The 57,671-nt window shown below is 48.7% G+C and carries 33 protein-coding genes and 1 pseudogene (2 of these 34 cut by a window edge); 21 read left to right on the top strand and 13 right to left on the bottom strand.

Going from position 1 to position 57,671, the window contains the following annotated elements:
* Together ltrA and BLS62_RS28135 are read left to right on the top strand one after the other, a co-directional pair.
* Nucleotides 1–164: the 3' end of a group II intron reverse transcriptase/maturase gene (ltrA, locus tag BLS62_RS28140; RefSeq protein WP_200798628.1), read on the top strand. It extends 1,075 nt beyond the left edge of the window; the window shows 164 of its 1,239 coding nt (coding positions 1,076–1,239); its start codon lies beyond the left edge, outside the window; it ends in the stop codon at nucleotides 162–164.
* Between the two features lie 463 nt (nucleotides 165–627).
* Nucleotides 628–1,302 carry a Crp/Fnr family transcriptional regulator gene (locus BLS62_RS28135; protein ID WP_093190251.1) on the top strand — a complete coding sequence of 225 codons (675 nt, stop codon included), beginning with the start codon at nucleotides 628–630 and terminating at the stop codon, nucleotides 1,300–1,302.
* Between the two features lie 15 nt (nucleotides 1,303–1,317).
* Here BLS62_RS28135 and BLS62_RS28130 read toward each other — a convergent pair whose 3' ends face one another.
* The gene (locus BLS62_RS28130; RefSeq protein ID WP_208991276.1) at nucleotides 1,318–2,520 is read right to left on the bottom strand and encodes a glycosyltransferase family 29 protein; all 1,203 of its coding nucleotides are present in this window, start codon (nucleotides 2,518–2,520) and stop codon (nucleotides 1,318–1,320) included.
* Nucleotides 2,521–2,895: 375 nt separating this feature from the next.
* Here BLS62_RS28130 and BLS62_RS28125 point away from each other — a divergent pair, with 375 nt between their 5' ends.
* The 5 genes from BLS62_RS28125 to BLS62_RS28105 all read left to right on the top strand — a co-directional run bounded on the left by BLS62_RS28125 (nucleotide 2,896) and on the right by BLS62_RS28105 (nucleotide 8,548).
* Nucleotides 2,896–3,108 (top strand): YgaP family membrane protein, encoded by a 213-nt coding sequence (locus BLS62_RS28125; protein WP_093190248.1) that lies wholly within the window; start codon nucleotides 2,896–2,898, stop codon nucleotides 3,106–3,108.
* Between the two features lie 90 nt (nucleotides 3,109–3,198).
* Entirely contained in the window at nucleotides 3,199–4,083 is an 885-nt protein-coding gene (locus BLS62_RS28120; RefSeq protein ID WP_093190246.1) for an MBL fold metallo-hydrolase, read from the top strand.
* A 29-nt stretch (nucleotides 4,084–4,112) separates the two neighbouring features.
* Nucleotides 4,113–5,786, top strand: a complete 1,674-nt coding sequence (locus BLS62_RS28115; RefSeq protein ID WP_093190244.1) for a bifunctional protein tyrosine phosphatase family protein/NAD(P)/FAD-dependent oxidoreductase — start codon at nucleotides 4,113–4,115, stop codon at nucleotides 5,784–5,786.
* An 88-nt stretch (nucleotides 5,787–5,874) separates the two neighbouring features.
* A complete protein-coding gene (sulP, locus tag BLS62_RS28110) occupies nucleotides 5,875–7,623 on the top strand; it encodes a SulP family inorganic anion transporter (protein WP_093190242.1) in 1,749 nt (582 codons plus the stop codon).
* Nucleotides 7,624–7,924: 301 nt separating this feature from the next.
* Nucleotides 7,925–8,548 carry an amino acid permease gene (locus tag BLS62_RS28105; protein ID WP_093190240.1) on the top strand — a complete coding sequence of 208 codons (624 nt, stop codon included), beginning with the start codon at nucleotides 7,925–7,927 and terminating at the stop codon, nucleotides 8,546–8,548.
* A 402-nt stretch (nucleotides 8,549–8,950) separates the two neighbouring features.
* Here BLS62_RS28105 and BLS62_RS28100 read toward each other — a convergent pair whose 3' ends face one another.
* Genes BLS62_RS28100 through BLS62_RS28090 form a run of 3 tightly spaced genes read right to left on the bottom strand, consistent with a single transcriptional unit; the run spans nucleotide 8,951 to nucleotide 11,772 of the window.
* The gene (locus BLS62_RS28100; protein ID WP_143521627.1) at nucleotides 8,951–9,733 is read right to left on the bottom strand and encodes a DUF1647 domain-containing protein; all 783 of its coding nucleotides are present in this window, start codon (nucleotides 9,731–9,733) and stop codon (nucleotides 8,951–8,953) included.
* A 30-nt stretch (nucleotides 9,734–9,763) separates the two neighbouring features.
* The gene (gene gmd / locus BLS62_RS28095; RefSeq protein WP_093190235.1) at nucleotides 9,764–10,828 is read right to left on the bottom strand and encodes a GDP-mannose 4,6-dehydratase; all 1,065 of its coding nucleotides are present in this window, start codon (nucleotides 10,826–10,828) and stop codon (nucleotides 9,764–9,766) included.
* Nucleotides 10,825–11,772 (bottom strand): GDP-L-fucose synthase, encoded by a 948-nt coding sequence (locus tag BLS62_RS28090; RefSeq protein WP_093190233.1) that lies wholly within the window; start codon nucleotides 11,770–11,772, stop codon nucleotides 10,825–10,827. Before BLS62_RS28090 ends, gmd begins: the two co-directional genes overlap by 4 nt.
* Before the next feature lie 326 nt (nucleotides 11,773–12,098).
* Here BLS62_RS28090 and BLS62_RS28085 point away from each other — a divergent pair, with 326 nt between their 5' ends.
* From BLS62_RS28085 to BLS62_RS28075, 3 genes are read left to right on the top strand one after another with little or no spacing between them, the layout of a single operon-like run.
* Nucleotides 12,099–13,130, top strand: coding sequence for a glycosyltransferase family 10 domain-containing protein (locus BLS62_RS28085; protein ID WP_093190231.1), 1,032 nt, complete (start codon nucleotides 12,099–12,101; stop codon nucleotides 13,128–13,130).
* 40 nt (nucleotides 13,131–13,170) lie between these two features.
* Nucleotides 13,171–14,094: an alpha-1,2-fucosyltransferase gene (locus BLS62_RS28080; protein WP_093190228.1), complete on the top strand. Its 924-nt coding sequence runs from the start codon at nucleotides 13,171–13,173 to the stop codon at nucleotides 14,092–14,094.
* 13 nt (nucleotides 14,095–14,107) lie between these two features.
* Nucleotides 14,108–14,881, top strand: a complete 774-nt coding sequence (locus BLS62_RS28075; protein WP_093190226.1) for a glycosyltransferase family 25 protein — start codon at nucleotides 14,108–14,110, stop codon at nucleotides 14,879–14,881.
* Nucleotides 14,882–14,949: 68 nt separating this feature from the next.
* Here BLS62_RS28075 and BLS62_RS32390 read toward each other — a convergent pair.
* Nucleotides 14,950–15,153, bottom strand: a pseudogene (locus tag BLS62_RS32390) (IS6 family transposase); the annotation flags it as partial.
* Between the two features lie 297 nt (nucleotides 15,154–15,450).
* On the opposite strand from BLS62_RS32390, the gene BLS62_RS28070 reads away from it, so the two are divergent.
* From BLS62_RS28070 to BLS62_RS31460, 6 genes are all read left to right on the top strand, one after another.
* On the top strand, nucleotides 15,451–16,050 hold the full coding sequence (locus BLS62_RS28070) for a helix-turn-helix domain-containing protein (protein ID WP_093190224.1): 600 nt from the start codon (nucleotides 15,451–15,453) through the stop codon (nucleotides 16,048–16,050).
* A 1,328-nt stretch (nucleotides 16,051–17,378) separates the two neighbouring features.
* Nucleotides 17,379–18,512 (top strand): efflux RND transporter periplasmic adaptor subunit, encoded by a 1,134-nt coding sequence (locus BLS62_RS28060; RefSeq protein ID WP_093190220.1) that lies wholly within the window; start codon nucleotides 17,379–17,381, stop codon nucleotides 18,510–18,512.
* Nucleotides 18,513–18,549: 37 nt separating this feature from the next.
* Nucleotides 18,550–19,248: an ABC transporter ATP-binding protein gene (locus tag BLS62_RS28055; protein ID WP_093191680.1), complete on the top strand. Its 699-nt coding sequence runs from the start codon at nucleotides 18,550–18,552 to the stop codon at nucleotides 19,246–19,248.
* A complete protein-coding gene (locus BLS62_RS28050) occupies nucleotides 19,245–20,384 on the top strand; it encodes an ABC transporter permease (RefSeq protein ID WP_093190218.1) in 1,140 nt (379 codons plus the stop codon). Before BLS62_RS28055 ends, BLS62_RS28050 begins: the two co-directional genes overlap by 4 nt.
* 5 nt (nucleotides 20,385–20,389) lie before the next feature.
* Entirely contained in the window at nucleotides 20,390–21,580 is a 1,191-nt protein-coding gene (locus BLS62_RS28045; RefSeq protein ID WP_093190215.1) for an ABC transporter permease, read from the top strand.
* Nucleotides 21,581–21,644: 64 nt separating this feature from the next.
* Nucleotides 21,645–21,785, top strand: a complete 141-nt coding sequence (locus BLS62_RS31460; protein WP_200798640.1) for a hypothetical protein — start codon at nucleotides 21,645–21,647, stop codon at nucleotides 21,783–21,785.
* Nucleotides 21,786–22,174: 389 nt separating this feature from the next.
* Here the strand turns inward: BLS62_RS31460 and BLS62_RS28040 are convergent, their stop codons facing one another.
* From BLS62_RS28040 to BLS62_RS28030, 3 genes are all read right to left on the bottom strand, one after another.
* The gene (locus BLS62_RS28040; RefSeq protein WP_208991275.1) at nucleotides 22,175–23,008 is read right to left on the bottom strand and encodes a DeoR/GlpR family DNA-binding transcription regulator; all 834 of its coding nucleotides are present in this window, start codon (nucleotides 23,006–23,008) and stop codon (nucleotides 22,175–22,177) included.
* A gap of 334 nt (nucleotides 23,009–23,342) precedes the next feature.
* Complete coding sequence (locus BLS62_RS28035; protein ID WP_093175281.1) at nucleotides 23,343–24,602, bottom strand: IS256 family transposase; 1,260 nt, start codon at nucleotides 24,600–24,602, stop codon at nucleotides 23,343–23,345.
* Nucleotides 24,603–24,825: 223 nt separating this feature from the next.
* Nucleotides 24,826–25,266 (bottom strand): toprim domain-containing protein, encoded by a 441-nt coding sequence (locus BLS62_RS28030; protein ID WP_093190213.1) that lies wholly within the window; start codon nucleotides 25,264–25,266, stop codon nucleotides 24,826–24,828.
* 584 nt (nucleotides 25,267–25,850) lie between these two features.
* Here BLS62_RS28030 and BLS62_RS28025 point away from each other — a divergent pair.
* Nucleotides 25,851–26,579 carry a hypothetical protein gene (locus BLS62_RS28025; protein ID WP_093190211.1) on the top strand — a complete coding sequence of 243 codons (729 nt, stop codon included), beginning with the start codon at nucleotides 25,851–25,853 and terminating at the stop codon, nucleotides 26,577–26,579.
* A gap of 30 nt (nucleotides 26,580–26,609) precedes the next feature.
* Here BLS62_RS28025 and BLS62_RS28020 read toward each other — a convergent pair whose 3' ends face one another.
* The 5 genes from BLS62_RS28020 to BLS62_RS28005 all read right to left on the bottom strand — a co-directional run bounded on the left by BLS62_RS28020 (nucleotide 26,610) and on the right by BLS62_RS28005 (nucleotide 32,515).
* A complete protein-coding gene (locus BLS62_RS28020; RefSeq protein ID WP_244283682.1) occupies nucleotides 26,610–27,602 on the bottom strand; it encodes an IS5 family transposase in 993 nt (330 codons plus the stop codon).
* A gap of 381 nt (nucleotides 27,603–27,983) precedes the next feature.
* On the bottom strand, nucleotides 27,984–29,948 hold the full coding sequence (locus BLS62_RS28015; RefSeq protein WP_093190205.1) for a methylaspartate mutase subunit E: 1,965 nt from the start codon (nucleotides 29,946–29,948) through the stop codon (nucleotides 27,984–27,986).
* A 201-nt stretch (nucleotides 29,949–30,149) separates the two neighbouring features.
* Nucleotides 30,150–30,290: a hypothetical protein gene (locus BLS62_RS32385; protein ID WP_244283681.1), complete on the bottom strand. Its 141-nt coding sequence runs from the start codon at nucleotides 30,288–30,290 to the stop codon at nucleotides 30,150–30,152.
* Entirely contained in the window at nucleotides 30,277–31,125 is an 849-nt protein-coding gene (locus BLS62_RS28010; RefSeq protein WP_244283680.1) for an IS5 family transposase, read from the bottom strand. The genes BLS62_RS32385 and BLS62_RS28010 overlap by 14 nt, the downstream gene beginning before the upstream one ends.
* A gap of 118 nt (nucleotides 31,126–31,243) precedes the next feature.
* Nucleotides 31,244–32,515, bottom strand: a complete 1,272-nt coding sequence (locus tag BLS62_RS28005) for a diaminopimelate decarboxylase (protein WP_093190203.1) — start codon at nucleotides 32,513–32,515, stop codon at nucleotides 31,244–31,246.
* Nucleotides 32,516–32,831: 316 nt separating this feature from the next.
* Between BLS62_RS28005 and BLS62_RS28000 the strand changes: the two genes are divergently transcribed.
* The 4 genes in view from BLS62_RS28000 to BLS62_RS27985 are tightly spaced (at most 23 nt apart) and all read left to right on the top strand, a layout consistent with a single transcriptional unit that may run on beyond the window.
* Entirely contained in the window at nucleotides 32,832–43,709 is a 10,878-nt protein-coding gene (locus BLS62_RS28000) for a non-ribosomal peptide synthetase (RefSeq protein ID WP_093190201.1), read from the top strand.
* Nucleotides 43,710–43,723: 14 nt separating this feature from the next.
* The gene (locus BLS62_RS27995) at nucleotides 43,724–53,224 is read left to right on the top strand and encodes a non-ribosomal peptide synthetase (RefSeq protein ID WP_093190199.1); all 9,501 of its coding nucleotides are present in this window, start codon (nucleotides 43,724–43,726) and stop codon (nucleotides 53,222–53,224) included.
* A 4-nt stretch (nucleotides 53,225–53,228) separates the two neighbouring features.
* Nucleotides 53,229–57,146 (top strand): non-ribosomal peptide synthetase, encoded by a 3,918-nt coding sequence (locus tag BLS62_RS27990; protein WP_093190197.1) that lies wholly within the window; start codon nucleotides 53,229–53,231, stop codon nucleotides 57,144–57,146.
* A gap of 23 nt (nucleotides 57,147–57,169) precedes the next feature.
* Nucleotides 57,170–57,671 carry the beginning of an ATP-binding cassette domain-containing protein gene (locus BLS62_RS27985; protein ID WP_093190195.1) on the top strand. The gene runs 1,259 nt beyond the window's last position, so only the first 502 of its 1,761 coding nucleotides appear in the window; it begins with the start codon at nucleotides 57,170–57,172; its stop codon lies beyond the right edge, outside the window.

The following is a 57,671-nucleotide window of genomic DNA, read 5'->3' as shown; positions in this document are numbered from 1 at the left end:
TCTCTCGCATTTATAACTTGCTCGAATTTGCGCTGATCAGATGGGCTCGGCAGAAATATAAGAAGCTGCGACGTAGTTACCGACAGAGCAAAGCATTCATTGGGCGGTTGCGTAAGCAATCCCCAGAGTTGCTTGTGCATTGGAAACTGTATCGCTTTGGCTGAACAGGAAGAGCCGTATGAGCTGAGAGGTTCACGTACGGTTCTGTGAGAGGCTGGGGGTGAAATCCCCCCGGCCTACTCGACTGATGGTATTGAAACCGCCGACATCATTAGAAAAGGCCAACTGGGGCAGCAATGCGTTCCTGCATACCGTCAGTTCATGGTGCTCGCGGGATAATTGTATCTACGTCATAGGCGCATTGCGCCCAAACAAAAACTTTGCGACACAACCTCTGCACGTCGCTAAAATGAAATTTTTTCATCAAGTCGGTCTTCAATATGAGGCAACTTCATCTCCATTTTTAAACTCGATTAAATATCGGGGAGGGATTACCACTCGAGCGAAAAGAAATTTCCAGATTAAGTCCTTCACTGATCGAATAAACCACTGATATTCAACTAGTTCTTGCAAAGTTTTCGCAAAAAGTAGAAAAAGATTCTACATATTGCTGGGAAGGGATGTTTCATGAGTGTTGCGGCGACAAGCTGGATTGATCAGTTTCGGGGGCTTTCACAGCTTAAAAGCCATATCCGCGAAATCTTGATCAACCGCAGTACGATTGTGTCGGTTCCCAAAGATACGGTGATTTTCGGACCCGGTAAAGCGCCGGAAAACCTGCTCCTTCTGCTTTCCGGTTGCGTACGTGTGCAACAGCTCTCCGAGGGTGGCCGCGAAATCATTCTCTACCGCGTTCATGCAGGAGAAAGCTGCGTACTGACCACGGCTTGCCTGCTGGCCTATGAGGATTACTCGGCTGAGGGCATTGCTGAGACTGATGTGCAGGCGGTAGCTATTCCGCGGTTGGTGTTTGATGATTTGATCGCCCAGTCCGAAACCTTCCGCCGCTTCGTGTTCTCCGCCTATTCCAAACGTATCACCGATCTGTTCCTCGTGATTGAAGAGATCGCGTTCCAGCGCATGGATATTCGCCTAGCGCAAAAGCTGATTGAGCTGGCTGGCGAGGGCAATACAGTTGCGACAACACACCAGCAAATGGCAGCGGAACTGGGCACTGCCCGCGAAGTGATCTCCCGTCAACTTCGCGAATTCCAACGCCGCGACTGGGTCACGCAATCCCGCGGAGCTGTGGAGCTTATCGACCGGGCAGGGTTAGAGAAGTTGGCCGCGACTGAAGTTTGAGGTGAGAGTGGCGCGTTATTTCAACGTAACGCGGGGGTCTCTGGCGATCCAGTTCATGACCTCCTCTCGTTCGCCTGTGTAATTATGGTTCCTGCGCGCCTCTTCGCACTCAATGTGATTGGTGTTGGTTGGCGTTACAAAAAAGTCAAAACCGTAGATGTTGATCTGGTCATATCCTCCCAGTTCTTCAAGCAGGCACAATAACCGAAAGCCAGTGCTAGGCTTCCAGTTTATACGAGCGTGATAGCGACTGAGTTGGCTTTTTTGCAGGAGGTAAACCAGTCCTGTGTGATGGGAGAGCCATTTGGGCAGAGAGAACACCTTGCTGGCGTGGGTCCAAATAACGCGTTGAATTCTTTTGGAACAAACGAAACCCTTGGGGAATTCCTGACATGTCACAACCCAGGATATCTTTTGGCCATGGGTGCGGGTGTGAGGAATGACGCAGCGATTCAGACGCATAACCAGATCGTGCTGATCTATTTCTGACCCATGATTCCCTGCACTAAGCGATTGGGCGTTGCCAACAACGGCAATCCGCTTGCCAGCGATGTCTTTCCGCAATTCAGCGGTTGAAACATAGCCTTCAAATAGTCTGCGCTTGAGCACAGCGAGGACGTGCTTGCGTTTGGATATTGAATTGGCCAGCCTACGCTTACGATACACGCGCTTTAAGCTGCTGCGCGCGTCCTCAGAAAGTGGCCATGTAACATAGAATTGCTCGTCGTTCGAGGTGCTGCGGAAGGTCTCAATATACTCAAAAAACCCGGTGAGTTTTTGTATCCACCATGGCGAGGGTCGTACGGTGCAATGGGCGTTGGATCCGTCAGGTAAGATGGCGGCGGCATGTACTGTGGGTATATGGAAGATCACTTTATCTGATTTGCTTTTTATATCTGCCAGCACAGAATCCAGTTCCGTTTCGGGTACATGCTCCAGAACATCTGTGTTGAGAACGAGATCAAACCGGCCTTGCGTAATCCGGCTATATTCCTCAATGCAAGGATCATAGCGATGGGCTTTGCAGTGCAGCTTGCCTGCAACCTCTTCCACCAGCGAACTTTTACCACATCCATAATCGAGAATTGTTTCAGGTTTTGCATCTGCTGCGATGGGGAGAATGATATCTAACAGAAGTGAAGAGGATGAACCGTAACCCGGACTGATCATGTGAAGCTCAGCATACAAGTTTTTGTTCTGAACAGTTACCTCGGTCAAATTCGTCTCCCAGAACTGGTGAGCGTGCGGATTAGTGAAAGGCCTGCTCAGCCAAATGGATTGGCTCACCAACGCTCAAGTTTATGGTTCCCTAGCTTAACCTCTTAAAGCTGATCGCGAACCTGCCAATAATCTGGGAGAGACAAAAACCTCTCACAAATCTACGTTTGCGCGAAGATAGAAACGGTTTGTGGGAGATACCTAACTCGTTGCATTTAAAAGCTATATCTAGTGCACAGTGCCACAAACACATTTTCCTCTCACTCTTTTGGTAGGGAGAAGAAACATTAGAATTTTTCCAAGTTTGGTGACTTCGTCACTGAAGCCTCGTTAAAGAGCAGATATCCGTTGTGCCACGTACCTGGAGGACGAGACATGACTGCTAACGTCGGAAACATCGATCGCATTTTTCGCTTCATTCTTGGCATCGTGCTGATTGCACTGCCATTTGCCACGAGTTTCGCGTTGTTTGCGCAGCCACTCTTCTTTTTCGGCTCCATTGGTGTTGGCGCTGTAATGCTTTTGGTGTCTGTGATGCGGGTCTGCCCTCTCTACTCAATCTTTGGGATTAAGACCTGCCGGACCTAAGTGATCGCGCAGGCGGTTGAATTTAAAACATAAAATAATGCACAGTCCCATCGACCGCCTTGCGCGCACTTTTTGATACTTGAGGAAATAATGACGGATTACCCAGTGAATATGGCTGTTAAGCCGGATGTAAAAGCATTTTTTGACCCGGCAACAAACACAATCAGCTATGTGGTGAAAGATCCTGCATCGGATGCTGTTGCTGTCATCGATTCCGTTATGGACATCGAGTACGCAGCCGGTCGCATCACCTATGACAATGCAGATGAAATCATCGCCTATGTTCAGGGTAATAACCTGAGTGTGGAATGGTTGATTGAAACCCATGTTCATGCAGACCATCTGTCGGCAGCACCTTACATTCAAGGAAAGTTAGGCGGCAAGATCGGTATTGGTGAGAACATCAAGATCGTTCAGGAAGTTTTTGGGAAGGTTTTCAACGAAAGCACTGAATTCCAGCGCGACGGCAGCCAGTTTGATCAGTTGTTCAAGGATGGTGATAGCTACCAGATTGGCGAGATGACGGTTGTTACTCTGCACACTCCCGGTCACACCCCGGCTTGCATGGTGCATGTGATGGGTGATGTCGCGTTTGTGGGTGATACCCTGTTTATGCCGGATGGTGGCTCGGCTCGGGCTGATTTCCCCGGTGGTGATGCTGCTGTGCTGTACGACAGCATTCAGAAGGTGCTTTCTCTTCCTGACGAAATGCGTTTGTTCATGTGCCACGATTACGGGCCAAATGGCCGCAACATTGAGTGGGAAACCACCGTTGGGGCAGAAAAAGAGCACAACATTCACGTTGGCCGAGGGCATTCGCGCGACGATTTCATCAGATTCCGCACTGAACGTGATGCACAGTTGGCTGTGCCAAAGCTTATCATTCCATCTTTGCAGGTGAATATGCGTGCTGGCGAAGTGCCGACGGATAAGGATGGGAATCCTGTGCTTAAGGTACCAGTTAACGCACTTTAATAGGATTGTCTTGAGGGGGGGGCATTACTATGGATATTAGAAGTATTTCTGCGACACTTTCTGTGAGTCCGCAAATTTCTGCTGATGACTTACAAAAAATTGCCGATCTTGGCTTTCGCACAATTGTTTGCAACCGTCCGGACGGGGAAGGTGCAGATCAGCCAGTTTTTGATGAAATCGAAGCCGTAGCGAAAAAATTGGGATTGGAAACCCGTTACTTGCCTGTTGTTTCCGGCAAGGTGATGGATGAGGATGCCGTTGCTTTTGGAACCATGATGCAGGAAGTTCCTAAGCCGGTTCTGGCGTACTGCCGCACTGGTACACGCTGCGCAACGCTGTGGTCGCTCAGCCAGTCTGATGCCTTGAGTGTTGCGGATATTCTAGCTGCCACCAAATCCGCTGGTTATGACATGGCAGGCGTTGTGCGCCGCATTGCCAATGGCGGTAAAACGCCAACGGATCGTGCTGATGCGTCGTACGATGTTGTGATCGTTGGCGGCGGGGCGGCCGGTATTGCTGTGGCCGCCAGTTTAAAATCCCGCAAAAGCGATCTTGAAATCGCGGTGATTGATCCCGCTGATATTCACTACTATCAACCGGGCTGGACCATGGTCGGTGGTGGCATATTCACGCCCGCCCAAACCGCCAAAACCATGGGCTCTCTTATTCCGCGCGGTGTTCATTGGCTCAAGTCAGCCGTGGCCGCGTTTGAACCGCAGGACAATGCGGTCATTTTAGATGGGTGCCGTGTTGTAAAGTACAAACGCCTTGTTGTGTGTCCGGGCCTCAAGCTGGATTGGCACAAGGTGGAAGGCTTGGTGGAAACGCTCGGCAAACACGGCGTTACCTCCAATTACCGGTATGATCTGGCGCCTTATACGTGGGATCTGGTGAGCAAAATGAAGGAGGGCCGCGCGCTCTTCACGCAGCCACCAATGCCGATTAAATGCGCGGGCGCACCACAAAAAGCCCTGTATCTCTCGGGTGATCACTGGCGCAGACAAGGCGTGCTGAAGAACATCGACATCCAGTTCCACAACGCGGGTGGTGTGTTGTTTGGCGTGAAGGAATACGTGCCTGCACTGGAAAAATACATCAAACGGTACAATGCAGATCTGAACTTCTTCAACAATCTGGTTGCCATTGATGGCCCTGCAAAAAAAGCCTGGTTTGATGTTGCAAAACCGGACACTCCGGTGGAACGGGTTGAAGTGGAGTTCGACATGATCCACGTCTGCCCACCCCAAATCGCACCGGACTTTATCCGCGTTTCTCCGCTGGCTGATGCTGCTGGATGGGTGGATGTTGACAAAGCCACACTGCGCCATAAATCCTACGACAACATCTGGTCTCTGGGGGACGTGATGAATGCGCCAAATGCGAAGACAGCTGCCGCAGCCCGTATGCAAGCGCCAATCATCGCGGACAATCTGGTCGCAGATATCGAGGGCCGTTCTGCACCTGCTGAATACAATGGCTATGGCTCCTGTCCGCTGACTGTTGAACGCGGCAAGATCGTTTTGGCGGAATTCGGGTACGGTGGAACTCTGCTGCCAAGTTTCCCGAAATGGCTGATCGACGGCACGCAACCAACCCGTGCCGCATGGTTTCTGAAGGAACAGATTTTACCTCCGGTTTATTGGAGGGCGATGCTGCGCGGCAAAGAGTGGATGGCAAAACCTGAGAAAGTTAGCGCTAGCTAAAATACACATGTGCAACCATCGTTAAAATGCTAATACATGTCCGGGGATGCGGTCCCCCGATTACTCAAAGTACTTTAAGGGCAGATCTATGTTCTCCTCGGCCTTTCGGCGTTACCTGCCCGTTCTTGATTGGGGCAGAAACTATAATAAAGACAGTTTCTCCAATGATATGATTGCAGCCGTGATTGTGACGATCATGCTGATCCCGCAATCTCTCGCTTATGCTCTACTTGCTGGTTTGCCACCGGAAATGGGGCTTTACGCCTCGATCCTGCCCATTATTCTTTATGCGATTTTTGGAACCAGCCGCGCGTTGGCCGTTGGGCCAGTTGCTGTTGTTTCGCTTATGACGGCCGCTTCCATTGGCCAGATTGCTGAAAGCGGAACAGCGGGTTACGCAATTGCAGCGCTTACCCTCGCCATGCTTTCCGGCGGTATCTTACTGTTGATGGGCGTGTTCCGGCTTGGGTTTCTTGCCAATTTCCTATCGCATCCCGTTATTGCGGGCTTTATCACGGCATCCGGTGTTTTGATCGCCAGCAGCCAGCTCAAACATATTCTGGGTGTGGATGCAAAAGGCCATACGCTGGTTGAGATTGTGATCTCCATCGGCTCGCATCTGGGCGAGGTCAACTGGGTTACGCTGGTGATTGGTGTCTGTGCCACCGCGTTTCTGTTCTGGGTTCGCAAAGGGCTCAAACCCCTGCTGTTAGGCATGGGTGCAAAACCCCGCGTTGCAGATGTCATCACCAAAGCTGGCCCGGTTGCTGCTGTTGTTGTTACCACTGCTGTTGTCTGGTTGCTGGGGTTGGAGCAGTCTGGCGTGAAGATTGTTGGTGCTGTACCGCAGAGCCTGCCACCGCTAACCATGCCTAGTTTTTCCAGTGAGTTGTTGGGTTCGCTGTTCGTGCCCGCCTTGCTGATTTCCGTCATCGGTTTTGTGGAATCTGTATCTGTGGCGCAAACTCTGGCTGCAAAAAAGCGCCAGCGTATTGACCCGGATCAGGAACTGATTGGCCTTGGTGCCGCAAACCTTGGCGCAGCGTTCACCGGAGGCTTTCCAGTTACGGGCGGATTTTCCCGTTCCGTGGTGAACTTTGATGCAGGGGCTGAAACCCCAGCAGCAGGCGCTTATACGGCGGTTGGTCTGGCCATTGCAGCTGTCTCCTTAACACCGCTGATTTTCTTTCTCCCGAAGGCAACGCTCGCCGCGACAATCATTGTTGCTGTGCTTTCCCTCGTGAATTTCAGCATTCTCAAACACAGCTGGAACTACTCCAAATCTGACTTTACGGCTGTTTCAGCAACCATTCTGCTGACCCTTGGCTTTGGCGTTGAAACAGGTGTTTCTGCCGGTGTGCTCCTGTCTATTGGTCTCTACCTCTACAAAACCTCTCGTCCACATATTGCCGAGGTTGGCCTTGTGCCGGGCACTGAGCATTTCCGCAATATCAACCGCCATGAGGTGCTGACAAAGCCGGAAATGCTGACCATTCGCATTGACGAGAGCCTCTACTTTGCCAACGCTCGTTTTCTGGAAGATTACATCTACGACCGCGCGGTGGGCGATGAAGCGCTTCAGCATGTGGTGCTGCAATGCTCTGCGGTGAATGAGGTGGATCTGAGCGCGCTGGAATCTCTGGAAGCGATCAATCACCGCCTCGAAGATGCAGGCATTAAACTGCACTTATCTGAGGTGAAAGGTCCCGTTATGGATCGCCTGAAACGCTCGCATTTCCTTGAGGATCTGACGGGGCAAGTATTCCTCTCTCAATTCCACGCACAGGAAGAGCTGGCGCCGCTCACAAGCTCACCAGTTGAAAAAGCATCTGCCTGACAATCCCCCAACTCAGGCAGACCTAAGAAAACCCCGTGGTGGATGCCGCGGGGTTTTTGCTGTTTGCCAAGTGCCTTGATAAAATCTGACCTCCCCAGAGACAATTGCTAGGTGTCCGGAACCCTGACGGCAGGTGTAAGCTGATAGGCGACCGAGTTGTTTTCGCACTCATTTGAGTAGGCCAGCATATCCATGAAAACTGTAGAAACGCATCAGCTTCAAAAAGGGGCTGCGGGTTGGTTTTTGTTGGCGACACTGGGTGTTTCCAACGTGATCTCCGGTAGTTTCGCGGGTTGGAACTATGTCCTTTCTGGTCCTGAGTGGGTTTTTGATCCTATTCATTGTACCGGGCGCGGCAACCGCGAGCGCAGTTGGCACCTTTGGCGCACCCTTGGTGGATGCCTTGCACTACGTTTATGGCAGGCGGTCTTTTGTCAGCAGCTTTGTGAATCTAGTGGGGCTTGCTGGACTGATTGCCTCGTTTTTCTCTATCATTTTTGGCTATAGCCGGCTGGTGTATTCCATGTCACGAGAAGGGTATTTGCCCCGTTTTATGTCCTCAGTGAGTTCCCGAAAAGTGCCCCATTGGGCCTTGATCATTCCGGGCGTAATCGGATTTCTGTGCTCCTTGTCTGGGGAGGGGGGCAGGATGATCAACATTGCCGTGGTTGGAGCAACCCTTTCCTACGCTTTGCAGAGCATTAGTTACATTCTTCTGAAGAGAAAACACGCAGATTTGAACCGCCCTTATAAAGCACCGGGCGGCTCTATGACGGCAAGCGTATCCATAGTACTCGCGATACTGGCGCTAACGTCGTGCTTTGCTTATGACCTGACTGCTACGTTTTTTGCGCTAGGTTTTTTTGCGGCAGGCACACTCTACTATCCATTTTCAGTAGGGCCGAGATTGAAGCTTCAGGATTGAAAGTAATGCCCCTGAAATCGCTTGAGTTACAAATAGAGCTAGTATTGCCCCACATTGAGGGCTGATTTGATGAAAAAATTTGGTTTCAACGGCGCGTCGATTATTAGGCTTTTAGAACAGGGAGAAAGCGGCTTCCTATTACAAATGTCGCTCGAAGTATGATGGCCTTGAAGCGCCAATGATCCTGACGATGAAGCAGGCGGAGGATGAGCTGCGCCAGTTCAAGAAAATGTACGCGAGCCCAGCTCACAAAACGAACTTTTGAAAACTGAGCTCTTGGAAAAAAAGACTAAGGCCGTCTCAACGTGAAGAGATGGCCCGCATAACCGTTGTGGCCAAACAGGTACCGATTATTTGGTCAACCCAACTACACCTAAGTTTTGTTAGAAATTTAGTTTATTACTATTGGTGTATAAGGAAGTTTCTATTCTTATTCGGCTTTTTTAGTAAATCTCGACTGTAGGCAAGTACTGTAATCAAAGATTGATCTTGTCGATGATTCTCACGACTAGAGCCTTCTGGTGCAATACAATTTTTTACTTGAGAGAGCTGAGCCCATTCTCTCACCAAAGACCTAGCAGGATCGCAATTCGGGTCAAATGCCAATGCGCAAGCGTTAATATTCCTTTTCTGTCCGATAACGGCAAGGTCCAATCCCAAGTATTCGATCATACTTGGATGCGTCCATTTCTCAATATTGCCATTTGATCCAGTGAAATAGTACCCTCTCGCGCCCAAACTTCGACGTATCACATTCTGCCGGCCAGTGAGAATGTTTCGTGAATCCATCCAACAAATAGGAGTACCGGACTTTTCTAATTCGCGATTTATAATTACTGCCTTCCAAGCATACTCCCCAGCATTGACATTGATGTCGAAGTAATCCGAGTAATTAGCGAAGTTGAATGCCTCTACACTGTCGACAAGCCCCACTAGTTTATGTTTCTCTTCTTCAGAGAGGCCTAAGTCGTAAGTAGTAATACGAGAAGTCGGTTCAAACCGGCGAATACTAGAAATAAGTTGCTCTAGCTTTTCCAGAAAATTACTATTAACAGCGGTAACAAAATGAAGTTCTCCGCGATAGCTTTTTGTCAATAAATCTAGCAGCATTTCTTGTTCCGTATTTACGAAATGAGCTGAGGCTGATTTATAGTTGCAACGGCCCAGTTCATTAATTTTATTCAAAAACCAGCGAAACTAACCGATAGCCTTTTGCTAGGATAAACCGTCGTCATTCTGATGGGAGGTTACATCCCTCAAATCAGCTTCCATCATATCGTCGACAAGTTGCTTGAAAGCTGTTGTGTGCTTCCAGCCAAGTACTTTGTATGCTTTTGTTGGGTCACCGAGTAGCAGTTCTACTTCTGTCGGTCGAAAGTAGCGTGGGTCAATCCGAACGAGAGTTTCTCCGCTTTCAACATTGATGCCCGTTTCTTCCACGCCTTCACCCTGCCATTTGATCGTAATAGCAACCTTAGCGAAGGCCAATTCAACAAACTCACGGACAGAATGCGTTTCGCCAGTTGCCAAAACGTAATCATCTGATGTGTCTTGCTGAAGGATGCGCCACATACCCTCAACGTAATCTTTTGCATGGCCCCAATCGCGCTTAGCATCGATATTGCCGAGATACAGACACTGCTGCGTACCGTGATGAATGGCAGCAACAGCACGAGTTATCTTACGAGTAACGAATGTTTCGCCTCGCAGTGGACTTTCGTGGTTAAACAGAATGCCGTTGGAGGCATGCATGCCATAGGCTTCGCGGTAGTTCACCGTAATCCAATAGGAATAGAGCTTAGCCGCCGCATAAGGGCTGCGCGGATAAAAAGGCGTTGTTTCACTTTGTGGCACTTCTTGCACTTTGCCATAAAGCTCAGAGGTAGAGGCCTGATAAAACCGTACTTTATCTGTCATCTTCAGAATGCGGATCGCTTCCAGAAGACGAAGTGTGCCGATCCCATCCGCATTCGCGGTATATTCTGGGGTATCGAAGCTTACTTGAACATGGCTTTGCGCCGCGAGATTATAAATCTCATCCGGCTGTGTTTCTTGCACAAGCCTGATCAGGTTAGTTGAATCTGTCACATCTCCATAATGAAGACGAAACTTAGCCTCACCTTCATGCGGGTCAACATAAAGATGATCGATACGAGACGTGTTGAAAGAGGATGAGCGGCGTTTTACGCCGTGTACCGTATAGCCTTTTGAGAGAAGCAGTTCAGTAAGGTATGCGCCGTCCTGGCCTGTTACACCGGTGATCAAAGCGGTTTTTGTCATTTTCTCAGGCTTTCCATGTTGTTTCTAAACCACTCATAGTAAAAGGCCAAGCCATCACTAAGTGAGGTTGGGGAAGTCCAACCAAGAGCTCGAAGCTTCGTATCATCTAGTAGTTTGCGTGGGGTTCCATCGGGCTTTGAACTATCAAAGTTGATAGTGCCTTCAAAACCGACTGTCTGTGCAACAAGTTGCGCGAATTCACCAATGCTGACTTCCTGACCACTGCCGATATTGACAAAATCCTCACCACTATAGTTCTTCATCAGATATACGCAGGCATCGGCAAGGTCATCCACATACATGAACTCCCGAAGCGGCATACCAGTGCCCCAAACATCTACGGTATCAAGACCATTGATTTTTGCATCGTGAAACCGAGATAGCAAAGCAGCGGGTACGTGAGAGTTTTGAGGATGGAAGTTGTCGCCCGGACCAAATAGATTGGTCGGCATCGCGGAGATAAAGTCGCACCCATATTGGCGGCGATATGCCTCACAGAGCTTAATACCCGCGATTTTAGCGACGGCATACCATTCATTGGTAGGCTCAAGCTCACCAGTAAGCAGTGCATCTTCACGCATAGGCTGTTCCGCAAATTTTGGATAAATGCAGCTCGACCCAAGCATGAGAAGCTTACCAACACCTGCACGATAGGCAGAGTGAACCAAGTTTGCCTCAATCATGAGGTTTTCGTAAAGAAACTGAGCAGGATAGGTGTTATTTGCATAAATACCGCCAACCTTTGCCGCCGCAACTATGATTGCATCTGGACGCTGTTTTTGCATCCAGGCATCCACGCTCGCCTGCGCCGTCAGATCAACCTGATCGCGATTTGCGACTATAACGTCGCACTCTTCTTTTTCTAACGCGCGTAGCAAAGCAGAACCAACCATACCTTTATGGCCAGCCACATATACGCGCTTTCCCGAAAGGGTATATTTCATCAGCGTCTTACTCAAGTTTTGCTGAACCAAGCACCAATGACAATCTCGGTAACTGCTCAGAATTCGTGTTATATAAAGCCAGCTATAAATGAACTAGCGCCTATATAGATCTTCAAGATCAAGGCGCTTAACGGGCTCTCATTCACTCACTGAATAGTAGATTTTGGGCATTTTGCAACCGAGGCAATGAAAAAGTTTAATTTGCCTGTAGAAGGCACCTCAAATGCCCGCTGAAATATTGCAGATAGACTGGTCAAATGGCGTTTTCCTGTGTATCAGTCTGCCTCATCTCCTTCGGCAAAAGTCTCAGGTAGTAAAATCCCAACATGGCTATTTTTCACATTTCGTCGCCACATCTTGATCGCTGGATATTCCGTCAAACCCCCCACAATGACGGTGTGTGGCATGAGCACACCTTTAAGCTGGAAGATGAAGGCGAAACTGCGAACTGGCTTGTAGTTTATGACCGCCATGAAAAACCTTTGGTGACAAGGGTTCCAAAAGAACGACGGATACTGTTTGTAACAGAGCCACCTGAGGTCTTTTCTATTCCCAAAAGTTACCTTGGGCAGTTTGGGACAGTATGTTCGTTCTACTCGATACCCGAGGTGGGGGCCGCTCTCTACCTGAGCCAGACCGCATTGCCTTGGTTTTACGGTGTGAAAGTTGGAGGTGGTACGGAGCCGGAAGTTGTGCTTGAGTGGCGCGATCTTGCTCAAGCTGATGGAAACAAAGAGCGTGACCTTGAGATCACGGCTATTTGCTCAAAAAAGACGCTGACGAAAAACCAGATAAGACGGTTACGGTTTTTGGAGGTCCTGAAGGACCGCCTTGGGGATCGCCTTAAAATCTATGGTCGGGGCTTTGAACAACTGGATGACAAATCCGAGGTTATTGCTAGGTCTCGCTACCACCTTGCGTTGGAGAACAGCTTTCACCCTCATTACTGGTCGGAAAAACTAGCAGACCCTATTCTTGGTGGAGCCTTCCCTATTTATGCAGGCGGCAAGCACGCAACTGACGACTTCGACAAACGTGGGATCCTGGATATTGACATCTCAACTCCCAAGCGGGCTGTTGAGAATGTTGTAAGGTTCTTAGACGAAAAGCAAGGCGATGCGCCGGAAGCCAAAGCTGCGCAGAAGCACAACAAAACGCTGCTTATGAACAAATACAATTTCTTCGCTCTTTGCTCTCAGATTGCAGCAGAACGTGGCAACGAAATGCTCCCAAGTCTCGGTAAGTCAGTGGAGATAATTTGGCCAGACAAGACACTCCGACAAAAGATAATGCCTTCCCACAAGAAGCTAAAGAGCTTGCTCTGGAAAGCTTCAGTCCATTTGTTTGAACGCGGATGATCCAGTGAACCCATAGCTAATAACCAGTTACAGAGCCCCAATGCCTGATATTAGATTACCATCCATCACCATCGATCAGATGAATTATACTGATTTTGTGTGCCTGCGTATTTTTGCAGGCTTGGGAAACCAGATGTTCCAGTACGCAGCTGGTTATGCGCAAGCTCAACGGTTGGGTAAACAGCTCTTGCTCCACATAGATGGTGGGGGAAAGCAGAAACATGCTTCGTTTGGGTTAGATATCTTTTCGTTGGAAACACAACAATGGGATGCTCCTGTATTTCAGGAGGGTAGCCTCTCAAAACTGTGGCGCAAACTCAGCAGTCAGCGCAAGGCAAGAACAAGCACATGGCCGGGAACTCGGTTTTCCTATCCAGACCTCAAGTATAATCCGGCGATTAATGCCATTGAGCAAGGCACCTATATCGAAGGTTATTACCAGTCAGAGAGGTATTTTGAAGACTGCGCCGAAGACCTACGTAAACAATTTTCGCTCGACCATCTGCGCAAGGACATTGCGGAAGATCTGTTAAGTGACGTAACCAATGGTCCCACTGTATCAGTCCATATCCGCCGTGGCGATTATGCCAAAATTCCCAAAACGCTAGAGATTCACGGGCTAATTGGGAACGATTTTTACAATAGCGCGAAAAGCCTGATGGAAGAGCGTTTCGGTAACTGCCGGTTTGTTATATTTAGTGATGATTTTGAAGAAGCTGACAAGCTTACCAGCAGCTGGGACAACCGCATTCTAGTCGATACCGGCAATCGCTATCATGATCTCTATTTGATGTCGCAATGCACACATAACATCATTGCAAATAGTTCATTTAGCTGGTGGGGAGCGTGGCTAAACGCAAACCCGGAAAAGCAGGTTATTGCACCTGAGAACTGGTTTGCACCTGAAGAAATGAAACGCAGGTATACTGCGGACATATGTCCAGGCGAATGGATAAGATTATAAAGACGAGAGTAGAATGAAAGTATTTCTTATAAATCTGGACAGAGATTCAGATCGCTTGCAATACATGGACGCAGAAATAAAAGCGCAGGGACTTGAATACGAGCGTATTCCAGCCTGTTTGGGGCTGGACATCCCGGACAAGCTAAAAGGTTATTTCCTCGGCACAGACGGAAAAGTAAAGAGCGCACTGAAGAATGGGGAAGTAGGATGCTACGCTACGCACCTGCGTATCTTGCAGCGCATCGTTGATGACGCCATAGATGAACCGGTCCTCGTTCTGGAAGACGATCTCATATTCCAAGAAGTATTTGGGGAACTTCTCTCTAATCTGGATCAACTGCCAGAAGATTGGGAACTCATCCGTCTGAGTAATCCATCTAAATCCTCTTTTGAAACTGTTTCCGAATTTGGGGCCAGTTCCGCAATAGTTACCTATTGGAGAGTCCCCAACAATACAGGCGCTTACTTGATAAACAGAGCCGGGGCGCAAAAATTCTTACAATATGCAGGTTTGAGGAAGCGTGCGATCGATGAGGATTTACGCCGCCCATGGGAACATAAAATAAAGACGTATGGCGTGCTTTCGGCTCCAATTACCTCCAATATTTTTGACTCAAGTATTGATGAGTTATCCGGCAAACGGGATCTTCCAGCGCGTAAACGCTTTATGGATGCGCCAAACAACAGGATTGCTGAATTATCCTATCGCCTGAATGAGTTTGGGTTGATTGGTTGCCTCTACCATATAGTGAGAACACAGACGCAAAAAAAGAAAAACAAATGCTAACTCGGTCTGTTTGATGGACATTGCCAAGTTGTTTGGGGTGAGTTGCAAAGACCCAGTCAGGTCAGATTTTATGCCGTCATATCTGCTGTACTGTCGTTCCCTAGACTGAAAACATCAGCCCTTGCATGACGGAAGGGACGAGAAGAAAGTTTGTAACGGCAGGGACGGAAGATAGTGGTGATCTGACCGTAGGCAGATAAAAACCGTTGCGCTTACCGGGGTGATTTAAACTCTCCCTTCATTTTCTCCCGCTTTCTCGCTGGACGGTATGCTCTTCGATCCTGTTCAATGACGATATTGAAATACTTCACCTGCAGAATCTGATCAGGCGTTGTTTTAACATAACATTTATCCATAATAATGCCGCAAGATTGGCACCGCTCTTGTCAATCACAACCTTGTCTGGTGTGCTGTTTGTGCCAATAGATTTCCTATTTCGCTGCATAAAGACCCGCTTATTTTGGATAATGACAGCTTTCAAAATTGACTGATATTGACAAGTTTCGCTGTCGCGTTCCGGCCGTGCAAATGGCAGGATATTAGTAGTTGGGAAAATTTACGACAGAACCTTGGCATTCATCATCGCCGGTTCCAGGCTTCTTATGTCTGCTTTGGTTGATGTTGCCGTTTCATATGATCTTGCAAACAATACAGGTCGTTTTGCACCCCATATAGTAGGGGTTTCCACTACCTTTATTTTGTTGTGCCTTTCGGTCGCTGTTATTTTCGTGAATGTGAGTTCCGCAAATGAAAATACTCAGATTTATGTAAAGTCGATTGAGGCGGATAATCCGGAGAATAAGCCTGCCGCTCTTGACGTAAAGCCTGAATACATCTGGGAAATTCGAGAATTTTTGAAACAGATGGATGCAGTGATTATTGAAAGGAAGCTCTACCGAGATCCTGAGTTGAGCCTAGACCGGCTTTCACGGAAGTTGATTATTCCATCACGGCAAATTTCAACTGCGGTCAATTTACAGCGCGCCATCAACGTTTCGCAATACATCAATCTTTTCCGGATCACCGAGGCCGCTCATCTTTTAAAAACAAAGCCGGTTTCTATCACTGAAGTTATTTATGAAGTTGGCTTCAATACCAAATCCAACTTCAATAGAGAATTCCAGAGAATTCCAGAGGATTGTGGGTATGAACCCAAGCGAATGGCGTAGGTGCCAAGACATTCCAGGGCCGAGTATTTTGCGCCAGTTCCAGACCGAGATTTCCCAAAATACGGACTGGGGACTTGCGCAAATATGTCCCACCGAAGTGAGTGCTTTGGCTTGATGTCAAATGGCACCCACGCTTTTCCATATTCTATGGAGCGGTGCCGTTTGCTGTAATCGAACTGGGGATGTGTATAATAGGCTGACCAAGCTGTAAATCTTGAACAAATAGCTTTCTGTCCAACTTGGAGTTGGCATTAAGTTGAAAATCCTGGGCCCCATACCAGTATCTAGGAACCATATTGTCATCCAGAACTCCGGCTAAGTTGTGCGCTATGCCCTCAAAGGCTGAAGGGCTATCCTGCCCAAGGACGAATGCGCTTAAATGGTGGCTATTTGGGTGTAGGTCAACAACAACGTCATTCACCCCGCTTAAACCGCGGGTTGCGCTTTCCACGATGTTCACGTCAGTACGAAATCCATTGAGCTTGATTTCCCGGTCCTTTCGGCCTTCGAAATACCAATGGCCCCTCGCACTGCAGTACCCCAATTCCCTGTCATGTAAGTATCGATGGCGGGAAAGGCTTTGCGTTGTTTTTCTGGATCTCCCAAGTAACCCAAGCCCACAGATTTCCCCTTAATTGCCAGTTCGCCTGCCTTCTCCTCCGGGGAGGCTCGATAAAGTTGCGTTCCTGGCCTGACCGGTGGGGAGGGGGCTTTCGTCTTCCAAGTGGTCAGGCGTTATTTCAATAGAAGTGACCGCAACCGTACATTCTGTCGGGCCATCGGTATTGATTATTTTTAGGTTCGGGAAGCGAGACCAGAGATTTTGATAGGACTTCTCCGCAGAATAACACGGTATGGAGATGCGGAAAATTTTCCGCGTTGAACCGCTTGTCTTTGATCCATTGCAGTGCCAGCGCTGGTGTGGAAGCCAATTGGTCAGCTCGTAATGCCGGTAGTGCTCGATATTTTTGCCCGTATTAAAGATATCGCGACGTGGAAGAGAAATGGGTTCACACGGGGTGTTGATACCATTTGAAAAACAATATGAACGTCTCGATTGAGCGGCCTAGATCACTCTTAGTGAAGGCCGGCATCGTGATGTTGGACAAATTGAGTGAATATCGGTCCTGGCTCTGGTTTGATTGTGTTTTAACTTTGGCGAGACCCAAAATAACTAACAATAACAGTTGTATGGACTGTCTCCCCGCAGGAAACCTTGGTGCTGGGAAATTGGCTTCCGATCGGTTGAAGGTATCAATTCGTGTTGTAGGTAACAGTAAAACTCTATCTAGGACGTTCTAAAAGATATAACCAAGCATGTTAGTGGCATGACAGCACATGACACAGACATCACCCAACTCGCCGCTCAACTTAAATCTTTGTCTCTTGAGTCAAGTGACCATGTTACAAGTGTAGGACAGAGCGGCACTCACAGTGAAAACGCCAGCCGCCAATCGTTCTGGCTTCGGCGCGCGACTCTTGTACTTGGGTTGGGTGCAGTTGCTGGCATGCTCTATACTGGGGCCGGCACAGAAATTGCCCAGAGCTTGATGGTGAAGGTTAAGACGGCCCATGTGCTTTCTGATGATGCCCCATCGGTAAACCTGGAGCTGTCTGCTGCCTCCCCACCGCAGACGGCTCGCACGCAAACGCAAGCCAATCCTGCAAACATGCTCTCACCACCTACTGTCCTTCCGAAGCAGATTATAGGATCTGGTTACTCACGAGCTAAACGGGATGTAATTCTAGGTGCTCCTCTTCCAGGTCAGATCGCACGGGTGAACATTGTAGAAGGGGCGGTTGTAAAGAAAGGAGATAGCCTCTTCCTTCTGGAGGACCGCGGGGCAAAAGAGGCCTTAAGCGAAGCTGAGCTCGAACTCAGAAAATCCCGACTTGAACTTGAGAAAGCAGAGTTGGCGGTTGCGCTTTATGCTGACAAGCTTGGCAGAGTACGTCGACTTGTTGAGCGCGATGTTGTGCCTCGAACGGCGGCAACCGACATTCAACATTCCCTTGCTTCCGCACAATTGGAGTTGCAACTCGCTCAGCTAGCGGTAATCGCTGCTAAGGCTGAGCTTACTGCAGCGAAAAACGATCTCAATGATCATGTCGCCAGAGCCCCTTTTGATGGGCAAGTTGCGACCGTCGCTGCAGCACCGGGCATGATGACCTCTGGAGAACAACAGGATGCGTTGCTCCGGCTGTTTGATCCACAAAGCCTCATTGTTGATGTTGATATTGCCGAACGAAGTTTTAGTCAGTTGACGATCGGCGGGCCTGCTCGAATCACCTTCGACACCTGGCCTGACAAAACCTTCCAAGGGCAGGTCAGGCAGATCGCGGCCGTTTTTTCAAAAGAACGCGGAACGGTTCGTGTCTCCATCAAACTTGATGAGATTCCTCCTTCACTGCGTCCCAACATGGCTGCAAGAGCCACGCTTCTAATCTCACGAACCCAATGAAACTACTCCTATAACAATGGTGAATTCGATGTCTAATATTACGCAAATACAGCCCTTCATTGCGATGCGCGGAATTTCCAAAGGCTACAAGGTTGGAGGGTCATCAGTCAGGATCTTTCAAGAACTGAACCTTGATATTGAGAAGGGTGAATTCGTCGCGGTGATGGGGCCATCTGGTTCGGGAAAATCAACAATGCTCAACATGCTGGGAGGGATCGATCGCCCGGATGAAGGACAGTTGCAAATCGGAAACTCGCAGTTGCATTGCATGAGTGAAGGTGCGTTGACTGCTTGGCGTGCAGCCAATGTTGGCATAATTTTCCAATTCTACAATTTGCTGCCTATGCTCACCGCTGCGCAAAATGTTGAACTTCCTTTGCTGCTTAAGCCGCTGAGCGCTAAATCTCGCCGCGACCGGGTCAAGACCGCAATGCAGCTGGTTGGCATTGAAACGCGTATGAACCACCTACCATCTCAGCTTTCTGGTGGGCAGCTACAACGGGTTGGTATCGCTCGTGGTTTGGTTTCTGATCCTCAATTGTTGCTCTGTGACGAACCTACAGGGGACTTGGATCGCAAATCTGCCTCCGAGATTATGGAAATACTCCGCTTCCTCAATAAGGAGTTGGGTAAGACCATTGTTATGGTAACGCACGACCCTGAGGCAACCGGATATGCGGACCGTACCTTGCACCTGAATAAAGGGCAGTTTCAGGAAAAGGGAGTGGCGGCATGACGTTTTTTGGACTTGCTTACCGGAACGCTTGGCGAAAGCCGGGTCGAACGATCCTCCTTATAATCTCAGTTGCGATTGCTTTTTTGATTTATGTGGTTCTGCAATCATTTCTCGTCGGTGCCCATGGGAATTCAACGGAAAAAAACCGGCTTGTCGTCGTCAATCAGACGAGCGCAAGGCAAAGCTTGCCTTACCGGTATCTGGCAGATCTCGATGCGATGAATGGAGTTGAGGATGTCGCCTTTACTGCGCGCATGCGGGGCTTTGTTAACACTGAGAACAATATTGCTGTCCTAACTGCCGTGGATGCAGATCGGACCTTCAGTGTGTTTGGAACTGAGCTTGCGCTTACACCAGCTATGATGGAAACACTGACGCAAGACCGTCAAAACCTACTCGTTGGCCAGATGCTGGCTCGGTCCATGGGATGGTCAGTTGGCGACCGTGTTTCAATCACCGCCTTCAAAGATGTGCAACGGGACGGCAATCGTACTTGGAGCTTTGATGTTTCCGGTATTTTTGAAGGAGAAACCGCAAGCGTCGATACGTATTTCGCCATTATGCAGTACGATTATTTTAACTCTGCAAGGCAGCAAGGCCTTGATACGGTGAACAATTATATCGTGGTGCCTTCGAATGGTGTTGAAGGACAATCCTTAGCACCAAAGATTGACGCTCTTTTCGCAAACTCGCCAAACCCTACCAGAACGCAAGCGGAAAAGCAGTTTTTGCAGTCATTTATGCGGCAGATTGCAGACATCCGCTCAGTCGTGACCATGGTGGTTAGTGCAGCTCTGGTTACGATCTTGTTGATCGTTGTGAACACCATGGCTTTTGCGGTGCGTGAAAGAACTTTCGAGATTGGTGTGCTGAAAACTATCGGCCTGTCAGGGAAACGCATCATGTCCCTTATCCTGAGTGAAAGCCTTTTGGTTTTTGCAATCGGAGGCACTCTAGGGTCGGTTGTTGGCTGGTTAATTTGCTTACTGGCGGACCCCGCCATTGGCCTTGTCTTTACTAATTTTGTTGCAACTACAGCAGGCCTGCTAATTGTCGCCCTAGGTCTTGTTAGCGGTCTTTTGCCGGCGCTCAACGCAATGCGCTTGCCAATTGTACAAGCATTTAAAGCGAGGTAACCGAGATGGCTTCTAAGTTAACGCAATCAGTTTTCATTGCTGTCACCAACATTAAAAGCATTAGCAGAAGGATCTGGATATCAGCTTCAATGATCTTCTCTATTGCGATGGTCGTGATCGTTCTTATCGGCTTTCTTGCAATGGCGCGTGGCTTCGAAGCCACTCTGGAGGGTGCAGGTAGTTCGGAGGTCGGCGTCGTTTTAGCTGGCGGGGCACGCGATGAGACAGGGTCTTCAATTCCTTCGGAGATACGCCATCGCCTTTCCGCAGGCATTCTTGGCCTTACCTCTCAAAATGGTCAGCCACTGATCTCCAATGAGCTTGTGGTTCCTGTTGACCTCCCACTCATTGATGGCGGTGATTTGCAGACCATCAGTCTTCGCGGAATGGATGCGATTGGAACAACTTTACGGAAAAACGTGACGCTGGTTTCTGGGCGCTTTGCCGAACCCGGTGTTGCTGAGATCGTTGTAGGAGCTGACATTGCTAGGCGGTATGCGGGCCTGAACCTTGGGCAGACGGTGGAGTTCGGTTCAGTGAACTGGAAAGTGGTTGGTCAATTTGAGGCGGGCGGATCAGCCTTTGAATCCGAAATGTGGGCTGACCTTGCTGCAACCCAAGCTCTGTTCATGAAAGAAGGAGAAGTGCAGTCGCTACGCATTGGGCTGGATGCAGATGCCGACACACAAGTAATGGCTGCGGTTTTAGAGAAAGCTCTCGGAGAGCCCGTCATCGTAATTACCGAACAAGCTTACTTTGCAGGCCAGTCACGGCGCGTTGCAAAACTGATCCGCCTGTTTGGTTGGCCTATTGCCATCGTTATGGCCATAGGTGCGACAGCTGGGGCCTTAAATACCATGTTTAGCTCCGTTTCTGATAGGGCCGTGGAAATTGCCACTTTGCGCGCCATTGGATTTAGCGGTGTCGCGGCATTCGTGGGCACTTGGGTTGAGGCGCTTCTATTGTCGCTGATTGGCGCGGGTATTGGTGGAATTACAGCCTTCCTACTATTCAACGGCTATCAAAGCTCCACACAAGGCGCTGGCGGGCAGATCGCTTTTGACCTGCAAGTCACATGGTACATCGTCGGCCAAGCTGGCGCTCTTGCCCTCGTTGTTGGCTTTTTTGGGGGCGCGTTTCCTGCCTTTAAAGCTGCGCGTATGCCTATTGTTAAAGCAATGCGTGGCGCAGGTTAACATCAAAAAATTACTCTAAATCATTGAAATATTTAATATCAGCGTAAACTTGGAGAATTTTATTATGTCTACAATTTTCACAGAAATTAATAAAGTTCTAGCTTCTGTCTCCGGAGAGAACACCGATGATTTGACGCTCGATACTGATATGGCAAATGACCTTGATCAGACTCCATCCTCTTTGTTCAGTTTCTGCTTGCTTTAGAAGACGTTGTACCGGGATTGGAGTTCTCGCAGGAAATCCTTGCTGAAGCCGCTTTCACTGCTCTTGGTTCTCTTGTCGATTTTGCTACACAGAGTTGTAGCACGGTTAAACCGGCGTGATGTGATTATGGCGCTCGACATGGCTCTCTCACCCCTTGTCTGACGCTCTTGCGTCCTTAGGAAAGGCAAGCTTCGAAAACTTGGCGCCCAGCATTGGCTTTAAACGGCATAAAGAGCATCTTCACTGACGAAAACATCAGCCAAAATATACGTCAGAAGCGGATTTGTGCAACACGGCCCTCCGGATGCACCTTCTGCAGAAAGGAGGGAGTGCGGTTGGGGACAATTAGCCATCAGAGGCTCTGTTTGAAACCGAATTCCCATCACTTTCTAGCAAATTTTGATAGTCACATTGTGGCTTTGGATAATCTTCATCAGCTCTGATGGCGGGTCTTCATCTGTAAAGAGCACATCGATATTGCTTATGTGGCCGATTTCGACAGCGGCTTTGGTTGAAAATTTCTTTGCTTCCATAGCCACGAAGGTGGCATGTGCTCTTTCCATAACCGCCTTGACGATGCTGACCTCATTAAAATCATAGTCCAGCATCATGCCATCTGGAGCAATCGCACCAAGGCTCATGACCAGGTAATCGACGCGAAACTGCCTCACATAGTCCAAAGCGGTATGGCCAATAACACCACTGCTTCTAGATCTGACACGCCCACCCGGTATCAACAGCTCAAAATCGCTGTTGGTGTACAACAAATGTGCCACATTAAGGCTATTGGTGATGACCCGAAGCCCCTTCCGTTTAAGGAGTTGCTTGGCAATAATGTCGATAGTGGAGCCAATTGAGAGAAAGACAGTGCTGTTATCTTCAATCTGATCAACCACTGTCTGAGCAATCGACTCCTTCTCTTCGCGCCCGGTTGTTTGGCGAACTTCGTAATCAACATTTACAACCGAAGATCTTCGCGCGACCCCACCATGATAGCGCGCCAGCAGTTTCAGCTCCGACAATTTTCGAATGTCTCGCCGAATGGTCTGTGTAGACACACTCAATTCGGCAGCAAGTTGCTCAACACTGGCATACTGGTTTTCATTGACCAAGTTTACGAGCATTTCCTGTCGAGGATTTGTAGAAAATTCTTCTGTGTCGGACATTTGATAGGTCTCTAACGCCTCTTCTCCTGACTGCATATCGTCTTTGTGCTTCATCATTCTTCCTTGACTTACGGAGAGAGATCTCAGGTCATCAATTTCGTTTTTGTCGTGAGAATACGTTCAGTTACAATTTCGAACATTTGTGAGCACAGTACTTCGAGAAATGGTGAAAGTCCAAGCCCTCCACCATTTACTAACATTTGTTTATTTCCCGTATGAGTTATTCCTCAAACACTATCGAAGCTCTAACTTCTACTTTTTAAAATTCGCAGCATCTCGCTTTTGTACTCATCAACTCCGCTCTGATCGAATGGATTGACGCCCAGCAGATAGCCGCTGATGGCACAGGACATCATGAAGAAGAGCTAACCGCAAAAGTTGGTGATGGGTTTCACGCGGCGTGATTTTGGTTTGCATCACTCTCGATGCCATTCGTGAAGATGACACCCTGTATTATCTTAGGCAATTGATTTTTGCCTCTCAATTTCTGCCAGCGCTTCTCCGCTGCCTTGATCAGCATGAAGACCATTGGCATTGCAGTATCCCGGGAGAGGCAATTCTTGGTTTGCCTTGTTCTATGGCGCACAGTTGCAAAGGTTGATTCAATTGGATTGGTGGTTCTGATATGCCCCCAATGCTCAGCAGGAAAGTCATAAAAAGCCAACAGTTCGATCCTATCCTTGGCAAGGCATTGCGTGGCTTTGGGGTATTTAACCTCAAATTTCTCTATGAAAAGATCAAAAGCCGTCTCTGCATCTGCACGATTTTCCGCCATCCAGATATCCTGTAGATCCTTTTTCGCTTTGGCCTGCAAGGATTTAGGCATTTTGCTTAGGACGTTCATTGTCTTGTGGACCCAGCAGCGTTGAGCTTTTGTTGTGCCAAAGACTTCCCGCAATGCCGCCCAGAAACCCAGAGCACCATCTCCCACTGCTAATTTCGGTTCGATCTGCAGGCCACGAGCTTTGAGAGCAAGCAATAGTTCCCGCCAGCTCTGAGTATCTTCCCGGTAGCCATCATCAAAGCCAATCAGCTCTTTCTTGCCTTCCGGTGTTGCCCCGATCAACACCAGAATACAGCGACTTTCCCGTTCTCCCCGGGCTTTCAGATAGATGCCATCTGCCCACATATAAACGTAGTTGCGCGCTGACAGGTCTCGAGTTTTCCACTCTTCCCATAAAGATCGCCAGCTTTTGACAAGGCCGCGGATGACATCCGGCGAAAGGTTGGGAGCATCAACACCCAACAAAGCACTTAAAGCTTGCTGAACATCATTGGTGGAAACCCCACGCAAATAGAGCGCTGGGATCAATTCATCAAGACTGGTTGAACGGCGCAGATAATTAGGTAACAGATTGGAATGGTAATGAATTTTCTCTTCTGCATTCTCATCTCGATCCCGGATCCGAGGTTTGCTGACCGTGACAGGCCCAACCCCAGTTTGGACCTGGCGCTCTGGCAAATGCCCATGCCGGACCACCCGCTGACGGCCATCTGGTAATTTTAAGTCCGAGTAAAGCGAAAGCACGCTCATGACTTCACTCTCAATGGCCGCTCGCAAAAGTTGCTGTGCACCCGAACGCAAAACTTCCGTGAGCGCATCTTGAAATTCCCCTGGCTGCACAAGCGGGATAACACTATCATCTGTCATAGGCGTATCAGCTCCTCTGGAGTCAAAAGCAAGCTTCGAACACTTGCTATGATACGCCGCAATTCACTCCGTCACCAAGATTCACCGTTAGCTCTCTTCCCGAGATTGACCACCCCTCCGCACCCCTTTTTCCAACCGGAACGTGAGGGAGAGTTTGGCCAGCTTTTGATTGAAGGGGCATGCCCCTTCAATCAAAAGTCAAAGCTGCGAAAGTGGGAAATTTTCAAGCAGCACAAATGGGGAGAATACATCCAGCATTGACAACAAATGCCTCGCGAAGCGTCTTTTCATCTTCCGCCGTAAACATTGCCCGCAATACGCGGCCTTTGAACCCATAAAAATGCAGAAGGTTCTCACCGATTGCCTGACCTTCACGGTCGCAGTCAGTTGCGATGATGACCTGATCAGCAGACTTTAACGCCTGCTTGATCTTATCCAGTCGCTCGCCCTTACCATTGGATCTATCTGCAACCAGCAAGTACCGGCCACTTTGGGGCCGCAGCAACGCCGTTGACCAGGCTTTCCATTCTGGATTGGCCTCATCAGGAGATTGAAGGCGCAGCAAGTGACCTTGTGCTGCAAAGACCTCTCCATAGCGAGTGCCGACCGCTTTCAGGACATTGCGGGCTTGGGAAGGTTTTTCGGTAATGATGATTGAGTTCATGATGCCCTAGGCGAGTGATCGTTGATTTTGCGCGTGCTCGAAGAATGAGTTTCTTGAAAGTCCTTAGAGCGGAGGAGGCAACTCCAATCTATGTTTCAATCCATGCGATTCTACTCGACCAGTTTCGAGCTGCAAGAAAAATCACTCAGCTCTGTAAGAGGGCGAGCGTTGGCTGCAACTGTTTCATTTCAAAGGTGATAAGTTTGTGGGGTAGGGGAGACCGTGAGAGGACCGGGGTGTGATTACAGCTTCGGCACGGCGGTCTTGCTATGCAATTCCTTGTCGCTCACCTTCCATCACACGCTTTGTTGCTGCTCGCTACTCAAAACACGCCTTCGGCATGTTTTCCTGAGCTCGCAAGAGGGGTGCTGCGCACCCGCTTAGGAAATGCGTAATGTGCGCATGGGATGTGCAAGGGCTCCTCGTTGCAGGGAGTGCAGAATGCCTTTGAAAGATATTCGCAAAGGCGAGCAGGGCAGGCAGACCGAATTAAGCCAGAAATCTGGCTATCCTCTCTACATGATAGACTGTGGGAAAACACTCAGATCCGATGGATCTGGGGAAACGTCCAAGGTCACTGAGCCTTGGAAGTGCCGCCAAATGCGCTTTACTCAAACGCAAGAATGTTGGACGTGCGAGCCGTGAAACTTGGAGGGTTGGAGCAGGAAACCCTTTTCGGATCGTTGCACTTGAAAACAAAAAACTTTGAAGTCGTCTATCCGATCAGCCAAAGCACAGCAGGCCTCTTGGAAATGGAGTTCGAAGATCGAGGGAGACCATCAGATAGTCCAGGCCAATTCTTATCGTTTAAAACTCTCAACAATAAATGGGTCGTCGTCAATAGAGCGCACATGTACGCGATTAGCTGGGAAAGGCATCAACAAGATCCAGATGACCTGCCTCACTCAACCGCGTTCTATTGGATGCTGGGTGTAAATGAAAAGCTTCCAGGCTTTGAAAAACTGCATGAGTTTGTAGGCCATTTTACAAAAAATCTGGAGCAAAAAGATATTGATGATTTAGTCCGTAACCAAGTGCTCAAAGATACAGATGGGAAAATCTTCCGCTCGCGCTTTGACGATGATATGGGCCAGTATTTTCATAACTTGAGTGCGTTTCCTGAACGAATAAATGCAACCGATTTGCTGTTGTCCAGAAAGCTCGAAGACCAGAAATATGCTTATTTTCCAGCTCAAAGAATAGAGATTTTAGAAGTGCCTGCAGAGTTGATGGATCGTAAGACCATTGATCCGGATGAATATGAAATTCTCGATGTGCCTTCTGATGGGCCTTGTTGCACAATTCGAAATTAGCTTGCAGCTTGCCCAATCCCATGCATCTGATCATGCAGAAACCTTCTTGAACGCAGCGCGTCCGAGGGCGGTCATTGTGTTGAGGACGGCGACGCCAAGTTTTGCCTCTGTCCTCTGATTGTTCAGCTTTCGTGACCTGAGCGTGGTCCCGATCACCTGCTTAAAGCGGCCCATCAAGGTTTCGCCTCGAGACCTTCGACCATATCCGGTTTGCTTTTGCCAAGACATCCTGCCGTTCTTTTGAATGGCAAGAATATCCCGGTCGCGAGCAGTGGGGGCGGTGGCAGCCTGTGGGCCGGGGATAGCTGTTTTGGGAGGTGGAATGATGATCTCAACACCGTCATAGCGCTTTGCTATTTCCTGTCGTGTCGTGAAGCCATCATAAGCGCCATCCCCTAAAAACGTTGCCACCGGACCCTCAACCTGATCCAACAGATCCGGCACAACGGCTGGATCGGCAACCGTATCCTCAGTCAGTTCAGAACATACGATTTCGCCGGTATTTAGATCAAGGCCAAGGTGAATTTTGCGCCAAGTTCTGCGCTTTATCCTGGTTCCATGCTTGGTTTCCTGCCATTCTCCGGCACCAAAGATCTTAACGCCTGTACTATCGATTACCAGCGCTACTGGCTCAGAGTTCGTTCGCGGTTTGGGTTTTGAAAGTTTCAAGCCATCTGCGCGGCGCGACAGGGTTGAAAAGTCAGGAACCGGTAAAACCAACTCCATCAAATGGAACACAGACCTCACAAACCCTTGAGTCTGCCTCAAAGCAAGACCGAATACGACCCGGATCTGCAAACAGGTTTCAATGGCAAGCTCTGAAAACTTGGCGGGCCGTCCACGTCGTTGGTTCTCGGGTGCAAACCAAGCCTTGGCAGCGCTCTCTTCAATCCAAACCGTGACATCGCCGCGACGACGCAAGCTTTCATTATACTTCGACCAGTTCGTCACTTTGTAGTTGGCTTTGGCAAACTTATGTCGGCGATCAGCATTGGCTTTAAACGGCATGAAGTGAATCTTCATTGAAGGAAATATCAGCCGGAATATACGCCGGAAGCGTATTTATGCAACATGTGTCCATCAACCCCATCAGCGCCGTGTCAAAGGCACTTTCGGCGATGACAATATTCATTATGAGAATTGCTGCACCAACAGCACACACCCGATGCTAACCCCGTGCAATAAATTCATATCCAGTGCAATGCTCACAAACAGCGCCAGTATCGCAAAGCGATTTAGTGCCTTGGTGTTCTCCTGTTGGTGGCATCATGCCAGTTTCAGGAGCTAAATCCACTTATACTACCTGTCCAAAAAACCTGAGCCATCTCTGTACACGGAGCTTCTTCACAACAGGCACTAACATAATTCCTCCAGCTTTAATCGCTAGAAGCTTCGCTCATATAGTCAAAAATGTAAGGCGGAATCAAAACAGCGCTTACACTCATACTCTGTGATAGACTGTTTACTTATAGGCCACTCCATAAGCGCGCCTTTAGGTATACTGCAAATGTCCTGCTCTACCATCTCATATCCTCTATGCAGGGGGATCTTGCTGCGCCTGCTGCGTTCTGCCATGCATTCTGCGTGGAACTGACAAACATCCTTAGAAAAAGGCAAGGCGCCAGTATTCAGAAAACGGACTGCGCCTGTCACGTCACGAGCTGTTATCACCTTACCTGCGTTATGAATGCTTGGAGAAAATGGAATATCGATTACACCAACTTCAGTAGCTTTAATCAAACCTTGAGCGACATCTCCTCTGCCTAACTCTAGGACAGAGTTCAAGATTGCCATCGTTTCTTCTTCAATAAGATTTATCTCAGACAGAACTTTTTCCCAGTCCAACGCAGTGACTGAGCTTACCTCAATCCCTTCTCTGACAAGTTGTAAGCTTTCTACATTTTCTTCAACATATGGAATTCTTAACGCCTCGACGCTAGTCTTTATTAACATACGCGTTGCTTTAGATAAGCATGCAGTGGTAGAAGACGATCTAATAAGATCTCTTGCTTTAGTTTTCTGCTCTGGAAAGGCTGCCATATATTGATGAAATACCGTTGATATTTGAATTTCTCCTAGTTCTATTAGCCTAAAGAACTGTCTCGTTAACCGAGGAATTGCTTGTATTGCAGCGACATCTTGTATTCTATTGCCCTGCTCTGCGTAGCCGATCGATACTGCTTTGACACCCTGCTTCGCCGCAAGAGCACTCTCAAGGATCCCAACAGCGATTGCAATCGATGGAGGAATAAGTGTCGCGGTAAGTACACCAAAAAATTCTCTATCTATAATAATACCGAAATCTTCATAATAACGTCCGACTAGTCTATCAACATATTTCCAAGCTTGTATCGAGTGAATGACAGAGTAGTCCTTATAATAAGGTAAATTGTAACAAATTGCTCCACCTTCAAAGGCCGTTACTCCACCTCCAAAGCAAATTTCTGCTAGCAGCCGAGGATCTCTTGTACTATGTCTGCACTGCAGTGGTGTAGAGACTTGGAGAGCAATCCTCTGTAATGCGCCAGCTCCGTGATTAACCACCGGAAACCCATTTAGCGCAGACACTCCTGTATAACGGCTCTCAATAATTGCTTGCTCGGCACCAGAATAATTGTTGTTACGCGTCAACGAGTCCACTTGATAAGAAAGGACAGGAGCACCAGCTGCCTCCAATTTCTTAAAAATATCAAGTTGCTTCTGCTCCTCTGCAACACCACTTCTAGGCTGAATTAACACTTCACCATTCAAGCTTGCTTGCATCTGCAGGCGTGCGAGGTTTGGGCAATCTGCAAGAAAAACAGCATTCTTGCGTAACGAACGAACATCAGCGCCAGTTTTCCATTGCAACAGCACGTTGTTTCTTTCGAAATCGTGATCGATATCAGATACCTGACTGTCGATACATAACTCTGTATGTTTTGTTTTATTAAGGCCTTGCAAGGGAACAGCCAATGCTTGTCGAGGGACCTTCTCATTAAGGTCCTTTTTGAGCGATTTTATAACCTGTGCAAGATCCACAAAACTTAGAAAAACTCTTTGAAAGCCTATTTCTTTAAAAAGACGTTTAGCTCGATCAATAGATAGGACAGAAGGATTCCCACCAAGGTACCAAATAATTTCCTCTTCTTTACTTAGTCTTGGAAAGTCCCGTAAATAGTGATGAGCATGCCCATCCATACAGGATATCATAACAACATCCATGCCTTTTGCTTTAGCAATTACTTCTTTTATATCGTTTTGAATACCTAGGAAGTATACATTGTACCCCGCAAGGCAGATCGCTTGATTTAATAAAATAAGACCTACAGAATGCGCATCACCACCTATGCCTGCTAACAAGATGTTATACTGGTTTTCTTTACTCATAGTACACCTAAAATTGTTATGTCTATTTAATAGTCAATGGATGAAGTTGTGTTATCATTTAGGAATCCCCGTTGATTGCGGCTGCGTTGCATAAACCAGGAGAGGTGGTCCCGTTTGTTTGGACAGTTGAGCATCATCTATAAGGACCATGTTGCATGGGTCAGAATTAGCGCATGGCTTGCCAAACCCGTAAATTTGGGTTTAAGAAACACGCTCGAACGCGGGGCGTCCGAGGGCAGTCATTGTGTTGAGAACGGCGACGCCAACTTTTGCCTCCGTCTTCTGATTTTCAAAATCTCGTGATTTGAGCCTGGCCCCGATCACTTGCTTATAGCGGCCCATCAAGGTTTCTCCTCGCGCCCGTTGACCATACCCGGTTTCCTTCTGCCAGGATATTCTCGCCATTCGTTTGAATGGCGAGAATATCCTTGTCACGCGCAGTGGGGGCGGTCTCAGCTTGAGGGCTGGGAACTGCGGTTTTGGGTGGCGGAATAATGACCTCCACGCCCTCAAAGCGGTTAGCCAATTCTTTCCGGTTTTGCTCGCCATCATAGGCACCATCGCCAAGAAACCTGGCAACCGGGCCTTCAACTTGGCCCAACAATTCTGGCAAGGTCGTTGGGTCGCCAACACTCTCTTCAGTGAGTTCAGAGCACAAAATTTCGCCGGTGTTCAAGTCCAGGCCAAGGTGCAATTTGCGCCAGGATCTGCGCTTTATCCTAGTTCCATGCTTGGTTTCCTGCCATTCACCTGCACCAAATATCTTCAAGCTAGTACTGTCAACCACCAGATGCACGGGCTCTTTTCCAATCTTTGATTTCATGTTTGAAAGCTGCAAGTTTCCCGCTCTGCGAGACAAGGTTGAAAAATCAGGTACTGGAAGATCTCGCTTCATAAGCCTGAACACAGAGCGCAGGAAGCCTTGCGTCTGGCGTAGCGCCAGACCAAAGACCGCTCGGGCCGTCAGGCACACTTCAATCGCCAGAGCAGAGTATTGGGGCTGGCCACCACGCGTTGCTCTTTTGCTTGCTGACCAACTTTGAGCAACATCATGGCTGATCCACACACTCACATCTGCGCGCTGCCTCAGGCTCTCATTGTAATCACTCCAGTTCGTGACACCATAGCCGGGCTTCGCAAATTTGTGGCGTCGTGAGGCGTTGTACTTATGCGGCATTAGAACCTGATGAGACCATGAAAAGTGCTGAAGCTTAAACCTGTGTCTCGATCCCTGCAACAAGGTCAATATGAGGTGACAATATCTCTACTTTTGAACTCGATAAATTAGCGGGGGATTACCCAACCATAGGCGTCTTTTTGTTACGTACGTTTTTTTCTAGTTCTTCGATCATTGCAATTGTTGAGAAGTAATTGCTCGTCGTTTCAGCACTTCGAATAAGGCGGACGGAGCCATCTCTCTGTAACAGGAGCTCCTTTGGTCTCAAGCGGCCATTATAGTTGAAACCCATTGCAGACCCATGAGCACCTGTATCATGCACTATCATCAAATCGCCTTGTCTAGGCAATGGGAGCCTTCGCTGCCTTGCTAATTTATCGTTGTTCTCGCATAGAGATCCAACTACATCAAAAGTGGCAACTTTTTGATGTGTGAATGGTAAGGTTATGTGATGATATGCGTTTGGATACATCGCAGGTCGCATTAGAGAGCTCATTCCAGCATCAACTCCAACCATAGTTTGATATTTCTCCATGACATTTGTTACGCTAGTAACTAGTACACCATGCGGCCCAGTAACAAACCTTCCACATTCCGTGAAAAGAGATGTATCTTCCTTAAAGTATTTTGAGAAAGTAACCGGAAGGTTCTTCGCAAAGAGTTCGAAATTGAATGATTCTTCTTCAGGTCTGTAAGGTATGCCAATGCCTCCACCTATGTTTACGAATTCAAATTCTAAACCTACTTCTTGCGCTAGTTTTGCTGCGTGATCGAACACTATTTCTGCTAAACTTAATACATTAGTGGCAGATGTTTGATTTGAGCAGAGCATAGCGTGAAAACCGAAACGACTAGCCCCCAGAGTTTTAGCCGCATGATAAGCGTTTGCAATTCGCTCGTAAGGAATGCCAAACTTACTTTTCTCAGATGAACCAATATATTCACATTCTTGACTTACACTCCCCGATGACATTCTAAAACAAGCTAGATCAGGAAATGGTGAAACTTTATTTAAAAGACATTCATCATCAAGATTTATTATAGCTTCCACATCCATTGCTGCTTCAAATTCATGGGATTGCGTGTTGTTCGAAGTAAACAAGATGTCCCTTCCATAGGCCCCCGAGAGCAATGCCAACTCTATTTCGGGAATAGAAGCGCAATCGAACCCCATTCTTTCATCATAGAGGATTGAAAGAATATGTGGGTTTGGTAATGCTTTAACCGCATAATACTGACGAAATGGCATGACATTAGATAAAGAAGAAAAGAGTTTACATGTTTCTCTTATTCCGACTTCGTCGTAAATGTGGAATGGCGTCCCAAATTCTTTCGCTATATCTTTAAGTATAGGTATCAGCCGCTGGTTAAAACTTTGCAACATCGGCATATAAAGGCACCTCGATAAAGTAGTAGTAAATCTAAAAACATATTGAGCCTGCTTGCAGTCTTTATCCAGATTTTTTGTCTTAAGTCCATTTTACATAAGTTCTCGTTGATAGCTAAAAGCTAAAAGCTGAATAAGTGTAGTGTATTTATAATTATTGATCTACACATTATATTGGTGATATTTTTTCACTTTTATATTAGGGGTAATTTATGCGAGAGTAGTATTATCTAATTATAACTTATCTTCGAGATTATTTTGACACTGTATCTATTGATATAAGACAAAATTTTAAAAATGCTTTTTATTTGGGGGAGTGATGTTGGTTAGCTACTGCTCAAACAAGGACGCTATTGAGGCAATTTATCCGCCATCTCATCTTCAATTAGGGTTATTGTTTCACTCTTCGCTAGAGCCGAAATCAACAGCGTACTTAACAACGGTCGTGCGGCAATTTAGTGGTTTTTTTGACCGCGATAGTTTTGAAGCGTCTTGGCGTTATATTATTGAGCGCCATGAAGCTTTACGAGCTTGTTTTATATGGAAAGAAGTTGAAGAGCCTGTTCAAGTCATTTTACAAGAAGTGGCACTTCCGATTGACTGGCACGACTGGCGTCATTTGTCAAAATCCGAGCAAGATAAACGATTTTTTGAATTGGTTGATGAGGACAGGTCCCGGGGGTTGGATCCAGCTAGCGCACCACTGTTGCGGTTAACCCTTGTCCAAATGGATGATGAAGAGTATCGCGTAATTCTTACTATGCATCACCTTATCGTAGACGGGTGGTCATTACCCATCGTCTTTCGCGAGTTTATTGAATGTTATCGCGCTTTTTCATCCGGGCAAGAGCCGAGATTGGAACCGGTACGTCCATATGAAGACTATATTACTTGGTTAAATCAGCAGGATCAACAAGCCTCTGAAGCTTATTGGAGGTCTGCGCTAAGTGGTCTATTAGAGCCAACAAGATTAGGAGTGGGGAACTCAGCCAAACCAACAGATCAAAGTGTTCGACAGGTTATACATTCTCATAGATTGACGAGAACATTAACGCAAGCCTTGCAGGACTTTGCGCGACGAAATCGAGTGACGTTGAATACAGTGTTTCAAGCAGCTTGGGCTTTGCTTTTGAGCCGGCACAGCGAGACCAACGATATTGTTTTTGGAGCTACGACGTCTGGTCGGCCTCCAGAATTACGTGGGGTCGAAGACATCGTTGGAATGTTCATCAATACACTACCTGTGCGCGTTCGTATAAATCCCGACTGTGCTCTTGTTGACTGGCTTCACCAGTTGCAGATTGAGCAAACTGAGCGATTGGAGCACCAATATAGCCCGCTTGTTGATATCCATAACTGGAGTGATATTCCACAATCAAGTCCGCTGTTTGAAGTTCTGTACGTTTTCGAAAATTTTCCTACAGGTTCGAAAACAAAAAACACGACCACAAAATTAGAGAAGACAGTTTCTATAGAAAATATTCACAGTATATCCCATTCAAACTATCCTCTTTGTTTACGAGTTACGCCGCAACGAAAAGCTTTACTTGATATTCTTTTTGACCCTAAATATATTCCCTCGTCGGTTGCTGAGCGTTTGGTTGTCCATCTGGAGCGTCTTTTGGCGGCGATGGCCTCCGCAGATCCAGAGCAGAAGATCTCCACGCTCTCACTGCTTGATGAGGCAGAACGTCATCAGGTTTTAGAAGAGTGGAATGCAACGGCAGCAGATTATCCGCAAGACCGTTGCTTGCATGAGCTTATTGCTGAACAGGTTGCCCGACAGCCAGATGCAGTTGCAGTGGAGTTTGAGGGGCAGTGTTTAAGTTATGGTGAGTTAGAGGCTCGTGCCAATCAGCTTGCCCATCATCTGCGTACTCTTGGAGTTGGCCCAGAAGTTATTGTTGGCTTGTGCGTTGACCGGTCAGCTGAGATGGTTGTGAGTTTGCTGGCCATCCTCAAGGCTGGAGGTGCCTACCTTCCACTTGATCCTGCCTATCCGCCTGACCGGTTAGCGTTTATGCTGCAGGATGCGGGGGCCTCTCTTGTTGTATGTGATGATGCTCATTCAGGATTGGTCAGTGATCATCCGTTGGTGTGTTTGCAGGCCGATGCGGAGATCATTCGCCAATATCCTCAAAGCTCACCGGATGTGACGGTGGATGCTGAAAACCTTGCCTATGTGACTTACACGTCCGGCTCAACCGGACACCCTAAAGGGGTTTTAAGTTTACACCGAGGTGCCGGTAATTATTTAGAGCACTTTAGCCATCAATGGAATATTTCTGATACTGATCGCACCATCCAAATTCCATCTATAGTATTTGATGCTTCAATAAGAAATATCCTAGGTGTTCTAATCAGTGGTGGATATGTCTTTATACCCCCCAGGACTAATGTAAATGATCCAAGAATCATCGCTAATCTAATTCACACTAAAGAAATAACAGTATTAATGAGTGCAACCCCTAGCTTTATGGGTGAACTGTGCAGTCATTTAGAGAGTTTCAAAACACCAACTAGATCTATCAGAGCAGTATTTATATCTGGTGAGATACTCACTTGGCCTCTCTTAAATAGAATTCGTCGGCTTTCTAGCAATTCAATGACAGTTAATCTGTATGGGCCGACCGAATGTACAATGACCACAACTTATTTTGAGGTTCCGTCCGATACGTCGATTGACGAGCAAAAGTCGAGCTCTGTTCCGATCGGTTATCCGATCTGGAACACTCAGCTTTACGTTCTTGATGGAGGGCTTGAGCCTGTGCCTGTTGGGGTATCAGGCGAGCTTTACATTGGCGGAGTTGGCTTAGCTCGTGGTTATTTAGGGCGGCCGGATTTGACCGCGGAACGTTTTGTTCCAGATCCGTTTGGTTCGGCCGGAGGCCGGTTATACCGCACCGGAGACCGGGTTTGCCGGCGTGCTGATGGTGCACTTGAGTTCTTAGGTCGCTACGACCATCAGGTGAAGCTGCGGGGTTACCGGATCGAGACCGGTGAGATTGAAGCGGCTCTAACATCGCATCCATCCGTTGGTCAGGCAGCTGTGTTGCTACGTGCAGATGGCCCCGGAGAAGGGCGGCTGGTTGCTTATGTGGTCGGAGATGCAAGCGCAGGTGATTTACGCGCGCATCTTCAGCAGACCTTGCCTGATTACATGGTTCCAGCGGCATTTGTTACTTTGTCAGCTCTGCCCTTAACCCCGAACGGAAAGCTTGACCGCAAGGCGCTGCCAGAACCTGATGACAGCGGATTGGTGCGTAAGGCTTATATTGCTCCGCGTACACCAGTTGAAGAGATGCTTACCAGCATCTGGGCAGAAGTTCTGGGCGTGACACAGGTCGGCGTTGAGGACAACTTCTTCGATTTGGGGGGGCATTCCCTTCTAGCCATGCAGGTTATGGCGCGTGTGGGACAGGCTTTTGCTGTAGAGATACCGTTGAAGGCATTGTTCGAGGCACCATGCGTTAAAGATCTGGCGGCAGCTGTCGAGCTGGCTCTCGGTTTGGGCCGGACTATGGAAGATCTGCCTCTGGATCCAGTGGACCGAAGTGGGGCTTTGAAGCTTTCACACTCTCAAGAACGTCTTTGGTTTTTGGATCAACTGGCACCAGAACAGTCTGCTTATAATGTTTCCGGGGCAGTCAGGTTAAATGGTGCGTTGGATGTACCTTCACTTGAAAGGGCGTTTGCAGCACTGATTGAGCGTCATGAGAGCTTGCGCACGCGGATTGTAGAAGAAGAGGGGGTCGGTTATCAGGTAATTGATCCGCCGGCAGATTTCCTATTGAAGATTACCGATGTGGATGGCTTGTCCTCAGAACAGCTGAAGGCACACATGCAGGATCTGACTGCTGCGCGGTTTGATCTTTCGACTGGTCCCTTGTTCCGGGCAGAGCTTTTACGCCTTGCCGCGGATCGCCATGTGCTGGTTGTGAGCATACATCATATTGTTTCTGATGCCTGGTCCATAGGCGTCTTGGTGCGGGAACTGGGAGAGCTTTATGCTGCACAATGTGAGGAACGGCCAGCCGATCTTCCAACCCTGCCCGTGCAATATGCTGATTATGCCGCCTGGCAGCGGCGCTGGCTTGAGGGGGAGCGTCTGGAGGGGCAGCTTTCGTACTGGTGTGACAAGCTTCAGGAGCTTCCAACATTAGACCTTCCTACAGATCATCCTCGTCCGGCAGTGATGAGTGGCCATGGGGCCCGGATTGAGGTGACTTTCCCGGCTGAACTATCAGGCGCGTTGACAGCCTTGAGCCAGCGGGAAGGCGTGACCTTGTTCATGGTTCTTCTGGCAGCCTTTCAGGTTCTGCTCAGCCGTCACAGCGAGCAAAATGATGTGGTGGTGGGTGCCCCTGTGGCCGGGCGTCGCCGCCCAGAGCTGGAAGGGCTGATTGGCTTTTTTGTCAACACCTTGGTGTTGCGCGGCAATCTGTCAGATGATCCCAGTGTGCATGACCTTCTGGTTCGCACGAGAGAACTGGCGCTTGAAGCGTATGGTCATCAAGATGTGCCGTTTGAGCGGTTGGTTGAAGCACTCCAGCCGCAACGAGATCTTTCTCGCCACCCTCTGTTCCAGGCAATGTTGGTGCTGCAAAACGCTCCAGGGGATGCCATGGCACTGCCTGGTCTAAGCGTTCAGAGCGAGCCGCTCACAGGCAATACGGCAAAGTTTGATCTTACTTTGAGTTTGAGTGAAACGCGGGAAGGGCTGCGCGGGCGCCTGGAATACAGCACAGATCTGTTTGAAGCGTCGACAATGGAACGCCTGGTTGTCCATCTGGAGCGTCTTTTGGCGGCGATGGCCTCCGCAGATCCAGAGCAGAAGATCTCCACGCTCTCACTGCTTGATGAAACTGAACGTCATCAGGTTTTAGAAGAGTGGAATGCAACGGCAGCAGATTATCCGCAAGACCGTTGCTTGCATGAGCTTATTGCTGAACAGGTTGCCCGACAGCCAGATGCAGTTGCAGTGGAGTTTGAGGGGCAGTGTTTAAGTTATGGTGAGTTAGAGGCTCGTGCCAATCAGCTTGCCCATCATCTGCGTACTCTTGGAGTTGGCCCAGAAGTTATTGTTGGCTTGTGCGTTGACCGGTCAGCTGAGATGGTTGTGAGTTTGCTGGCCATCCTCAAGGCTGGAGGTGCCTACCTTCCACTTGATCCTGCCTATCCGCCTGACCGGTTAGCGTTTATGCTGCAGGATGCGGGGGCCTCTCTTGTTGTATGTGATGATGCTCATTCAGGATTGGTCAGTGATCATCCGTTGGTGTGTTTGCAGGCCGATGCGGAGATCATTCGCCAATATCCTCAAAGCTCACCGGATGTGACGGTGGATGCTGAAAACCTTGCCTATGTGATTTACACGTCCGGCTCAACCGGACGCCCGAAAGGGGTCATGATCCGTCACCAAAACCTGAAGAGCTATTTATTATGGGCAGCACATACTTATGGCGCAAGTGATTGGACCAAGTCACTTGTCCATAGTCCAATCTTCTTTGATCTTTCTGTTACCTCATTGTGGTTGCCCCTTTTGCTTGGGCGATGCTGTGAATTGGTTCCTGAGGAACCTGATGCTCTGAAGTTTACCTTGCAACGCATCCCAGATAGCAAAAGCTTTATAAAGCTCACCCCCAGCCATCTTCGTATGCTTGAGGGCGAAATCCCGACAGATGCTATTGATACAACCAACCTTCTTGTCATCGGTGGAGAAGCATTATCTAGCGATGGATTCGGTCCATGGTCGAAGAAACATACAACAGAGATCGTGAATGAGTATGGCCCATCTGAGGCAACAGTCGGTTGCTGTGTGCAAACAGTATCAATTCCGTCCGATACGTCGATTGGCGAGCAAAAGTCGAGCTCTGTTCCGATTGGTTATCCGATCTGGAACACTCAGCTTTACGTTCTTGATGGAGGGCTTGATCCTGTGCCTGTTGGGGTATCAGGCGAGCTTTACATTGGCGGAGTTGGCTTAGCTCGTGGTTACTTGGGGCGGCCGGATTTGACCGCGGAACGTTTTGTTCCAGATCCGTTTGGTTCGGCCGGAGGCCGGTTATACCGCACCGGAGACCGGGTTTACCGGCGTGCTGATGGTGCACTTGAGTTCTTAGGTCGCTACGACCATCAGGTGAAGCTGCGGGGTTACCGGATCGAGACCGGTGAGATTGAAGCGGCTCTAACATCGCATCCATCCGTTGGTCAGGCAGCTGTGTTGCTACGTGCAGATGGCCCCGGAGAAGGGCGGCTGGTTGCTTATGTGGTCGGAGATGCAAGCGCAGGTGATTTACGCGCGCATCTTCAGCAGACCTTGCCTGATTACATGGTTCCAGCGGCATTTGTTACTTTGTCAGCTCTGCCCTTAACCCCGAACGGAAAGCTTGACCGCAAGGCGCTGCCAGAACCTGATGACAGCGGATTGGTGCGTAAGGCTTATATTGCTCCGCGTACACCAGTTGAAGAGATGCTTACCAGCATCTGGGCAGAAGTTCTGGGCGTGACACAGGTCGGCGTTGAGGACAACTTCTTCGACTTGGGGGGGCATTCCCTTCTAGCCATGCAGGTTATGGCGCGTGTGGGACAGGCTTTTGCTGTAGAGATACCGTTGAAGGCATTGTTCGAGGCACCATGCGTTAAAGATCTGGCGGCAGCTGTCGAGCTGGCTCTCGGTTTGGGCCGGACTATGGAAGATCTGCCTCTGGATCCAGTGGACCGAAGTGGGGCTTTGAAGCTTTCACACTCTCAAGAACGTCTTTGGTTTTTGGATCAACTGGCACCAGAACAGTCTGCTTATAATGTTTCCGGGGCAGTCAGGTTAAATGGTGCGTTGGATGTACCTTCACTTGAAAGGGCGTTTACAGCACTGATTGAGCGTCATGAGAGCTTGCGCACGCGGATTGTAGAAGAAGAGGGGGTCGGTTATCAGGTAATTGATCCGCCGGCAGATTTCCTATTGAAGATTACCGATGTGGATGGCTTGTCCTCAGAACAGCTGAAGGCACACATGCAGGATCTGACTGCTGCGCGGTTTGATCTTTCGACTGGTCCCTTGTTCCGGGCAGAGCTTTTACGCCTTGCCGCGGATCGCCATGTGCTGGTTGTGAGCATACATCATATTGTTTCTGATGCCTGGTCCATAGGCGTCTTGGTGCGGGAACTGGGAGAGCTTTATGCTGCACAATGTGAGGAACGGCCAGCCGATCTTCCAACCCTGCCCGTGCAATATGCTGATTATGCCGCCTGGCAGCGGCGCTGGCTTGAGGGGGAGCGTCTGGAGGGGCAGCTTTCGTACTGGTGTGACAAGCTTCAGGAGCTTCCAACATTAGACCTTCCTACAGATCATCCTCGTCCGGCAGTGATGAGTGGCCATGGGGCCCGGATTGAGGTGACTTTCCCGGCTGAACTATCAGGCGCGTTGACAGCCTTGAGCCAGCGGGAAGGCGTGACCTTGTTCATGGTTCTTCTGGCAGCCTTTCAGGTTCTGCTCAGCCGTCACAGCGAGCAAAATGATGTGGTGGTGGGTGCCCCTGTGGCCGGGCGTCGCCGCCCAGAGCTGGAAGGGCTGATTGGCTTTTTTGTCAACACCTTGGTGTTGCGCGGCAATCTGTCAGATGATCCCAGTGTGCATGACCTTCTGGTTCGCACGAGAGAACTGGCGCTTGAAGCGTATGGTCATCAAGATGTGCCGTTTGAGCGGTTGGTTGAAGCACTCCAGCCGCAACGAGATCTTTCTCGCCACCCTCTGTTCCAGGCAATGTTGGTGCTGCAAAACGCTCCAGGGGATGCCATGGCACTGCCTGGTCTAAGCGTTCAGAGCGAGCCGCTCACAGGCAATACGGCAAAGTTTGATCTTACTTTGAGTTTGAGTGAAACGCGGGAAGGGCTGCGCGGGCGCCTGGAATACAGCACAGATCTGTTTGAAGCGTCGACAATGGAACGCCTGGTTGTCCATCTGGAGCGTCTTTTGGCGGCGATGGCCTCCGCAGATCCAGAGCAGAAGATCTCCACGCTCTCACTGCTTGATGAGGCAGAACGTCATCAGGTTTTAGAAGAGTGGAATGCAACGGCAGCAGATTATCCGCAAGACCGTTGCTTGCATGAGCTTATTGCTGAACAGGCTGCCCGACAGCCAGATGCAGTTGCAGTGGAGTTTGAGGGGCAGTGTTTAAGTTATGGTGAGTTAGAGGCTCGTGCCAATCAGCTTGCCCATCATTTGCGTACTCTTGGAGTTGGCCCAGAAGTTATTGTTGGCTTGTGCGTTGACCGGTCAGCTGAGATGGTTGTGAGTTTGCTGGCCATCCTCAAGGCTGGAGGTGCCTACCTTCCGCTTGATCCTGCCTATCCGCCTGACCGGTTAGCGTTTATGCTGCAGGATGCGGGGGCCTCTCTTGTTGTATGTGATGATGCTCATTCAGGATTGGTCAGTGATCATCCGTTGGTGTGTTTGCAGGCCGATGCGGAGATCATTCGCCAATATCCTCAAAGCTCACCGGATGTGACGGTGGATGCTGAAAACCTTGCCTATGTGATTTACACGTCCGGCTCAACCGGACGCCCGAAAGGAGTCATGATCCGTCATAGCAGTGCATGTAATTTGGTGACGGCGCTGATTGACGCGTTTGCCATTACAGCTAATTCTCGGGTTTTACAGTTCGCCAGCTTGAGTTTCGATGCTGCTGTGACTGAAGTATTCTGTACACTAAAAGCTGGTGCGCGGCTGATAGTCCCGCCTCCGCGTACTCATTTGGTTGGCTCTACATTGGCGGAGCAAATAATCAATCGGACTATCTCAGTTTTGGTAATTCCTCCATCTGTTTTAGCAACCCTTGATCTCAAGCTTGGCATTAACCTGACAACATTAGGAGTAGCAGGTGAAGCTTCACTTCCATCTTTATTGAAGCCATGGTGTGATGGACGGCGAATTATAAACGCTTACGGGCCTACAGAAGCAACTGTTTGCGTAAGTTGGTATTCGGTAAATGCAACAGAACAAACATCTGTTCCGATTGGTTATCCGATCTGGAACACTCAGCTTTACGTTCTTGATGGAGGGCTTGAGCCTGTGCCTGTTGGGGTATCAGGCGAGCTTTACATTGGCGGAGTTGGCTTAGCTCGTGGTTATTTAGGGCGGCCGGATTTGACCGCGGAACGTTTTGTTCCAGATCCGTTTGGTTCGGCCGGAGGCCGGTTATACCGCACCGGAGACCGGGTTTACCGGCGTGCTGATGGTGCACTTGAGTTCTTAGGTCGCTACGACCATCAGGTGAAGCTGCGGGGTTACCGGATCGAGACCGGTGAGATTGAAGCGGCTCTAACATCGCATCCATCTGTTGGTCAGGCAGCTGTGTTGCTACGTGCAGATGGCCCCGGAGAAGGGCGGCTGGTTGCTTATGTGGTCGGAGATGCAAGCGCAGGTGATTTACGCGCGCATCTTCAGCAGACCTTGCCTGATTACATGGTTCCAGCGGCATTTGTTACTTTGTCAGCTCTGCCCTTAACCCCGAACGGAAAGCTTGACCGCAAGGCGCTGCCAGAACCTGATGACAGCGGATTGGTGCGTAAGGCTTATATTGCTCCGCGTACACCAGTTGAAGAGATGCTTACCAGCATCTGGGCAGAAGTTCTGGGCGTGACACAGGTCGGCGTTGAGGACAACTTCTTCGATTTGGGGGGAGATTCTATCTTGGCCCTTCAGGTTATTAGTCGCGCTAAGCAACGTGGTCTTGGTTTGCAAGTCCGAGATATTTTTGCCAATCAATCGGTAACAGATTTGAGTAAGGTGATAAAAACACCGCACCTGGGAAGCGACGAGCAAGGTCCCATTATAGGGGACTCCGAACTGACCCCAATCCAACATTGGTTTATGAACCTCAAACTAGAGACACCAACTCATTGGAATCAAGGACTACTTCTCCGGTTGAATAGACCTATTGATTTTAACCTTTTAGCAGAGGCTTTAGCTGTTGTATTTACACACCATGATGTACTTCGGTCACGGTTTGTACACCGGGGAGATAGTTGGCGACAGGAGTTCAGTCCACCAGATACTAGACCTTATCTGGAGATGGTTGATCTAACGCCATTATCAGCAGAAGAACGCTCGACTCACATCACTCAAAAAGCAACTGAAGTTCAGACAGGTTTTTGTTTGACACAAGGCCCTCTATTGAAAGGCGTTTTCTTTGCCGAATCGACGGGATCGGGACAACTACTGCTAATAGCTCACCACTTAGTGGTTGATGGGGTTTCGTGGCGTGTTCTAATCGAAGATCTTTCAACCGCTTATTTAGCGATGGAACGTAATCAATTAGTAGAATTGCCGCCCAAGACTAGTTCTTGGCTGAACTGGACTAATAGACTGTTTGCCTACGCGGACAAGTTAGATAATGAAATTCCTTACTGGAAGGAGCAACCTTGGGAGCGAGCTATACCTCTTCCTGTTGACCACGCCGGAGACAATTTGGAAGGGACAGCAAAAACTATACGGAAGAAGTTAGACCGCCATACAACCGCACAATTAGTACATAAAATTCCGCGGGTTGGCGCTACCATCGAGACACTATTGTTAGCTAGTTTAGCGCAAACACTGACAGAAGCTACGGGTCAACCAATGGCGCTGATTGAACTTGAAGGACACGGTCGTGAAGAACTGTTTGAAGATCTCGATATAAGTCGGACGGTAGGTTGGTTTACAACAACTTATCCAATATTAATTGACCTCTCAAACATCACAAGCGCTGAAGTGTTAAAAAGAACTCAGGAAAGCTTAGATGCAGTGCCCTGCAGAGGTATTGGTTATGGTTTGCTGCGCGAAATAAAAAGCGATTTAAGAGAAATACCAACACCACAAGTTAGCCTTAATTACTTGGGGCATTTTGATCAAACCTTCTCTAACAGCAACCTATTCGAGCCAACAAAAGGGAGTATTGGTGCAAACCGTGGTGCTGATAACCAGAGGCCCCATCTTCTCGATATAACAGCAAGAGTAATAAATAACTGCCTCTCAGTCGATTGGACGTATAACCCGACGCTGCACAATAAAGAGTACATAGAACGCTTAGCAGAAACATTCTTAGATAAGATAAAAAAAATATCAAATGAATGTTCTGAAGCACAAGAAATAGTACATTTAACAAAGCAAAGTAAAGTAAATATTACTGATGTCAAAAGTATAGTTTCTAGATTTAAATAATATTGAGAACTAAGATGGTCATTGATAAAATATACAAATTATCTAATACTCAGAAGGGAGTTCTATTTCTTTCTTATATAAACAACGAACACGCTGGCACATATTTATTGTCGACGATAAAACAATTTAGTGGTTTTTTTGACCGCGATAGTTTTGAAGCGTCTTGGCGTTATATTATTGAGCGCCATGAAGCTTTACGAGCTTGTTTTATATGGAAAGAAGTTGAAGAGCCTGTTCAAGTCATTTTACAAGAAGTGGCACTTCCGATTGACTGGCACGACTGGCGTCATTTGTCAAAATCCGAGCAAGATAAACGATTTTTTGAATTGATTGATGAGGACAGGTCCCGGGGGTTGGATCCAGCTAGCGCACCACTGTTGCGGTTAACCCTTGTCCAAATGGATGATGAAGAGTATCGCGTAATTCTTACTATGCATCACCTTATCGTAGACGGGTGGTCATTACCCATCGTCTTTCGCGAGTTTATTGAATGTTATCGCGCTTTTTCATCCGGGCAAGAGCCGAGATTGGAACCGGTACGTCCATATGAAGACTATATTACTTGGTTAAATCAGCAGGATCAACAAGCCTCTGAAGCTTATTGGAGGTCTGCGCTAAGTGGTCTATTAGAGCCAACAAGATTAGGAGTGGGGAACTCAGCCAAACCAACAGATCAAAGTGTTCGACAGGTTATACATTCTCATAGATTGACGAGAACATTAACGCAAGCCTTGCAGGACTTTGCGCGACGAAATCGAGTGACGTTGAATACAGTGTTTCAAGCAGCTTGGGCTTTGCTTTTGAGCCGGCACAGCGAGACCAACGATATTGTTTTTGGAGCTACGACGTCTGGTCGGCCTCCAGAATTACGTGGGGTCGAAGACATCGTTGGAATGTTCATCAATACACTACCTGTGCGCGTTCGTATAAATCCCGACTGTGCTCTTGTTGACTGGCTTCACCAGTTGCAGATTGAGCAAACTGAGCGATTGGAGCACCAATATAGCCCGCTTGTTGATATCCATAACTGGAGTGATATTCCACAATCAAGTCCGCTGTTTGAATGTATTTTTATGTATGAGAATTATCCTAATTCAATTACGCGCGATGGTAACAGTAGTAAATTTTGTGTCACGGATAGCAAGTCAATCGAATTTACAAATTATCCGCTTGGTATACAGATACTTCCCAAAGACAACATCCAAATTAACTTTCTATATGATAGCAAAGTTTATTTTTCTTCGACAATGGAACGCCTGGTTGTCCATCTGGAGCGTCTTTTGGCGGCGATGGCCTCCGCAGATCCAGAGCAGAAGATCTCCACGCTCTCACTGCTTGATGAGGCAGAACGTCATCAGGTTTTAGAAGAGTGGAATGCAACGGCAGCAGATTATCCGCAAGACCGTTGCTTGCATGAGCTTATTGCTGAACAGGCTGCCCGACAGCCAGATGCAGTTGCAGTGGAGTTTGAGGGGCAGTGTTTAAGTTATGGTGAGTTAGAGGCTCGTGCCAATCAGCTTGCCCATCATCTGCGTACTCTTGGAGTTGGCCCAGAAGTTATTGTTGGCTTGTGCGTTGACCGGTCAGCTGAGATGGTTGTGAGTTTGCTGGCCATCCTCAAGGCTGGAGGTGCCTACCTTCCGCTTGATCCTGCCTATCCGCCTGACCGGTTAGCGTTTATGCTGCAGGATGCGGGGGCCTCTCTTGTTGTATGTGATGATGCTCATTCAGGATTGGTCAGTGATCATCCGTTGGTGTGTTTGCAGGCCGATGCGGAGATCATTCGCCAATATCCTCAAAGCTCACCGGATGTGACGGTGGATGCTGAAAACCTTGCCTATGTGACTTACACGTCCGGCTCAACCGGACACCCTAAAGGGGTCATGATCCGTCATGGAGGATTAAATGGGGCGTTATCTAGCTTAACAGCGGTCCTTGAGCTCACAGCTGGCGATGTTTTGGCAGCAGTTACCAACTTGACTTTTGATATAGCTACTCTTGAAATTTTAGCTCCACTTATATTAGGTGGCCGCTGTGTTTTGGTAACACGGTCAAGCGCAGCAGATGGACTTGCCTTAACTAACATATTGAAGAGTAGTCGCGTAACAGTTCTTCAAGCTACTCCTGCCACTTGGTATCTCTTGTTGGAGACTGGAGGTATACCTTCAGGACTACGAAAGATATTGTGTGGTGGGGAAGCACTATCCCGAGATCTTGCAGGTGGGTTAACAGCATGCCATGAGCATGTTTGGAATTTATATGGGCCGAGTGAGACGACAATTTGGTCTGCATTGCATAAAGTCACGTCAGGAAAAGCATCTGTTCCGATCGGTCATCCGATCTGGAACACTCAGCTTTACGTTCTTGATGGAGGGCTTGAGCCTGTGCCTGTTGGGGTATCAGGCGAGCTTTACATTGGCGGAGTTGGCTTAGCTCGTGGTTATTTAGGGCGGCCGGATTTGACCGCGGAACGTTTTGTTCCAGATCCGTTTGGTTCGGCCGGAGGCCGGTTATACCGCACCGGAGACCGGGTTTACCGGCGTGCTGATGGTGCACTTGAGTTCTTAGGTCGCTACGACCATCAGGTGAAGCTGCGGGGTTACCGGATCGAGACCGGTGAGATTGAAGCGGCTCTAACATCGCATCCATCCGTTGGTCAGGCAGCTGTGTTGCTACGTGCAGATGGCCCCGGAGAAGGGCGGCTGGTTGCTTATGTGGTCGGAGATGCAAGCGCAGGTGATTTACGCGCGCATCTTCAGCAGACCTTGCCTGATTACATGGTTCCAGCGGCATTTGTTACTTTGTCAGCTCTGCCCTTAACCCCGAACGGAAAGCTTGACCGCAAGGCGCTGCCAGAACCTGATGACAGCGGATTGGTGCGTAAGGCTTATATTGCTCCGCGTACACCAGTTGAAGAGATGCTTACCAGCATCTGGGCAGAAGTTCTGGGCGTGACACAGGTCGGCGTTGAGGACAACTTCTTCGACTTGGGGGGGCATTCCCTTCTAGCCATGCAGGTTATGGCGCGTGTGGGACAGGCTTTTGCTGTAGAGATACCGTTGAAGGCATTGTTCGAGGCACCATGCGTTAAAGATCTGGCGGCAGCTGTCGAGCTGGCTCTCGGTTTGGGCCGGACTATGGAAGATCTGCCTCTGGATCCAGTGGACCGAAGTGGGGCTTTGAAGCTTTCACACTCTCAAGAACGTCTTTGGTTTTTGGATCAACTGGCACCAGAACAGTCTGCTTATAATGTTTCCGGGGCAGTCAGGTTAAATGGTGCGTTGGATGTACCTTCACTTGAAAGGGCGTTTGCAGCACTGATTGAGCGTCATGAGAGCTTGCGCACGCGGATTGTAGAAGAAGAGGGGGTCGGTTATCAGGTAATTGATCCGCCGGCAGATTTCCTATTGAAGATTACCGATGTGGATGGCTTGTCCTCAGAACAGCTGAAGGCACACATGCAGGATCTGACTGCTGCGCGGTTTGATCTTTCGACTGGTCCCTTGTTCCGGGCAGAGCTTTTACGCCTTGCCGCGGATCGCCATGTGCTGGTTGTGAGCATACATCATATTGTTTCTGATGCCTGGTCCATAGGCGTCTTGGTGCGGGAACTGGGAGAGCTTTATGCTGCACAATGTGAGGAACGGCCAGCCGATCTTCCAACCCTGCCCGTGCAATATGCTGATTATGCCGCCTGGCAGCGGCGCTGGCTTGAGGGGGAGCGTCTGGAGGGGCAGCTTTCGTACTGGTGTGACAAGCTTCAGGAGCTTCCAACATTAGACCTTCCTACAGATCATCCTCGTCCGGCAGTGATGAGTGGCCATGGGGCCCGGATTGAGGTGACTTTCCCGGCTGAACTATCAGGCGCGTTGACAGCCTTGAGCCAGCGGGAAGGCGTGACCTTGTTCATGGTTCTTCTGGCAGCCTTTCAGGTTCTGCTCAGCCGTCACAGCGAGCAAAATGATGTGGTGGTGGGTGCCCCTGTGGCCGGGCGTCGCCGCCCAGAGCTGGAAGGGCTGATTGGCTTTTTTGTCAACACCTTGGTGTTGCGCGGCAATCTGTCAGATGATCCCAGTGTGCATGACCTTCTGGTTCGCACGAGAGAACTGGCGCTTGAAGCGTATGGTCATCAAGATGTGCCGTTTGAGCGGTTGGTTGAAGCACTCCAGCCGCAACGAGATCTTTCTCGCCACCCTCTGTTCCAGGCAATGTTGGTGCTGCAAAACGCTCCAGGGGATGCCATGGCACTGCCTGGTCTAAGCGTTCAGAGCGAGCCGCTCACAGGCAATACGGCAAAGTTTGATCTTACTTTGAGTTTGAGTGAAACGCGGGAAGGGCTGCGCGGGCGCCTGGAATACAGCACAGATCTGTTTGAAGCGTCGACAATGGAACGCCTGGTTGTCCATCTGGAGCGTCTTTTGGCGGCGATGGCCTCCGCAGATCCAGAGCAGAAGATCTCCACGCTCTCACTGCTTGATGAGGCAGAACGTCATCAGGTTTTAGAAGAGTGGAATGCAACGGCAGCAGATTATCCGCAAGACCGTTGCTTGCATGAGCTTATTGCTGAACAGGTTGCCCGACAGCCAGATGCAGTTGCAGTGGAGTTTGAGGGGCAGTGTTTAAGTTATGGTGAGTTAGAGGCTCGTGCCAATCAGCTTGCCCATCATCTGCGTACTCTTGGAGTTGGCCCAGAAGTTATTGTTGGCTTGTGCGTTGACCGGTCAGCTGAGATGGTTGTGAGTTTGCTGGCCATCCTCAAGGCTGGAGGTGCCTACCTTCCACTTGATCCTGCCTATCCGCCTGACCGGTTAGCGTTTATGCTGCAGGATGCGGGGGCCTCTCTTGTTGTATGTGATGATGCTCATTCAGGATTGGTCAGTGATCATCCGTTGGTGTGTTTGCAGGCCGATGCGGAGATCATTCGCCAATATCCTCAAAGCTCACCGGATGTGACGGTGGATGCTGAAAACCTTGCCTATGTGATTTACACGTCCGGCTCAACCGGACACCCTAAAGGGGTCATGATCCGTCATGGAGGATTAAATGGGGCGTTATCTAGCTTAACAGCGGTCCTTGAGCTCACAGCTGGCGATGTTTTGGCAGCAGTTACCAACTTGACTTTTGATATAGCTACTCTTGAAATTTTAGCTCCACTTATATTAGGTGGCCGCTGTGTTTTGGTAACACGGTCAAGCGCAGCAGATGGACTTGCCTTAACTAACATATTGAAGAGTAGTCGCGTAACAGTTCTTCAAGCTACTCCTACCACTTGGTATCTCTTGTTGGAGACTGGAGGTATACCTTCAGGACTACGAAAGATATTGTGTGGTGGGGAAGCACTATCCCGAGATCTTGCAGGTGGGTTAACAGCATGCCATGAGCATGTTTGGAATTTATATGGGCCGAGTGAGACGACAATTTGGTCTGCATTGCATAAAGTCACGTCAGGAAAAGCATCTGTTCCGATCGGTCATCCGATCTGGAACACTCAGCTTTACGTTCTTGATGGAGGGCTTGAGCCTGTGCCTGTTGGGGTATCAGGCGAGCTTTACATTGGCGGAGTTGGCTTAGCTCGTGGTTATTTAGGGCGGCCGGATTTGACCGCGGAACGTTTTGTTCCAGATCCGTTTGGTTCGGCCGGAGGCCGGTTATACCGCACCGGAGACCGGGTTTGCCGGCGTGCTGATGGTGCACTTGAGTTCTTAGGTCGCTACGACCATCAGGTGAAGCTGCGGGGTTACCGGATCGAGACCGGTGAGATTGAAGCGGCTCTAACATCGCATCCATCCGTTGGTCAGGCAGCTGTGTTGCTACGTGCAGATGGCCCCGGAGAAGGGCGGCTGGTTGCTTATGTGGTCGGAGATGCAAGCGCAGGTGATTTACGCGCGCATCTTCAGCAGACCTTGCCTGATTACATGGTTCCAGCGGCATTTGTTACTTTGTCAGCTCTGCCCTTAACCCCGAACGGAAAGCTTGACCGCAAGGCGCTGCCAGAACCTGATGACAGCGGATTGGTGCGTAAGGCTTATATTGCTCCGCGTACACCAGTTGAAGAGATGCTTACCAGCATCTGGGCAGAAGTTCTGGGCGTGACACAGGTCGGCGTTGAGGACAACTTCTTCGATTTGGGGGGGCATTCCCTTCTAGCCATGCAGGTTATGGCGCGTGTGGGACAGGCTTTTGCTGTAGAGATACCGTTGAAGGCATTGTTCGAGGCACCATGCGTTAAAGATCTGGCGGCAGCTGTCGAGCTGGCTCTCGGTTTGGGCCGGACTATGGAAGATCTGCCTCTGGATCCAGTGGACCGAAGTGGGGCTTTGAAGCTTTCATACGAGCAAACATCTTTATGGCATTTACATCAGTTTCGAGAGGTTGGGGCAGCTTATAATGTTTCCGGGGCAGTCAGGTTAAATGGTGCGTTGGATGTACCTTCACTTGAAAGGGCGTTTGCAGCACTGATTGAGCGTCATGAGAGCTTGCGCACGCGGATTGTAGAAGAAGAGGGGGTCGGTTATCAGGTAATTGATCCGCCGGCAGATTTCCTATTGAAGATTACCGATGTGGATGGCTTGTCCTCAGAACAGCTGAAGGCACACATGCAGGATCTGACTGCTGCGCGGTTTGATCTTTCGACTGGTCCCTTGTTCCGGGCAGAGCTTTTACGCCTTGCCGCGGATCGCCATGTGCTGGTTGTGAGCATACATCATATTGTTTCTGATGCCTGGTCCATAGGCGTCTTGGTGCGGGAACTGGGAGAGCTTTATGCTGCACAATGTGAGGAACGGCCAGCCGATCTTCCAACCCTGCCCGTGCAATATGCTGATTATGCCGCCTGGCAGCGGCGCTGGCTTGAGGGGGAGCGTCTGGAGGGGCAGCTTTCGTACTGGTGTGACAAGCTTCAGGAGCTTCCAACATTAGACCTTCCTACAGATCATCCTCGTCCGGCAGTGATGAGTGGCCATGGGGCCCGGATTGAGGTGACTTTCCCGGCTGAACTATCAGGCGCGTTGACAGCCTTGAGCCAGCGGGAAGGCGTGACCTTGTTCATGGTTCTTCTGGCAGCCTTTCAGGTTCTGCTCAGCCGTCACAGCGAGCAAAATGATGTGGTGGTGGGTGCCCCTGTGGCCGGGCGTCGCCGCCCAGAGCTGGAAGGGCTGATTGGCTTTTTTGTCAACACCTTGGTGTTGCGCGGCAATCTGTCAGATAATCCCAGTGTGCATGACCTTCTGGTTCGCACGAGAGAACTGGCGCTTGAAGCGTATGGTCATCAAGATGTGCCGTTTGAGCGGTTGGTTGAAGCACTCCAGCCGCAACGAGATCTTTCTCGCCACCCTCTGTTCCAGGCAATGTTGGTGCTGCAAAACGCTCCAGGGGATGCCATGGCACTGCCTGGTCTAAGCGTTCAGAGCGAGCCGCTCACAGGCAATACGGCAAAGTTTGATCTTACTTTGAGTTTGAGTGAAACGCGGGAAGGGCTGCGCGGGCGCCTGGAATACAGCACAGATCTGTTTGAAGCGTCGACAATGGAACGCCTGGTTGTCCATCTGGAGCGTCTTTTGGCGGCGATGGCCTCCGCAGATCCAGAGCAGAAGATCTCCACGCTCTCACTGCTTGATGAGGCAGAACGTCATCAGGTTTTAGAAGAGTGGAATGCAACGGCAGCAGATTATCCGCAAGACCGTTGCTTGCATGAGCTTATTGCTGAACAGGCTGCCCGACAGCCAGATGCAGTTGCAGTGGAGTTTGAGGGGCAGTGTTTAAGTTATGGTGAGTTAGAGGCTCGTGCCAATCAGCTTGCCCATCATTTGCGTACTCTTGGAGTTGGCCCAGAAGTTATTGTTGGCTTGTGCGTTGACCGGTCAGCTGAGATGGTTGTGAGTTTGCTGGCCATCCTCAAGGCTGGAGGTGCCTACCTTCCGCTTGATCCTGCCTATCCGCCTGACCGGTTAGCGTTTATGCTGCAGGATGCGGGGGCCTCTCTTGTTGTATGTGATGATGCTCATTCAGGATTGGTCAGTGATCATCCGTTGGTGTGTTTGCAGGCCGATGCGGAGATCATTCGCCAATATCCTCAAAGCTCACCGGATGTGACGGTGGATGCTGAAAACCTTGCCTATGTGATTTACACGTCCGGCTCAACCGGACGCCCGAAAGGGGTCATGATCCGTCATAATGGCGTCGCAAACTACATGTCTTGGGCAAACAAAGAGTATAACAAAGACTTTGGAACAGGAGCGCCTGTAGATACTTCTATTGGAACAGATTTAACTGTTCAAACTATTTTTCTACCTCTAATTGGTGGAGCGACTACTTACATCGTAAATCAAAGAGATGCATTGGAGAACTGGCTAACAGAGCGAATTAATAAAAACTGTTATAGTTTCCTCGCTGTTACGTCAGCGAGAACAGTGAACTTACAATCAGTGTGTTGGCCTAATCCAAATGGTGCAAAAATTGGCACAGTTATTCTAGGTGGGGAACCTCTTTTTTATGAACATCTTAAGTGGTGGCCTCAAAATTCACCGCAAACTAAAATAGTAAATGAATATGGCCCTACAGAAACGGTTATAGCTTGTAGCTGGTATCTTGTGGGTTCTCAACAGGCTGATCATAACGCTGTTGGAATTGTTCCGATTGGTTATCCGATCTGGAACACTCAGCTTTACGTTCTTGATGGAGGGCTTGAGCCTGTGCCTGTTGGGGTATCAGGCGAGCTTTACATTGGCGGAGTTGGCTTAGCTCGTGGTTACTTGGGGCGGCCGGATTTGACCGCGGAACGTTTTGTTCCAGATCCGTTTGGTTCGGCCGGAGGCCGGTTATACCGCACCGGAGACCGGGTTTGCCGGCGTGCTGATGGTGCACTTGAGTTCTTAGGTCGCTACGACCATCAGGTGAAGCTGCGGGGTTACCGGATCGAGACCGGTGAGATTGAAGCGGCTCTAACATCGCATCCATCCGTTGGTCAGGCAGCTGTGTTGCTACGTGCAGATGGCCCCGGAGAAGGGCGGCTGGTTGCTTATGTGGTCGGAGATGCAAGCGCAGGTGATTTACGCGCGCATCTTCAGCAGACCTTGCCTGATTACATGGTTCCAGCGGCATTTGTTACTTTGTCAGCTCTGCCCTTAACCTCGAACGGAAAGCTTGACCGCAAGGCGCTGCCAGAACCTGATGACAGCGGATTGGTGCGTAAGGCTTATATTGCTCCGCGTACACCAGTTGAAGAGATGCTTACCAGCATCTGGGCAGAAGTTCTGGGCGTGACACAGGTCGGCGTTGAGGACAACTTCTTCGATTTGGGGGGAGATTCTATCTTGGCCCTTCAGGTTATTAGTCGCGCTAAGCAACGTGGTCTTGGTTTGCAAGTCCGAGATATTTTCACCAATCAATCGGTAATAGATTTGAGTAAGGTGATAAAAACACCACACCCGGAACGCGATGGACAGTCATCAAATAACTATCGACGTCCCAATTTATTAGAAAAACACCTCCAGTCTCTATTGGACCAAATGGAGTGATTAAATGGCATATACTGATAGAAAGATTAGTCATTTCTATAACTTATCACATCTACAACTAGGGCTACTATACCACTCAGTTGACAAACAAACATCAAAGACATACTCAATATTAACATTAGCACAATTTAGTGGTTTTTTTGACCGCGATAGTTTTGAAGCGTCTTGGCGTTATATTATTGAGCGCCATGAAGCTTTACGAGCTTGTTTTATATGGAAAGAAGTTGAAGAGCCTGTTCAAGTCATTTTACAAGAAGTGGCACTTCCGATTGACTGGCACGACTGGCGTCATTTGTCAAAATCCGAGCAAGATAAACGATTTTTTGAATTGGTTGATGAGGACAGGTCCCGGGGGTTGGATCCAGCTAGCGCACCACTGTTGCGGTTAACCCTTGTCCAAATGGATGATGAAGAGTATCGCGTAATTCTTACTATGCATCACCTTATCGTAGACGGGTGGTCATTACCCATCGTCTTTCGCGAGTTTATTGAATGTTATCGCGCTTTTTCATCCGGGCAAGAGCCGAGATTGGAACCGGTACGTCCATATGAAGACTATATTACTTGGTTAAATCAGCAGGATCAACAAGCCTCTGAAGCTTATTGGAGGTCTGCGCTAAGTGGTCTATTAGAGCCAACAAGATTAGGAGTGGGGAACTCAGCCAAACCAACAGATCAAAGTGTTCGACAGGTTATACATTCTCATAGATTGACGAGAACATTAACGCAAGCCTTGCAGGACTTTGCGCGACGAAATCGAGTGACGTTGAATACAGTGTTTCAAGCAGCTTGGGCTTTGCTTTTGAGCCGGCACAGCGAGACCAACGATATTGTTTTTGGAGCTACGACGTCTGGTCGGCCTCCAGAATTACGTGGGGTCGAAGACATCGTTGGAATGTTCATCAATACACTACCTGTGCGCGTTCGTATAAATCCCGACTGTGCTCTTGTTGACTGGCTTCACCAGTTGCAGATTGAGCAAACTGAGCGATTGGAGCACCAATATAGCCCGCTTGTTGATATCCATAACTGGAGTGATATTCCACAATCAAGTCCGCTGTTTGAAGTTCTGTACGTTTTCGAAAATTTTCCTACAGGTTCGAAAACAAAAAACACGACCACAAAATTAGAGAAGACAGTTTCTATAGAAAATATTCACAGTATATCCCATTCAAACTATCCTCTTTGTTTACGAGTTACGCCGCAACGAAAAGCTTTACTTGATATTCTTTTTGACCCTAAATATATTCCCTCGTCGGTTGCTGAGCGTTTGGTTGTCCATCTGGAGCGTCTTTTGGCGGCGATGGCCTCCGCAGATCCAGAGCAGAAGATCTCCACGCTCTCACTGCTTGATGAGGCAGAACGTCATCAGGTTTTAGAAGAGTGGAATGCAACGGCAGCAGATTATCCGCAAGACCGTTGCTTGCATGAGCTTATTGCTGAACAGGTTGCCCGACAGCCAGATGCAGTTGCAGTGGAGTTTGAGGGGCAGTGTTTAAGTTATGGTGAGTTAGAGGCTCGTGCCAATCAGCTTGCCCATCATTTGCGTACTCTTGGAGTTGGCCCAGAAGTTATTGTTGGCTTGTGCGTTGACCGGTCAGCTGAGATGGTTGTGAGTTTGCTGGCCATCCTCAAGGCTGGAGGTGCCTACCTTCCGCTTGATCCTGCCTATCCGCCTGACCGGTTAGCGTTTATGCTGCAGGATGCGGGGGCCTCTCTTGTTGTATGTGATGATGCTCATTCAGGATTGGTCAGTGATCATCCGTTGGTGTGTTTGCAGGCCGATGCGGAGATCATTCGCCAATATCCTCAAAGCTCACCGGATGTGACGGTGGATGCTGAAAACCTTGCCTATGTGATTTACACGTCCGGCTCAACCGGACGCCCGAAAGGAGTCATGATCCGTCATAGCAGTGCATGTAATTTGGTGACGGCGCTGATTGACGCGTTTGCCATTACAGCTGATTCTCGGGTTTTACAGTTCGCCAGCTTGAGTTTTGATGCCTCCGTGTGGGAAATTTTCTGCACAATAAAGGCTGGTGCGCGGTTGATAGTCCCACCTCCACGCACCCATTTGGTAGGCTCTGCATTGGCGGATCAGATAACTGAAAAATCGGTTACTAACATTTTGCTACCACCATCTATACTGGTGACACTAGAGACTAAGCCAACTAATGGGTTAAAAAACATAGTGGTCGCGGGTGAAGCTTCACTTCCATCTTTATTGAAGCCATGGTGTGATGGACGGAGGCTAGTGAATGGGTATGGACCAACAGAAGCAACCGTAATTTCCAGTTGGTATTTGGTAAATGCAACGGAACAAACATCTGTTCCGATCGGTCATCCGATCTGGAACACTCAGCTTTACGTTCTTGATGGAGGGCTTGAGCCTGTGCCTGTTGGGGTATCAGGCGAGCTTTACATTGGCGGAGTTGGCTTAGCTCGTGGTTATTTAGGGCGGCCGGATTTGACCGCGGAACGTTTTGTTCCAGATCCGTTTGGTTCGGCCGGAGGCCGGTTATACCGCACCGGAGACCGGGTTTGCCGGCGTGCTGATGGTGCACTTGAGTTCTTAGGTCGCTACGACCATCAGGTGAAGCTGCGGGGTTACCGGATCGAGACCGGTGAGATTGAAGCGGCTCTAACATCGCATCCATCCGTTGGTCAGGCAGCTGTGTTGCTACGTGCAGATGGCCCCGGAGAAGGGCGGCTGGTTGCTTATGTGGTCGGAGATGCAAGCGCAGGTGATTTACGCGCGCATCTTCAGCAGACCTTGCCTGATTACATGGTTCCAGCGGCATTTGTTACTTTGTCAGCTCTGCCCTTAACCCCGAACGGAAAGCTTGACCGCAAAGCGCTGCCAGAACCTGATGACAGCGGATTGGTGCGTAAGGCTTATATTGCTCCGCGTACACCAGTTGAAGAGATGCTTACCAGCATCTGGGCAGAAGTTCTGGGCGTGACACAGGTCGGCGTTGAGGACAACTTCTTCGACTTGGGGGGGCATTCCCTTCTAGCCATGCAGGTTATGGCGCGTGTGGGACAGGCTTTTGCTGTAGAGATACCGTTGAAGGTATTGTTCGAGGCACCATGCGTTAAAGATCTGGCGGTAGCTGTATTGAAAACAGACAAGAAAAATACTACAGAACTTAGAAAAAATGACATAAAATACTTATTTTTTACTCCTCCAACAGCGAATAATTTTTGTTATGAGAGTATGATTGATAATCTGTCTCCAAAATCTACACTTGTTGTTAATTGTAAAAAAATTGAGAAACACGTTACATCAATTGATGAAGCAGTTAACTTCTATATAAGTAACATGCCAAAAACTAACCTAAAAAAAATATCTGCTGTTGCAGGTTGGTCTGCTGGAGGAGTATTCGCTCTTGCCGCTGCACAGAAATTAAAAGCAATCACAGGTAAACGCGTCACAACTTTTATGATTGATACACATACCTGCGAAAGTCTTCCTGTAGAGAATCGAAATAAGGAGGCATTTTGGAAGTTGTTTGTAACGCAAGTTGGCTTTTCTGGGTCAGACGGGCGTCAAGTAGTGTCAAAAAGCTTTATGTCAATGAATGAAAACGACCGGTTATTAAAATTAGCTGAGCTAGCGGTTCCAACAAGTGTAGATCATAAAAATATTTTACACGAACTAAGTAAGCAATTAATAGAATTTCGCAACTGGCTGCCACTCATATCATCCCATAAATTTGATAATAAAATTGATACAGATCTTATTTATATTTTAGCGAGTGAAACAAAAACAAACCAATATCGAGCTTCCAGATGGGCAAACGTAATATCTGGAAGTACTACCATTGTTAGTGTTCCAGAAACCCATTTTTCAATAATTGAGAAAGCAGGATCTCAACGCATTGCCGAAATAGTTAATTTTTACTCACATTCTATAGTATAGAAAAAGAGAATGCAGGGGTTCACGTGAATAAGTTGCGAAATATATTAAAAATATCTAAAAAATTATGGCAAAAATCAGAGTTGAAACTGAAGCTACGATTCGCTTCTACCATAATAGTAATCTGCTTTGCATCAATATTAACTTCTTTAACGCCCGTGTTTTTTAAAGAAATTATTGATACACTTCAAGACTTTGAAAGTGACCCAGCTTGGTTCTTAGTTACTATTTATATTATGATCATTGCAACAGCTCGACTACTTGGAGAAGCTAGATGGGCAATATATGGGCGCGTCGAGCAGTCTCTTCAAGCTACATTGTACATTATTTTATTTAAGCATTTAGTCAATTTAACGATGCGTTTTCATACGGACCATCGAACGGGTAGTATTCAACAAGTCGCCTCAAATGGATTAATGGGATATAGAACATTTTTATTTAACGTCATATTTGTTGTTATTCCTTTAGCATTGGAGTTAATAGTTGTATTTGGAGTAATACTGACCCTGTATGACTTTACGTATCTAA

The organism is Pseudovibrio sp. Tun.PSC04-5.I4 (assembly GCF_900104145.1).
GTDB lineage: Bacteria > Pseudomonadota > Alphaproteobacteria > Rhizobiales > Stappiaceae > Pseudovibrio.
This window is presented reverse-complemented; position numbering and strand designations above follow the sequence as displayed.

What these genes read in the sequence shown, in the direction of transcription:
- BLS62_RS28135 (WP_093190251.1), top strand. Translation starts at nt 628, where the DNA reads ATGAGTGTTGCGGCGACAAGCTGGATTGATCAGTTTCGGGGGCTTTCA.
- BLS62_RS28125 (WP_093190248.1), top strand. Translation starts at nt 2,896, where the DNA reads ATGACTGCTAACGTCGGAAACATCGATCGCATTTTTCGCTTCATTCTT.
- BLS62_RS28120 (WP_093190246.1), top strand. Translation starts at nt 3,199, where the DNA reads ATGACGGATTACCCAGTGAATATGGCTGTTAAGCCGGATGTAAAAGCA.
- BLS62_RS28115 (WP_093190244.1), top strand. Translation starts at nt 4,113, where the DNA reads ATGGATATTAGAAGTATTTCTGCGACACTTTCTGTGAGTCCGCAAATT.
- sulP (WP_093190242.1), top strand. Translation starts at nt 5,875, where the DNA reads ATGTTCTCCTCGGCCTTTCGGCGTTACCTGCCCGTTCTTGATTGGGGC.
- BLS62_RS28105 (WP_093190240.1), top strand. Translation starts at nt 7,925, where the DNA reads ATGTCCTTTCTGGTCCTGAGTGGGTTTTTGATCCTATTCATTGTACCG.
- gmd (WP_093190235.1), bottom strand. Translation starts at nt 10,828, where the DNA reads ATGACAAAAACCGCTTTGATCACCGGTGTAACAGGCCAGGACGGCGCA.
- BLS62_RS28090 (WP_093190233.1), bottom strand. Translation starts at nt 11,772, where the DNA reads ATGAAATATACCCTTTCGGGAAAGCGCGTATATGTGGCTGGCCATAAA.
- BLS62_RS28085 (WP_093190231.1), top strand. Translation starts at nt 12,099, where the DNA reads ATGGCTATTTTTCACATTTCGTCGCCACATCTTGATCGCTGGATATTC.
- BLS62_RS28080 (WP_093190228.1), top strand. Translation starts at nt 13,171, where the DNA reads ATGCCTGATATTAGATTACCATCCATCACCATCGATCAGATGAATTAT.
- BLS62_RS28075 (WP_093190226.1), top strand. Translation starts at nt 14,108, where the DNA reads ATGAAAGTATTTCTTATAAATCTGGACAGAGATTCAGATCGCTTGCAA.
- BLS62_RS28060 (WP_093190220.1), top strand. Translation starts at nt 17,379, where the DNA reads ATGACAGCACATGACACAGACATCACCCAACTCGCCGCTCAACTTAAA.
- BLS62_RS28050 (WP_093190218.1), top strand. Translation starts at nt 19,245, where the DNA reads ATGACGTTTTTTGGACTTGCTTACCGGAACGCTTGGCGAAAGCCGGGT.
- BLS62_RS28045 (WP_093190215.1), top strand. Translation starts at nt 20,390, where the DNA reads ATGGCTTCTAAGTTAACGCAATCAGTTTTCATTGCTGTCACCAACATT.
- BLS62_RS31460 (WP_200798640.1), top strand. Translation starts at nt 21,645, where the DNA reads ATGTCTACAATTTTCACAGAAATTAATAAAGTTCTAGCTTCTGTCTCC.
- BLS62_RS28040 (WP_208991275.1), bottom strand. Translation starts at nt 23,008, where the DNA reads ATGATGAAGCACAAAGACGATATGCAGTCAGGAGAAGAGGCGTTAGAG.
- BLS62_RS28035 (WP_093175281.1), bottom strand. Translation starts at nt 24,602, where the DNA reads ATGACAGATGATAGTGTTATCCCGCTTGTGCAGCCAGGGGAATTTCAA.
- BLS62_RS28030 (WP_093190213.1), bottom strand. Translation starts at nt 25,266, where the DNA reads ATGAACTCAATCATCATTACCGAAAAACCTTCCCAAGCCCGCAATGTC.
- BLS62_RS28020 (WP_244283682.1), bottom strand. Translation starts at nt 27,602, where the DNA reads ATGAAGATTCACTTCATGCCGTTTAAAGCCAATGCTGATCGCCGACAT.
- BLS62_RS28015 (WP_093190205.1), bottom strand. Translation starts at nt 29,948, where the DNA reads ATGAGTAAAGAAAACCAGTATAACATCTTGTTAGCAGGCATAGGTGGT.
- BLS62_RS32385 (WP_244283681.1), bottom strand. Translation starts at nt 30,290, where the DNA reads ATGGGCCGCTATAAGCAAGTGATCGGGGCCAGGCTCAAATCACGAGAT.
- BLS62_RS28010 (WP_244283680.1), bottom strand. Translation starts at nt 31,125, where the DNA reads ATGCCGCATAAGTACAACGCCTCACGACGCCACAAATTTGCGAAGCCC.
- BLS62_RS28005 (WP_093190203.1), bottom strand. Translation starts at nt 32,515, where the DNA reads ATGCCGATGTTGCAAAGTTTTAACCAGCGGCTGATACCTATACTTAAA.
- BLS62_RS28000 (WP_093190201.1), top strand. Translation starts at nt 32,832, where the DNA reads ATGTTGGTTAGCTACTGCTCAAACAAGGACGCTATTGAGGCAATTTAT.
- BLS62_RS27995 (WP_093190199.1), top strand. Translation starts at nt 43,724, where the DNA reads ATGGTCATTGATAAAATATACAAATTATCTAATACTCAGAAGGGAGTT.
- BLS62_RS27990 (WP_093190197.1), top strand. Translation starts at nt 53,229, where the DNA reads ATGGCATATACTGATAGAAAGATTAGTCATTTCTATAACTTATCACAT.